Origin of the sequence: Glaciihabitans arcticus (assembly GCF_004310685.1) — a bacterium.
In the GTDB taxonomy this organism is placed as follows: domain Bacteria; phylum Actinomycetota; class Actinomycetes; order Actinomycetales; family Microbacteriaceae; genus Conyzicola; species Conyzicola arctica.
In genome coordinates this window covers 342,828-398,368 of sequence record NZ_SISG01000001.1, presented here as the reverse complement: position 1 = coordinate 398,368, position 55,541 = coordinate 342,828, and the positions used below count along the sequence as shown (strand labels likewise).

Below are 55,541 nucleotides of genomic sequence, written 5' to 3'. Positions count from 1 at the left end.
TCGCGTGGCACCACGATGATGTCGAACAGGTCGCGCAGCTGCAGCTCGAACAGCCCGGCCTCGGTGACGAGCGGCGGCTCGGCCGGGTAGAGCGGCTGGGTGAGGGCGGCCGCGGTGACCTCACCGAGCACCTCGATGTCGAGGGCGCCGCGGGATCCGACGTGCTCGACGCGACCGCGCACCTGGGCGGGGCAGCTGCGCGCGTTGGGGCAGCGCAGGTCGATGTCGCCCTCCTTCATGGGGCGAAGCGGGGTGCCGCACTCGGGGCAGTTGGTCGGCATGACGAACTCGCGCTCGGAGCCGTCGCGCAGCTCGACGACCGGGCCGAGCACTTCGGGAATCACGTCGCCGGCCTTACGCAGCACAACGGTGTCTCCGATGAGCACACCCTTGAGCTTCACCACGTCCTGGTTGTGCAGGGTGGCCTGGCGCACGGTCGAGCCGGACACCACGGCCGGCTCCATCACGGCGAACGGGGTGGCGCGGCCCGTGCGGCCGACCGAGACGACGATGTCGATCAGCTTCGTCTGCACCTGCTCAGGCGGGTACTTGTAAGCGATGGCCCAGCGGGGTGCGCGGCTCGTCGCACCGAGTTCGTCGTGCAGTTCGAGCTCATCCACCTTGATGACGATGCCGTCGATCTCGTGTTCGACCGAGTGGCGGTGTTCGCCCCAGTGCTCGATGAATTCGACGGCGCCCTCGACCTTGTCGACGACGCGGAAGTGCGGGCTCGTCGGAAGACCCCAGCCCGAGAGCAGGCCATAGACCTCGCTCTGGCTGTCGACCGGAGGGTGTGGCCAGGCTCCGATGCCGTGCACGTACATACGCAGCGAGGCGAAGCGCGCCTCTGCAGCCTCGCGTTCGAGGCCGCCCTTCTTGTCGAGCTGCTGGCGCAGTCCACCGCTCGCGGCATTGCGCGGGTTCGCGAAGGCGGGGAAGCGCCGGGCTGCGGAGTCGACCGCCTTCTGCTCCTCGAACTCGCCAGTGCCACCCTTGGCCTGCCACTTATCGCGCGCCGCGGTGATGACACGCTCGCGCATACGCCCCTGCAGCTCGTTGAGGCCGTCGAATTCGGCGACGGGGATGAAGACCTCACCACGCACCTCGACGATCTCCGGATGCCCTTCGCCGACGAGGCGCTGCGGAATGGTCGGGATATAGCGCACGTTCTCGCTGACGTCCTCCCCGACGACCCCGTCGCCACGGGTGGCCGCGCTCGTGAGCACGCCGTTCTCGTAGCGCAGGTTGATGGCCAGGCCGTCGATTTTGAGTTCGCAGAGGTAGTCGACGCGTCGAGCGGAATCCCGTTCCACCTTCGTCGCCCACTCGGTGAACTGCTCGATCGAGAACACGTTGTCGAGGGAGAGCATGCGCTCGGCGTGCTGTACCGGGTCGAACAGCGTGGTCTCGGCGCGACCGCCGACCGTCTGGGTGGGGCTGTCCTGGCTCTGCAGTTCGGGGAACAGCCGCTCGAGCTCCTCGAGCCGCTGCAGCATCAGGTCGTAGTCCGCATCGCTTACGAGAGTCTCGTCGCGCTCGTAATACGCGTCGCGCAGTTCGAGGATGCGGGTGGTCAGCTGCGCGGCTTCGTCGCTCGCCTGCTGCAGTTTCTGGGGGGTGTCGGTGTCTGCCACGAGCCCAAGTCTAGGCACGGCCACCGACGCCCCCTAAGGTGAGTGACCATGACTGGTCCCGACTTCACAGCCAAGCGTCATCCCCTCCCCGCAGCGATCGCGGCGGGCGTGTTTCTCGTGCTGGCGACACTGGTCGGGGTGACGAGCGGAGTCATCGGCGTCGTCTACATGCAGGGGGTGACGATGCAGTCGCTCGACGGCTTCGAGTACGCCCTGCCCGCGTTCGGCCAGGCGCTCCCGCACACGCTCGGCCTGATGGTGCCGGTCGCCATCGGGCTGTTCCTGTCCCTCTGGCTGATCGCCCCGCTGCGATTCGGGATGGGTCTCGGCGCCGCCATCGGCCGCACCTTCCTCGCACTGGTCGTGGGGCTCATTCTCTCGGTCCTGGTTCAGGCGTTCCTCGTGCTCGGCCAGAACCAGCTCGCCCTGAACCCGGGCGGCGGCGAGCAGCCCGACGACCGCCTGTACCTGCTGATCGGCGGAGGCCTTCTCAACACGGCCTGGACCCTGTTCGCCGACACCCTCGGTCTCGCCCTCGCCGCCGGCCTCGGCGCGTGGGGCTGGCTGCGCACGCGCGTGCCAGCTCTCTCGGACGAGTCCGTCTCGGCCTAGAACTCGAGCAGCACCGCGCCGCGCTTGCGCCGGGTGTCCACGCGGGCGTGGGCGTCCGCGACCCGATCCAGGGGATATCGGGAGTCGATGACGGGGACGAGTGATCCGTCGGCGACGAGCGGCATCAGCCACTCGAGGTCGGCACGCTTGTCCGCGTTCTTGCGCAGGCCCGTCAGCGCGAGCTTCGCCGTCTGCCCCGACCGGCGCGCCCGGAGGCCGTCGAGGAGGATCCGCGGGTCGGGCACCGTCGTGAGGTACGTACCGCCGGGAGCAAGCACTTTGCGGCTGCGCCCGAACGTGCTCGCACCCACCGCGTCGAAGATCACGTCGTACTCTCCCCCGGCGGTGAAATCTTCGCTGCCGTAGTCGATGACCCGATCCGCGCCGAGCGCCGTCACGAGATCCGTGTTCGCCGCGCTGCACACCGCGGTGACGTGTGCACCGAAGAGCTTCGCAAGCTGCACGGCCGCGCTGCCCACACTTCCCGATGCGCCATTGATGAGGATGCGCTGCCCGGCCGCGAGTCTCGCGTGATCCCGCAGGAACGGCAGGGCGGTGAGCGCCCCCTCGGCGACGGCGAGTGCGTCAGCGAGCTGGATGTCATCCCGAATCTTCGCAATCGCGCCGTCTTCGGCGACCGTGACGAGTTCGGCGTGCGCGCCGAACGTTGCACCGGATGCCGCGACCACCCGGTCACCGACGGCGAAACGGGTCACGTCGGCGCCGGTCGACTCGATCACGCCGGCGAACTCGGTGCCGAGCACGCGTCGTCGGGGACGGGTCAGTCCGACGATGAGGCGGATGGCGAAGGGGTCACCCGACCGGGCGGCGACGTCAGCCGAGGTCACGCACGCGGCGGTCACTCGCACGAGCACCGCGCCCGGTCCCGCTACCGGGTCGGGCAGCTCGATCACTCGTACGACCTGCGGCGAGCCGTAGCGGTCGAAGCCCGCGGCCCTCACGACTGCACCGGGTACTGGAAGACCTCGTCGAGCGGAACCCCGAAGGCCCGCGCGATCTGGAAGGCCATCTCGAGCGACGGCGAGTACTTGCCCTGCTCGATCGCGATGATCGTCTGCCGGGTGACCCCGACGCGCTCGGCGAGGTCGGCCTGGGTCATCTCGCCGTGCGCGAAGCGCAGCCGGCGGATGTCATTCGTGACGCTCGTGGGCTTGACCATGCTCAGGCCGCCCGACGGTAGGCGACGATCTTGATGATCGTCGAGAGGATGGCGGAGAGGATGAACGCCGCGTAGATCGTCTGGGCCACCCAGAAGTGCGGTGCCTCAGCCATCACCAGCCCCAGGGCAACGAGCACCCCGGCTGAGAGCGAGTAGTAGCCGACGAGTTCGCCGGTGCGACTGATCCCGCGGTCGCGCTCGTCGTTGATACCTGCCCCCTTGGGAGACGCGATGGCGACGATGATGTTGCCGATGATCGCGAGCACGATTGCGGCAGCGATCGCTGTGATGAGCGGGATGACGTATTCGATCTCCTCGACTGGCGTACTGCCGACCTGTCCGAGCACGATGACCGCGTACACCGCGGGGATCACCACGGCGAGCACACCATAGATCCAGATGTTCTTTTCTGCGAAGGACACGTTGACTCCCATGTATAGAAACTTTGACATGGATAATGTATGGCCTGGTTTACTCTGTGTCAAGTTTTCTATACATCATCAATCGAGCGAATTCGACATCACGCCGAGGGAAGCCGAGGCTAGGAAGCAGCAGGAACCGGCACGGCACTCACCGTGCGGTCGATGGTGCACTGGCCGAGCACGCGGGTGCCGACGTAGACAACGGCCGTCTGGCCGGGGGCGACGCCGCTGAGCGGCTCGTCGGGGGTGATCACCAGTTCGCCGTCGCGCAGAACAGCAACAGCGGGCACCGGGTCGGCGTGTGCACGGATCTGCACCTCGCAGACGAAGGGCGCTCCCACTGATGCGGCGATCCCGGATGCCACGGGGTCGAGTCCGGCCCACGAGAACGTGGATCCGGCGATCTCGGCGATGTCGAGCGCTTCCTTGGGCCCGACGACGACGGTGTTCGTCTTCGGCTGAACCTCGAGCACAAAACGCGGCTTGCCATCGTCGGCGGGGTAGCCGATCGAGAGGCCCTTGCGCTGTCCGACGGTGAAAGCGTGCGCTCCCTCGTGGGTGCCGAGCACGTTTCCACTGCGGTCGAGGATCGCACCCTGGGTGGCGCCGACCTTGTCCTTCAGCCAACCGCGAGTGTCGCCATCCGGAATGAAGCAGATGTCGTGCGAGTCGGGCTTGTTGGCGACGCTGAAGCCGCGTGCTGCGGCCTCGGCGCGAACCTCAGCCTTGGACGGCGTGGTGCCGAGCGGGAACATCGAGTGCGCGAGCTGCTCGGTCGTGAGCACGCCGAGCACGTAGGACTGGTCCTTGGCCCAGGTGGCGGCGCGGTGCAGCTCCTTATTGCCGAACTCGTCGGTGCGCACGTCGGCATAATGGCCGGTGACGACCGCGTCGAAGCCGAGGGCGAGAGCCTTCTCGAGCAGCGCGGAGAACTTGATGCGCTCGTTGCAGCGCATGCACGGGTTCGGTGTGCGGCCAGCGCTGTACTCGTCGACGAAGTCCTGAACGACGTCCTCCTTGAAGCGGGAGGAGAAGTCCCAGACGTAGTACGGGATTCCGATGATGTTGGCGGCGCGCTGGGCGTCCATCGAGTCCTCGATGGTGCAGCAGCCGCGGGCGCCGGTGCGCAGGGTGCCGGGCATGCGGCTGAGCGCGAGGTGCACGCCGACAACCTCGTGTCCGGCCTCGACGGCGCGCGCGGCAGCGACCGCAGAGTCCACTCCGCCACTCATCGCCGCTACAACACGCATGGGATCGAGTCTACGTCGCGTCGCAGTCAGCCGCCGAAGCGGGAGTTCTCGGCGAGACCGGCGCGGCTCGCGCTGGCCACGGCGGCGGGGAGCGCCGCGACGAGCGCGTCGACTTCCTCCGCTGTGGATGCGTGGCCGAGCGTCATCCTCAGCGCACCGCGCGCGTCGGGTTCGCTGAGGCCCATCGACAGGAGCACGTGCGATGCCTCGGGCACTCCGGCCTGGCAGGCGGATCCGGTCGAGACCGAGAAGCCGGCGACATCGAGCAGGAACAGCAGAGAGTCGCCCTCGCAGCCGGGAAAGGTGAAGTGCACGTTGCCGGCGAGGCGGTCGACGGGGTCGCCGCGCAGGATCGCCGACGGCACCGCGGCCTGGACGCCGGCGATGAGCCGATCACGCAGGCCGGCCAGTCCGGCAGCGCCGGCCAGCCCGGCGACCGCCTGCTCGGCCGCGAACCCGAATGCGACGGCTCCGGCCACGTCCTGGGTGCCGGAGCGTCCCCGCTGCTGGTTGCCGCCGTGCACCAGCGGCACGACCGTGGCCCTGCGGGCGATGAGCAGCGCGCCGACGCCGACCGGGCCGCCGATCTTGTGCGCCGACACCGAGAGGGTCGCGGCACCCAGCGCGTGGAAGTCGACGGCCAAGTAGCCGTAGGCCGCGATCGCATCCACGTGCACGGGCACGCCGTGAGCCGCGGCGAGCGCGACGATCTCAGCGATGGGCTGGATCGTGCCGACCTCGTTGTTGGCGAGCAGCGCGGTCACGAGTGCGACGTCGTCGAAGCGATCCAGGGCCGCGGCCAGTGCATCGAGCTGGATGCGGCCACTCCCGTCGATCGGAATCCACTCGATCAGCGCGCCCTCGTGCTTCGCGAGCCACTCGACGGCGTCCATGGTGGCGTGGTGCTCCCCCTCCGGAACGAGGATGCGACGACCCGCTCCCTCGCGAGCCCAGAACAGCCCCTTGATGCCGAGATTGACGGATTCGGTGCCGCCCCCGGTGAACGTGACTTCGACAGAGTCGGCCCCCAGGGAGGCGGCGACCTGCTCGCGGGCCTCCTCGAGCATCCGCTTCGCATTCTGGCCCTGGCTGTGGATGGAGGCGGGGTTGCCGACCACGGCGAGCGCCTGCGCGTAGGCAGCGATCACGTCGCCGCGCATCGGCGTCGTCGCCGCGTGGTCGAGGTAGATCGGCACAGTTTCTCCAGAAAGTGAGCGGGTTCGGACCCAGTTTTGGGGCCAGCCCGATAGGCGTTACGTAACAAGCATGACTCACGAGGCCTTTACTCTTGAAACCATGTCTTCGCTTTCCCCCGCCGAGGTCGCTCCCCTGGGGGTGAGGCTCACCGCTGCAGGCGGGGAGATCCGCGTCTGGTCGGAGAGCGCGACAGCCATCGAGGTCTGCCTGTACTCGGCGAAGGACCCGAACTGGGTCGTCTCCACCATGGATCTCGAACCCCAGGGCGACGGTGTCTGGTTCGGCACCTCCCCCGGACTCGTCGCCGGCACCCGCTACTCGCTGCGCGCATCGGGCCCGACCGGCCCGACCCACCAATTCGACCCGACCGTCGACCTGATCGATCCGTACTCGCGCGGGCTGGCCCGCACGAGCGAGGGCGAGTGGCGCTCCTACGTGCAGGACGACGAATTCGACTGGCAGGGCGTCGAGAAGCCCGGCACACCACTCGACCACGTCGTGCTCTACGAGGCGCACGTGAAGGGCCTCTCCAAACTGAACCTCGATGTGCCCGAAGAACTGCGTGGCACCTACGCGGGGCTCGGTCACGAGTCGACCATCCGCTACCTGCAGGATCTCGGCGTCACCACCGTCGAACTGCTTCCCGTGCACCAGTCGGTGAGCGAGCAGCGTCTCATCAAGCAAGGCCTCACCAACTACTGGGGGTACAACACCCTCAACTTCTTCACCCCGCACGCCGAGTACGCCACCAGGTCCGCGCAGACGGGCGGCACGGGCGCCGTGCTCCGCGAGTTCAAGGAGATGGTGCGCAGCCTGCACGCGGCGGGGCTGCAGGTCGTGCTCGATGTCGTCTACAACCACACCGCCGAGGAGGGCCCGACCGGACCGACCACCTCGCTCAGGGGCCTCGACAACGCCAACTACTACCGCCAGGACGCGACCGGCGCCTACATCGACGTCACCGGCTGCGGCAACACGGTCGATTTCTCGAAGGATGCGGCCCAGCGCCTCGTGCTCGACTCCCTGCGCTACTGGGCCAACGACGTGCAGGTCGACGGCTTCCGTTTCGACCTCATGGCGACCCTGGGCCGCGACGAGAAGGTCGAGTACCAGCGCGAGCACCCGCTGCTCACGGCGATCCTCGGTGACCCGCAGCTGCAGGACTCGGTGATGATCTCCGAGCCCTGGGATGTCGGTATGGGCGGCTGGCAGGTCGGCAACTTCCCGCTCGGCTACCTCGAGTGGAACGACGGCTACCGCGACCGCATGCGCGACTTCTGGCTCTCCGACGTGGGAGCCGCCCGCGAGCACGGCAGCGCGCCGAACGGCATCGGATCCCTCGCCCGCCGCCTCGCCGGCTCCGCCCACGTCTTCTCGAACGAGCGTGGCCCGCTCGCCTCCGTCAACTTCATCACCGCGCACGACGGCTTCACGATGGCCGACCTCACCGCGTACAACGCGAAGCACAACGCCGGTAACGGTGAGAACAACCGCGACGGCACCGACAACAACCACTCCTTCAACCACGGCACTGAGGGCCCGACCACCGACGAGGTCGTTCTCGACGCTCGGTGCAAGGCCATGCGCAACCTGCTCGGAACGCTGCTGTTGAGTGCGGGCATCCCGATGTTGACTGCCGGTGACGAATTCGGTCGCAGCCAGCGCGGCAACAACAACGCCTACTGCCACGACAGCGAGCTGACCTGGCTGCCGTGGTCTCGGGACGAGTGGCAGGATGACCTGCTCGAAGTCTCGCGACTGCTCATCCGCCTGCGGCACGAGAACCCCGCCCTGCGCCCGGTGCGTTTCGGCCGCTTCGGCGAGACGGTGCCGAGCGCCTCGCAGATGGACTGGTACAACACCGAGGGCCTGACGATGTCGGACGGAGACTGGAATTCGCCCGCCTCCCGCACCCTGCAGTACCTCGCGGCCTCGACGCCCGAGGTCGAGGAGTTCAACCGCATCCTGCTCATCGTGCACGGCCTCGAGGAGGACGTCACGGTCACCCTGCCCGAACACGAGGGCGTGACCGGCTACACCCTGCTCTGGGACTCGGCCCTCGCCGACCTGCCCGCGGCCGGCGACGCCGACCCCGGCAGCGAGGTCACCATCTCCGGCACCTCGATGCGCCTGTACCGCGCGCTCTGATGTCGAAGAATCGGGATGCCTCCGGCGCAACCCCCGCGACGGTAGCCCTCTTGGCAGCCGGTGTGCCGTTCACGCCTCACGCCTACGCGCACGACGCGGGTTCGACGAACTTCGGGGCGGAGGCCGCGTCCGAGCTGAATCTCGACCCCGAGCGCGTGTTCAAGACCCTGCTCGCGGATGTCGACGGATCCCTGGTCGTGGCGATCGTTCCGGTCTCCGGCAAGCTGGATCTCAAGGCCCTCGCGAGCGCGGTCGGCGGCCGCAAGGCCGAGATGGCCGACCCGAAGCTGGCCGAGCGCCGCACCGGCTACATCGTGGGCGGTATCAGCCCGATCGGCCAGAAGACGAAACACGCGACGGTGCTCGACGAGACAGCCGAGCTGTTCGACACGATCTTCGTGAGCGGCGGCAAGCGCGGCTTCGACATCGAGCTCGCTCCAACCGACCTGCTGCGCGTCACCGACGGCATCATCGCCGCGATTGGAAGAGATTCGTGACCCGTCGGCAACTACTCCTGCGCGCCATCCTCGCCGCGTTCGGCCCCATCGTCTTCCTCGCCGCCGAGGCGATCAGCGCTCTCGGCTGGACGGCCGGAACCTACAACTACGGCCACAACTTCATCAGCGACCTCGGCACCCGCGTCTGCACGGCCGACTTCGGCGGTCGCGCGATGTGCTCGCCGCTCTGGCCCGTCATGACCTTCGGCTTCGTCGCGATGGGCGCCGCAGTCATGACGACGATGTTTCTTCTGGCCCGATCGCTCACGAAGGGCCGCCGCATCACGGTGAGCGTCCTCGGCATCTCGGTTCTCGTCGGCATGCTGCTCGTCGCGATCTTCCCGGGTGGCATCGAGTCGGTCGCGAGTGGCGCGATCGCCCTGCACGCGCTGGGTGCCGGCATCGCGATCGCCGCCGGCAACCTGCTCGCGATCGTGCTAGGGAGCGCCCGAACCCAGCTCGGGATGCCGCGCTGGTACGCCTACGTCATCCCGATCATCGGAGTCATCGGCCTGGTCGGACTCGTTTTCACCGTCACCCCGCAGTCGATCGCCGACCCCGCGATCTTCGAGCGCATCGCCGTGTACTCGATCTTCGCGTGGCAGCTGATCACGTCGGCGCTGCTGTTCCGCAGGGCCGTAACTACTCCATAACGGCGATCAGGCCCAGCTCCGCGGACGATGCGAGCAGGGGATGCCGCGGCACAACCCGAACGTTGTAGCCGAAGCTCCCGGCGCGAGCCAGCGTCATGTCGCCACCGAAGGTCGCTGCCGCACCCAGGTCGTGCGTCTCGAGTTCGAGCGGCGCGCGCTGGATGTCCAGAAGCTCGTCCTCGCCGCGCGCCCGCCCGTACACAACCTCGACGAGAACATCGTCGGGGGTGAGGGTGCCGAGCGCGACGTGTGCGCGCAGGTGCAGGGTATCCCCCACCTGCGGCACCGTGTCGACACCGCCCGACTCGACGTGGGTGACGCTCACGCTCGGCCAGGCCGCGGTCACGCGCGCCTTCCACGCCGCGAGCTCGCGGGCCGGCTGGTAGCTCGACGCGGTGATCTCGGCGTGGGCCTCTGCGGCCGGCAGGTACAGGCGGTTGACGTACTCGCGCACCATGCGGTCGGCCGAGAGCTCGGGCGACAGCGTTGCGAGAGTGTGACGGATGGCCTGCACCCAGCGCGTGGGCACGCCGTCGTCACCGCGGTCGTAGAAGCGCGGGGCGACCTGGTGCTCGATGAGGTCGTAGAGCGATTCGGCCTCGAGGCGGTCGCGTTCTGCCGGGTCGGTAGCGTCGGAGCTGGGAATCGCCCAGCCGTTCTCCTCATCGTAGAACTCGGCCCACCAGCCGTCGAGGATCGACAGGTTGAGGGATCCGTTGAGCGCGGCCTTCATGCCGCTCGTGCCGCAGGCTTCGAGTGGGCGCAGCGGGTTGTTGAGCCACACGTCAGTACCGGGATAGAGCAGTCGGGCCATGGCGATGTCGTAATTCGGAAGGAACACGATGCGATTGCGCAGCTCGGGCTCCGATGCGAACTCGATGAGGCGCTGGATGAGGCGCTTGCCCTCGTCGTCGGCGGGGTGCGATTTACCGGCGATCACGATCTGGATGGGGCGCTCGGGGTGCAGCAGCAGCGCGCGCAGGCGGTCCTCGTCGTGCAGCATCAGCGTGAGGCGCTTGTAGGTAGGAACACGCCGGGCGAAGCCGATGGTGAGCACGTTCGGGTCGAGCAGGTCGTTGTACCAGTCGGGCGCCTGCACTCCGGGGTTCTGCTCCTGCCAGGCGTCGGTCACACGGCGGCGGGCGTCGGTGACGAGCTGGGCACGCATCGCACCGCGCACTCCCCAGAGGTCGCCGTCGGTGACCGCCTCGGAGCGCCAGTCGGCGGAGGTGGTATCCCTCGTGCCGAGCTTCGAGTTCGCGAGTTCGAGCAGCAGGGGGTCGGTCCAGGTGGGGGCGTGAACGCCGTTCGTGACCGAGGTGATCGGCACATCCGCGTTATCAAAACCGGGCCAAAGCGGGCCGAACATGCCGCGACTCACCTCGCCGTGCAGGATGGAGACACCGTTGGCGCGCTGCCCGAGACGCAGGCCCATCACGGCCATGTTGAACATCTCGGGGTCGCCGCCCTCGTGCGCCTCGATGCCGAGGGCGAGCACGTCGGCCGCGTCGACGCCGGGCAGCAGCTCGGTCGAGAAGTAGCGCTCGACCATGGGTGCCTCGAACCGGTCGATGCCCGCGGGCACCGGTGTGTGGGTCGTGAAGACGGTGCCGCTGCGCACCACCTGCAGGGCCTCGGCGAACGAGAGGCCCGCACCGATCAGGTCGCTGATGCGCTCGAGACCGAGGAAGCCCGCGTGGCCCTCGTTGGTGTGGAACACGAGGGGCACGGGCGTCGAGGTCAGCTCGGTGTAGATGCCGATCGCGCGCACGCCACCGATGCCGAGCAGCAGTTCCTGCAACAGGCGGTGTTCGCCCGCGCCGCCGTAGAGCCGGTCGGTGACACCGCGCAGGTCGTCGTCGTTCTCGGGGATGTCGGTGTCCAGCAGCAGCAACGGGATGCGCCCGACATTCAGCTGCCAGATGCGTGCGTAGAGCGCCTTGCCGTCCGGAAGTGCGAGGGTGACCATCGCGGCGCGACCGTCGGGGTGGCGCAGCACGCGCAGCGGCAGTCCGTCGGGGTCGAGCACGGGGTAGCTCTCCTGCTGCCAGCCGTCACGCGAGATCGCCTGACGGAAGTAGCCGGCCCGGTAGAACAGGCCCACGCCGATGATCGGCACGCCGAGGTCGGAGGCGCTCTTCAAGTGGTCGCCGGCGAGAATGCCGAGGCCGCCCGAGTACTGCGGAAGCGCTGCGGCGATTCCGAACTCCGGTGAGAAGTAGGCGAGGGATGCCGGCGCGTTCTCCAGACCCTGGTACCAGCGGGGCTCGCGCAGATACGCGTGGAGTTCCGCCAGCAGGGAGTCAGCACGCTCGACGAAGGCCGCGTCATCCGCTAGCTCGGCAAGACGGGCGGGACTCACGGCCCCGAGCAGTCCGATGGGGTCGTGGCCGATTTCGTCCCACACGGAGGGCTCGATGCCAGCGAATAGCTGCCGTGTCGGCTCGTGCCACGACCAGCGAAGGTTGGTGGCGAGCTCCTCGAGCGCGGCGAGGCGCTCTGGCAGAACGGTGCGGACGGTAAATCGACGAATGGCCTTCACCCGCAAAGCCTAACGCCGCTGGGTGAACGACTACTTCTTGGCGTCTGAACGGCGGCCCTTGCCACGCTTCTTCTTGCGCGAGTCGGCGATGCCGGTGAACACCATAAAGGCGGCGTAGGCGAAGAAGAGTCCGGCGATCACGGCGACGATGCCGCCGCGGTCCTCGCCGTTGACGGCCTGGTTGACAAAACCGAGGTAGGGAACGGAGTACCACATACGACCCTGCACCTGCACGTCGCGCACCGGCTCATCAGGCGTGTCGTTGTTATCACCCTGCAGGATGAGTCGCTGACCGCCATCGTCACCGCTCGTGAAGCCGATCACGCGGTGGGTGATCACACCGGGCTCGCCCGAACGGATCTGGTAGGTGATGACGTCGCCGACCTCGATCTCGTCGAACTCGACCGGTCCGACCACGATGAGCGTTCCGGGCGGAAGTCCCGGTTCCATGGACTGTGTGAGAACGGTGAGCGGGATGGCCCCACCCACCTTCGGGATGATGATGAGGATCGCGGCGAAGAACGCCACGACGATCACCAGCACGATGCCGAACATCAGGCCGAGGTAGTGCGCGAGGCTCTTCTCCTGCTTGGCTTTGGGCGCCTCAGCGACTTCTGTGGGCGTCTCTTCGACCCCCGCGGGCTGCTCCCCGCTCACGATTCTTCGCGGCGCTCGCGCCGACGGCGAAGAAGCAGGAGGAAACCGAAGCCGAAGAGGCCGGCCGCGATGGCGAACCAGTCGTAGGGCAGGTCGACGCCGGTCTTGATGAGGCCGCCAGGATTGTTGCCCGAGGGAGCCGTTGGCGGGATGCCGGGAATTGCCACACCCACATCATCACAGGCGCTGGCCGGAAATGCACCTGCCTGCGTGTCGCGCATACCCACAAGAAAATCGAGGTCCCCCAGTTTGGCCTGAGCAACCTGACCTGTGACGTCCATCATTTCCAGAGTGAGGTCGACCCGCATGGTCGCGCCGCCGGCAAGCGGACGGGGAGCCACAACGACGTCGCACGTGGAGAGGTCGGCGATAGCTGAGCTCTCCGTCGCACCCATGCTGACATCTACAGCCGTGAGCATCAGGTTCGACGCCATCTCCATCGAAGGCGAGACCAGGTGGCTGACGCTCACTCGCATGTTCGCCACGCTCGTGGTCGGGTTGCGTACCCAGAAGCTCACCGTGACGACATCCTGCGGTACGAGCTTGCCGATACCGGCGAACAGGGGCGTCCCGAAGTGTGTTCCGAATGAGACGCCATCCGCGCTGACGAGAATCTCCGTCGGCGACGCCTGGGCGGCGGTTGCACTGCCGCCCATCGCAAGCGCGGCAGCGAGCACCGTCACAACGCTGACCATGGCTAGCCGTGCCCGGTTCACGTTCAGTTCACCGCTGTCATGGTGAAGCGCTGAGCAACGGTGTTATTGCAGGTGTACTGCTGGAACTGGAGTCCAAGAGTCGTGGATTGTCCGTTGATATCGAGGCATTTGTTAGTCAGCTTGTTGATGAATCGCACGTAACCACCCGGTTCGGCAACCTGCGCCCACTCCTGGTTGTCCGCACTGCTCCACGTGTTCAACTGGAGCTTGGCGCCGTCGAGTAGCTGGTTGGTGCCCGGTTCAATCGCCCAGGCCAGGTTCGCGTTGTTCTGAGGCGTAATCCGATAGAAACCGTCACCCGCGTTGGTGAAGACAACGCGCTGCGCCGTGGATCCCACCTGGTTGTTGGATGCTCCGCAGGTGTTCTGGTCGATGTCAGCTGCGTTGGCGACGGTGTCCGGCGTGAAGCACAGGTAAGGCGTCGCGTGGGTGGTGCGAAGAGTGAAGCGCTGTGTTGCGCTCAACGTGGCTGGAGTCGTCACCGACATGACGTCGGATGGCACCGACTCATTACCGGCAGCATCGATGGCCGTGATCGTGTACGTGTACGGGGTGGATGCATTGAGACCCGCATCCACATACAGCAGGTCTGAAGTGGTGGCAATCGCGATACCCGCTCGGTAGATCCTGTAGCTCACCACACCGACGTTGTCCGCGGGGATCGGCCAGTTGAGTTGCACCTGCCCACGAGACGCGAAGGCGTACGCCACGGGCTTGTTGGGAGCCGCGGTATCCGTGACGGTCACCGTCGCCGAGCCCGAGTTGTTGGCTGCGACGTAGTCAGCGACCGAAGACGAGGCGCTGGCGGTCAGGGTGTATGCCGTGCCAGGAACCGCAGCCGTGGTGACGGTGCGGGTCACTGAGAAAGTCCGCGAGTGGCCTACGGCGATCGCAGGTGTGGTGGTGCAGGAGGTCAACGTGCAGGAGCCGGTCTGCCCCGCAGCGATGGTGGGAACCGCGTTCCCGGTGAGAGTTGCCGCCGTCGGAATCGAGATGGGCACGGTCACCGTCCCGCCGCTCGGAATGTTGCCGTTATTCGTGACCACCCAGGTCCACTGCACGGCCGTGGCCGTGGTGCTCGTGCGACCCACTGACGACGGGGTCGCGGTGACGACTGTAGACAGGTCTGCCCCGCCGACGGTCGTGATGGTGACGGTGTTCGACGTCGCAGTTCGCACCCATCCCGAGGCGAGTCCGTTGACGTAAGCGACGGTGGGTGTGAACGCGTAGCTGACACCGGTGGCCGCGGCGGGCACCTTGACGCGGTACTTGATGACCACGGTCTGAGTGCCTTGAGCAATGGTGCCGCCGAGGGTGTCAGTGGCGCCGTTTCCGATACGGGCAACGACCTTGCGATCCGCCGTCACATAGTTCGCCTGATCGCCAGCGAGGGCGTCGGTGCGGGCGACTCCATCGATGGTGATCGAGTTAGCCTGGTATTCGAGGCCCTCCGGTACGACGCCCGCAAAAATGCTGTTCTGCGAAAGCGAGCTTCCGACGTTGCTCACGGTCGTCGTGTACTCCAGCACATCACCGGGACGATAGCTGGTGCCGGCCAGCGTGACGTTGGTGACGGCGGTCTGCGCCGTCAGGCACGGCCCGGTACCGAACGACACGTCGTCGAGGAAGTTTCCGATCGACGGGCCGCCCGCCGCAGAGACCGCCTTGAAGCTGAGCTCCGTTGTGCTCTGGCCCGCAGGTACAACGTAGGCACCCGAGTAACGGTTCCATACACCGGTGCCATCGCTGAAGCTCCCCTGGGAGACACCGGCGTTCACCGCACCGATGAAGAGTTCCATGGTGTCGACGCCGGAGCGACCGCGGTGCAGGAATGACCACTGCAGAGTCTGACCCGGGGTCGTGGTGAGTGACTGGTAGATGGTTCCTGGCTCGTCGGCGTTGAGCTCGACAAACTGACTCCCGACGCCCGCAGGGACGTTGTCATAGCCATTCCAGATCTCGATGCGCACAGGCTGGCCGTTCGCGCCCTTCGCGCGCCATCCGTTCATCTGGCCGTCGTTCGCATAGCCGAGCGTGCTTGCCTGCGCTGGCTGCTCAAAGCTCGCGTTCAGCATCTGGGTGACATTCGTGCAGGCATCGGCGAGGTTGGCCACCTTGACCGTCGCGCCGACGGAATTGAATGACAGCCAGAGGGCGGACGCCGCTCCCGTCCCTACCAATACGAAGAAGAGAGCCATCGAGATGGCTGCAACGATGCGATTGCGGATACTCACGGGCGCACCTGCGCCGCGTTGAGGCTGATGAGGAACGTCGCTGATGAGCCCTGCACCGAAGCGGGGGCGTCAGGCGCGAGGCGAATCTCGAGGCAGACCGGGGTGGTCTGGCCGACTGTAAAAGCGATGGGCGCTATCGCGGCCGGAAGCGGGGTGCCATCGGCGGTCACCGTGCAGGTGGTTCCGGTGGCCTGGATCATCGACACCTGCAGGTACGGCTGAAGCGCACTGGATTCCGCGGTGAAGATAATGCTCGGTGCGGTCACGCTGAGGGGCGTGACGCCGATGTTCTTGAGCACGATCGGCGTTGCCGGAACCACTGACCTACCGGGCAGCAGAGTAGTCGCGCTGAGGTCGACGCTGAAAGTCTCGGCGCCATTGACGGTGATACCGCTTGTGCCGGTCTGCACCGTAGCTGCCTGCACGGGAACCGAGTCGTTCCACAGGGCGTAGGTTCCACCTGCCGCGAGTACTGCTACCAGCACTCCAGCGGCGAGCGTTCCTGCCGTGGCGAACAAGGCACGGATGGCGGATGTCTTAGAGGGGGCCGTGGCGAGGCCAGCGGGCACAGAGTTCTGCATGATGGCCTCCTTTCGGGCGGAAACCGGTATATCGGGGGTGTTAACTACGGCGCGCCGACGCGGGGGGACGAAGGCGCGGGAAAGGGCGTGCCGCCCTGAGGCGGCACGCCCGACCAGCTACTGGCGGACCTGGGTGAGGCTGAACGCAGCGCCGGTGAGGTTCACGGCGGTGAGGTTCTGGCCTACCTGGTTTGCAGCCGTGTCAAGGAACTTGACGGTGAGCACGACGTTGAACGTTGCGGTCGACACCGTGGTGGACGGCGTGATGATGTACGAACCGTCCGCGGGCGTCGTAGCGACGGCGCTCCAGGAGGCCGGAAGACCGGTGGGCGCGCCAACCGTGACCGTAACGAAGGGAGCGAGGGTCGGGTCGATGACAACCGAACCGGGAACGTACGCGAGCTTGGCGGCGAGGTTCTTGCCGTTGGCCTTGATGGTTACTTCCTTGGTGTACGTCACGGTGTCGCCGGGGACCAGCTTGTGGGTGGCCGGGTTGAACGTCGCGCCGTTGAGAACGCTTGAGGTGGTGACGCCACCGACGGTCTTTGTCGATACGTCGTTCCAGACGGCGGCCGTGGCGGTGAGGTCGATGTCGAGCTCACCGGTCGAGACGGTAGCGGCGGTGAGTGCGGCCGAGTCGTTCCACAGAGCGAACGTTCCGGCACCACCGAGGAGGAGGGCGATGCCAGCTGCGCCAGCGATTGAACCCTTAACGAGCTTGTTCATTGCGATTCCTTTCGCGTCATCACGAGGTGATGTCGGGATTTGATTGGACCCGAGGCTCACGCGAACGCAGCACGGCAGAATTGCGCGCGCTGAGGAACAGCTTTAAGACATTCGGGTTGTCTTGGTTTTTGCCGACAGCTTTGCTGCATGTCGGATTTGTAGGCAACTCCCGGCTTTGGCTACTAACTGCTAGGTGTCGTAGGTGAATGCGAGAAACTGCCCTTGAAAGAACCTACCTTGTCCGCCTTTTGGTGGACAAGGCCTTCTACTCTCATTCGCTGCCCCAAAGCGGGGGGTACCCCGTTTGTCCCCCCTAATGCGGACAGGCAGGTCGTCACACCCTCGGACTCGCAGACTTAAGCGGTACGGTCGCAGTGTGGCGACTGCAACCAACGGCACGGCCGTATCCGACCAACCCGACACCGCGGGATCGTTCGCCCCGAAGATGGGGCGCATCCCGATCAGACATCTTTCACCCCAACAGCCGGAAGGCCTCTGGCCCGCCAAGGCGTGGGCCGGCGAGGTGGTGCCGTTCGCGGCCACGATCTTCCGTGAGGGCCACGACCAGCTGGGCGCGAGACTCGTGCTCACCTCCCCCGCGGGCACCGAGTCGCGTCACTCGCTCGCGCCGGGCGCCCCGGGCACCGATCGCTGGGGCGCATCCGTTCTTCTCGACGGCATCGGGATGTGGACCTGGCGCATCGAGGCCTTCAGTGACGACTGGGCCACTTGGCTGCACAACGCCGAGATCAAGGTTCCGGCCGGCATCGACGTCGAGCTGATGTTCGCGCAGGGTGCCGTTCTCGTGAAGAAGGCCGGCAAGGCGAAGGTCTTCACGGATGCCGCCAGGGCCTTCCTCGACACGAGCCTCTCCCCCGCCGCCCGCCTTCGGGTCGCCGAGGATCCCCGCCTCGTCACCGCCCTCGCCGCCAACCCGGTCGAGAGCCTCACCACCACGAGCCCGACCATCGAGCTGCGCGTTGAACGCCCGCGTGCGGGAGTCGGCAGCTGGTACGAGTTCTTCCCCCGGTCCGAAGGTTCCAAGCAGCTAAAGGATGGCAGCTGGGTCTCCGGCACCTTCCGCACGGCTGCGAAGCGCCTGCCCGCCGTCGCGGAGATGGGCTTCGATGTGCTCTACATGCCGCCCATCCATCCCATCGGGCGCTCCTTCCGCAAGGGACCCAACAACACGCTCGTCGCCGGCCCGAACGACCCCGGCTCGCCGTGGGCGATCGGAGCCGCGGAGGGTGGCCACGACGCCATCCACCCCGACCTCGGCACCGAGAAGGACTTCGTCTACTTCCTCGGGCAGGCGAAGAAGAACGGTCTCGAGGTCGCCCTCGACCTCGCGCTGCAATGCTCCCCCGACCACCCCTGGGTGACCGAGCACCCCGAGTGGTTCACGACGCTTCCGGATGGCTCGATCGCCTACGCGGAGAACCCGCCGAAGAAGTACCAGGACATCTACCCGCTCAACTTCGACAACGACCCCGAGGGAATCCGCCAGGAGATCCTGCGGGTCGTCGAGCACTGGATCCGCCTCGGAGTGTCGATCTTCCGCGTCGACAACCCGCACACCAAGCCCGTGCAGTTCTGGGAGTGGCTCTTCGGCGAGGTCGAGCAGCGGCATCCCGGCACCGTGTTCCTGGCCGAGGCGTTCACCAAGCCGGCCATGATGCAGTCGCTCGCCGCGATCGGATTCCAGCAGTCGTACACCTACTTCACCTGGCGCAACACCAAGGTCGAGCTCGAGGAGTACCTGTTCGAGGTGTCGCGCGAGACGAGTGCGGTATTCCGTCCGAACTTCTTCGTGAACACCCCCGACATCCTCACCGAGTACCTGCAGTTCGGCGGCCAGCCCGCCTACAAGGTGCGCGCCGCCATCGCCGCGACCGGCAGCCCCAGCTGGGGTGTGTACGCGGGCTACGAGCTGTTCGAGAACGTCGCCCGCCCCGGCGCCGAAGAGAACATCGATAACGAGAAGTTCGAGTACAAGAAGCGCGACTGGGCTGAAGCCGACAAGGCAGGCACGACGCTCGCGCCGTACCTGCGGCAGCTGAACGTCATCCGCTCGCAGCACCCCGCACTTCGCCAGCTGCGCAATCTCGACGTGCACTGGAGCGACGACGACTCGATCCTCGTCTATACGAAGTACCTCGCTCCGCAGTTCACCGGCACCGGCACGAGCGACGGCATCATCGTCGTCGCCAACGTCGACCCGCACTCGGTGCGCGAGACGACGGTGCACCTCGACCCCACCCGCTTCGGCCTCGAGCCCGGCACGAGCTATCAGGTCACCGACCTCATCACCGGCCAGGTCTTCACCTGGGGCACCGACAACTACGTGCGCCTCGACGCATTCACCGAACCCGTTCACATCCTGCGCATCGACTACCCGAAGGGCTCCTGATGGCTGTCGCCAAGAACTCCAAGAACGCCGCCACAACCCCCACCCTGCCCGAACTGCACCCTGGTCTGATCACCTCGATCATCTCCGGCGCGCACCCGCAGCCGCACGCCACCCTCGGGCAGCACGCAGTCGACGGCGGGTTCGTGATCCGCGCGGTGCGTCCGCTGGCCGCCACCGTCACCGCCATTCGTGCAGACGGTTCGCGCGTTTCGCTCGATCACGTCTCCGAGGGACTCTGGCAGGGCTTCGCGGCCGGAGATGGGCAGGCGTACCAGCTTGAGACGACCTACACCGACGGCCCCACCTGGACGGCAGACGACCCCTACCGCTTTGTGCCGACCGTCGGCGAGATCGACCTATACCTCTGGGGCGAGGGCCGCCACGAGCAGCTCTGGCACGTGCTCGGGTCGCACTTCCGTCCGCACGAAGACGTCGTCGGTACCTCATTCTCCGTCTGGGCGCCACACGCGAAGGCCGCCCGTGTTCTCGGCGACTTCAACGGCTGGAACGGCGTCGGCCACGCGATGCGCCGCCTCGACGACAACGGCGTCTGGGAGCTGTTCGTGCCCGGCCTCGAACCGGGAGTCGCCTACAAGTTCGAACTTCTCACCGACAACAACCAGTGGGTCAGCCGCGCCGACCCGATGGCCCGCTACACCGAGATCCCGCCGCTGACGGCCTCCAAGGTCGGCGAGACGAAATACGAGTGGGCGGATGCCTCGTGGCTGGCCACCCGCGCCGAGACCGACCCCCACAACTCCCCGATGAGCGTGTACGAGCTGCACGTCGGCTCCTGGCGCCCGGGGCTGGGATACCGCGAGCTCGCCGATGAACTCATCGGCTACCTCCACGAGACGGGGTTCACCCACGTCGAGTTCATGCCCCTCGCCGAGCACCCGTTCGGTGGCTCCTGGGGATACCAGGTCACCGGTTACTATGCGCCGACGTCACGTTTTGGGCATCCCGACGATCTCAAGTACCTGATCGACCGCCTCCACCAGGCCGGCATCGGCGTGATAATGGACTGGGTGCCCGGGCACTTCCCCAAAGACGAATGGGCGCTCGCCAAGTTCGACGGTCACGCTCTTTACGAGCACTCCGACCCTCGCCGCGGCGAGCAGATGGACTGGGGCACCCTGATCTTCAACTTCGGGGACTCGCAGGTGCGCAACTTCCTCGTTGCCAACGCGCTGTACTGGCTCGAGGAGTTCCACATCGACGGGCTGCGCGTCGACGCGGTCGCCTCGATCCTCTACCTGGACTACTCGCGCGAGGCCGGCGAGTGGGAGCCGAACATCCACGGCGGCCGCGAGAACCTCGAGGCCATCAGCTTCCTGCAGGAAGTCAACGCGACCGCCTACAAGCGCAACCCCGGCATCATCATGATCGCCGAGGAGTCGACCGCGTGGCCGGGCGTCACGCGTCCCACCGCGTCCGACGGTCTCGGCTTCGGGCTGAAGTGGAACATGGGCTGGATGCACGACAGCCTCTCCTACATCCAGACCGACCCGATGTACCGCGCGCACCACCACAACGAGATCACGTTCAGCATGGTGTACCAGTACACCGAGCAGTTCCTGCTGCCCATCAGCCACGACGAGGTCGTGCACGGCAAGGGATCGCTGCTCACCAAGATGCCCGGTGACCAGTGGCAGAAGCTCGCCAACATGCGCGCCTACCTCGCGTTCATGTGGGCGCATCCCGGCAAGCAGCTGCTGTTCATGGGTTCCGAGTTCGGGCAGCCGTCCGAGTGGAGCGAGCAGCGCGGCCTCGACTGGTGGATCCTCGACCAGCCCGTGCACCGCGGCCTGCTCACGATGGTCTCGCAGCTGAACCGCGTCTACCGCGAACAGCCCGCCCTGTGGTCTCGGGACAACGACGAGGGTGGCTTCGAATGGCTCGATGGCGGAGACTCCGAGCGCAACGTCGTGTCGTTCCTGCGTTGGGACAACCACGGCAACCCGGTCGCCGTGATCATGAACTTCAGCGGCAACCCGGTGGGTCCGTACCGCGTCGGTCTGCCGTTCGCCGGCACCTGGGACGAGATTCTCAACACCGACGCCACCGAATACGGCGGCAGCGGTGTGGGCAACTACGGTGCCGTGCAGGCTTCGGATGAACCGTTCGCGGGTCGCCCGGCCTCGGCCGAGATCACCCTGCCTCCGCTCGCCGGCCTCTGGCTCAAGCTCCGCCGCTAGCTCAGCCTGCGGCGGGACTCGCCTTCGAGTTGCGGTTTTTCGATCTTCGCTCGGCTGCGGAGGTCGAAAACCCGCAACTGGATCGATTCACGTACCCCGAACCAGTTAGTAGAGCAGTCCCGTCAGGCGACGGCGAGCCGTGGCGACGCGCGGGTCGTCGGCTCCGGCGATCTCGAAGAAGTCGAGCAGGCGCGCGCGCACGTTGTTCTTCCCCTCCGCATCGAGCGTGGGGAACAGGTCGAGGAGACGGGAGAACGCGTCGTCCAGGTGGCCGCCCGACACGTCGAGGTCTGCGACCGCGAGCTGGGCGGTGACGTCATCCGGAGCCGCGGCAGCGGCCGAGCGCACGGCATCGGCGGTCTGGCCGTCGAGGCGCGAGAGCAGGCGCACCTGTGCGAGACCGGCGACGGCGAGGTGGTCGCGCGGGTCCTGCACGATGGCGAGCTCGTACTCCTTGATGGCGAGATCGAAGTCACCGGCCGCGATCGCGTCGTAGGCCTCCTGGTGGTGCGGGGGCAGCGGCTCCTCGACGGGCTCGGCGGGCTCGCCTTCGGCGCCGGCGTTGATGGTGCCCTTCACGCCCTGCTGGGCCGCGACCTCGAGCATCTGGTCGATGACGCGGCGCACCTCCTCTTCGGCGGGCAGGCCGACGAAGAGCTGCAGGGGGCGACCGCCGATAACGGCGGCAACGGCGGGAACCTCGGTGACCTGGAAGGCCTGCACGAGCTGCGGGTTGCGTCCGCCATCGATCGTGGCGAGCACGAGTCGGCCGCTGTAGCTGGTGACGAGCGGGCCGAGCACGGGCTCGAGGCCGGGGCCATAGAACTCGACGAGCACCGGAACGGTGTTCGAGAGCTCGAGGATGCTCGAGAACGAGGCATCCGTGGCCTCGACGACCAGCGAGGGCGTTCCCGGTGCGGGTGTCGCTCCGGCCGGACGGGCCGGCGGCTTGACGAGGGACGAGAGGTCGATGGCACCACGGAGGTTGCCACCGACGGGCAGGTTGGTCACTTAAGCTCCGATGCGGCGATGAGGCCCTGGCTGTAGCCGAGCAGAACGATCTTGCCACCCTCTTCGGTGGCGGGCGGCACGTAGAACAGCAGTTGGTCGCCGTAGGTCGCCTTGATGCCCTTGGTGCTGAGCGATTTTCCCAGCAGGGACTTGACGGTCTTCGGCGCGTTCACGGCGGCCCCGGCCTCGACGGCCTTCACCGTCTCGATCTCGTTCAGGTTCACCGCGACGAGGGCGCCATTGTCATTGGTCGTGAGCGTGACTGTCTGCCCGTTGCCCAGCGCGCTCTCGTAGATGAGTTTCGCCGTGCTCGGCAGCTTCTTCTGCGCGGTCTTCTTGGCGGCGAGTCCGACCGCGACGCGCAGGGTGTCGCCTTCGGCCTCGAACAGGTCGTAGTTCTCGCTCTCGGTGTCCTTCATCAGCACGTCGGAGTACGCCATGGCGAGGTCTGACGGTGCGATGGTCAGCAGTCCGATGTCATCGCTGAGGCGGTTGGTTCCGACCTCTGCCGATGCAACCTTGGGGATGACGGCACCGGGCTCGAGCGTGATCGCATAGTGCACCTTGTACTGCGAGCGTGCATCGTCCTGGATCATCACGACGGCGACGTAGAACTTCTGGCCCTCTTCGTCGACATCGTTCTGCACGATAGCGAAGACCGTGCGGGGCCAGTCGTTGTTCTGTTGCGGCAGGGTGAGCTCGACCGGGCCTGCGGGGATCGCCGAGAGCGCCTTGATGGTCTTGTCGGCCTTGCGCATCTTGTAGTTGGCGAGGCGCAGGTCGAGGGCAGGGCCGGCGAGACGGGTGGCGGCCACTGCTGCGTCGCGGTCGGTGTCGGCCTCGGCCGTGATCGCCGAGATGCGGGCGATGATGCGGTTGGCCTGCGGCTTCGTGACGGCGGGAGCCTCGGTCACCTCGGCGTCGGCGGCCTCGGGGCTCGCGACGGCGACGGGCGGGGGCTGCGGGCTGTTTGCGGCCAGGAAGTCGGTGCTGCATCCGCCGAGAACCAGGGATCCGACCAGCACGACGGGGAGAACGGCGATCATGCTCGTGCGGCTCGATCGACGTCCGCGCGGGGCCTCGATCGCCTTCTTGCTGGGCCTGCCCTCGATGGCCTTCGGGCGCACCCGGCTCGGCTTGTACCGGGGCTGGCGCGGCAGCTTGGGCATCTTCTGCGACTTGCGGCGCGGTCCACGGGCGCTGCGCAGGTGGCTCACGGCCCAGAACAGCAGGGCGAGGCCGAGCAGGAGCACGATCGCTCCACCGACGACGAGTGGGATGGCCCACGGCGTGGAGTTGTCGAGCGGCCAGGTCACGCTCACGCGGGACGGGGCCGCGGCGACACCGTCGGACATGATGATGAGCGACACGTCTTCCGGCACGTTGATCGTGATGCGGAGCGCCGTCTCCTTGGTGTAGTCGAGGTACCAGAGGTCGGATCCCTCGGGCGAGGGCAGGTCGTCACCCGAGCCGCTCGTGAGCTTCGACACGAACTTGCCCTCTTCGGTCATCGTGATGTCGTTGCGGCTGACGTCGCCGATCCAGGCGTTGACGTCGGTCGTGCGGCCGTAGGCGGCGAAGATGGTGCGCGCGCCGCTGATGGCGACGGTCTGGCTGCGCGGGAAGGCGTTGAGGGTCTCGCCGTCGATCACGGTGACCTTGGCGCTCGTGTCGAGTTCGACAGAGGCGCTGGTCTCCTTGGGGAGGGCAAAGACGGTCCGCTGTGCGATGCCGAGCCCGATGGACAGGGCGGCCAGCACGAAGCAGACGATAGCGAGTACGAATCGCACGGACATTCTCCTCTCGAGTCGCCTGCCCAGCCCGGTCTCATGGACCAGGGCCGCAGCGTCCTCCCCGCCATTAGCGGGTGCTCGCACTAGGGGGCGAGTAGAGGATTTCCCGAAACCGGCGTTCGGGAAGGCAACTGCAAAGACATCCCAGAATACCGGATACCCCACGGTGACGCCTAACGGTTCTACTGGGAAACCTCTGGCAACAGCGGGTCGCGTGATGCGAATGCGCGAGTCGCCGGTTCACGGGCGACCACTAAACTCGAGAAATCCGGTTTTATGGACAAGGAGCAATTCTCGTGGCAGCTGACGACGCAGATTTCGGTACCGAAATGCGTGGCTACAGGAAGGACGCCGTCGACAAGGCGATCCAGGACCTGCGGCGCGAACTCATCAAAGCCAACGCCGACCGGGTCGAAGCCACCAAGGAGGCCAAGCGCCTCGCCGCCGTCGCCGAAGACCTGCAGGCCGAGCTCGACGAGACCGGTACCCCGACCTACAGCGGTCTCGGCACGAAGCTCGAGAACACCCTCCGCGTCGCCGAAGAACAGTCCACCCGCCTGATCAGCCAGGCCGATCTCGACGCCGAGAAGCTCCGCAGCTCTGTCCAGGGCGAGGTGCAGCGCCTGTCGAACGAGGCACGCGACGCCGCCGCCCGCCAGCTCGCCGACGCGGAAGCCCGCTCGAAGACCACCCTCGACACGGCCCGCATCGAAGCGGAGAACGTGCTCGCCCGCTCGGCCACGGAGGCCGAGTCCATCGTCAACGACGCGCTGCGTGAGGCCGCATCCATCCGCGGCGCCGTGGCAACCGAGGCCGCGGAGGCGCGTGCCCTGACCAAGCGCGAGGCCGCTGCCCTGCGCGCCGAGGGCGAGAGGGAAGCCGCAGAGCTCAAGGCCCTTGCGAGCCGTGAGGCAGAAGCGACACGGGATGCCGCGGCGCAACTCGCCCGCGACACCGAGCACGGCCGCGCCGAGTACGAGGCGGAGAACACGCGCCTGCGCGGAGATCTCGCGCGCGACGTGGAGCAGGGACGCACCGATCTCGAGCGCGAGATCACAACGGCGCGCGAGGAGCTCGCCAACGAGACCGCAGCCGCGCGGGCCGCGCTCGAGGCCGACACCGCCGCCGCCCGCGAGGCGTTCGAGAACGAGTCGCGCACGTCGCGCGAGGAGCTCGAGAACGACATCGCCGCCGCCCGCGCCGCGCTCGAGAACGATACGTCCGCCGCCCGCGCCGCACTCGATGACGACACGGCCGCACAGCGCAAGGCGCTGGCGATCGAGATCCGCACGGCGAAGGCCGCGCTCGCGACCGAACAGAAGGAGGCTCGCGCCCTCCTCTCCGGCGAGAAGACCCGCATCACCGAGTCCCTCGCGACCGAGACGGTGCGCGTCACCGACTCGCTCGCCGCCGAGACGGCGCGCGTGGAGAACGAACTGGCCACGAAGACCGCAGAGGTCACCGCACATCTTGAGGCGGAGAGCGCACGGGTGACCGACGAACTCGAGGCCGAGACCGCGCGCGTCACCGGCGAGCTCGAGGCCGAGTCCACCCGTGTGAAGGCCGAGCTCGAGGCCGAGACCACCCGCGTGACGTCAGAACTCGCAGCCGAGACCTCACGCGTCACGTCCGAACTCGAGACAAGAACGACACAGGTCGAGGCTGCGCTCATAGCTCAGACAGCGCAGGTCACGGCCGCGCTCGAGGCGGAGACCGCACAGGTCAAGGCAGCACTCGAAACCGAGACCGCACAGGTCAAGGCAGCACTCGAAGCCGAGACCGCACAGGTCAGGGGCGACCTCGAGGCCGAGGCCACCGAGGCGCGATCGGCACTCGCCGCCGAGATCAAGCAGGGCAAGGCAGAACTTGCGGCCGAGACATCCCGTGTCACTAGCACGCTGGAGAACGAGACCGCGCGCGTGACGAGTGAACTCGCCGCCGAGACCGCACAGGTCAAGGGAGCCCTCGAGGCCGAAGCCGCCCAGGTGCGCACCGACCTCGCCGCCGAGACTGCCCGGGTCACCGGAGAGCTCGAGGCCGATACCTCCCGCGCCCGCGAGGAGCTCGAGAAGGAGATCTCCACGGCACGCGCCGAACTCGAGGCCGACATCAGCGCAGCTCGTACGGCGCTCGAGAGCGACACCGCTTCCACGCGAGCCGCACTCGACGCAGAGGCCGCTGCCACCCGCGCGGCTCTCGAGAAGGAGACCTCGACCGCTCGGGCCGAGCTCGCTGCATCCATCACCGCAGAAAAGAACGCCCTCGATGCCGAGGTCGCCGAGACGCGCCTCGCCCTGACCACCGATGTCGAGAAGCAGCGGGCGGATGTCACGCGCGACGTCGACCGAGAGCGCGCCGCCCTCGAGCACGAGAGCGTCACCACTCGGGCCCAGCTCGCCGCCGCGACCGACGAGCTGCGCACCACGCTCGTACGTGACGCGGAACAGGGCCGACTCGACCTCGACGTCGAGCTCAAGGCCCGCCGCGACGAGGCGGAGAAGGAGTACCTGGCCCGCCAGAAGGATGCGGCCGACCAGACCGAGAAGTATCTCGCCGAGGCCAAGGCCCAGCTCGACGACGCTCAGAAGCGTGCTGCCGAGAAGCGTGCGGAGGCCGCGACCCTCGAGGACGACGCACGCGCCTACGCCCTCAAGACCCGCTCGGAGGCGGATTCGACCGCTGCCGAGGTGCTCGGCAACGCCGAGGCCCGCGCACAGGCGCTCGTGGCCGAAGCGGAGGCGCACAACAGCAAGCTCGTCTCCGACGCCGAGGATCGCCTCAACAAGATTCGCATCGAGCGCGAGGCAGTCGCAGGATACTTCCAGAATCTGCGGGGGCTCCTCTCGGATGCCGATAAGGTCGAGGCACCGGCCGCACAAGCCGACTAACGCCTGAATACCGGGGAGCAGCATGAAGATCCAGAACCCGTTCCGCCTCGGATTGCTGGCCGGTCTCGGTGTGCTGCTCGCCATCACCATCGGCAACTCTGTCGCGACGCTCGCTACGATCCTCACCTACATCGGCGCCGCGATCTTCCTCGCCCTCGGCCTCGACCCCTTCGTGACCTGGCTCGAGAAGAAGGGCATGAAGCGCCCGGTGGCGATCCTGATCGCCCTGGTCGCCGTGCTCGGCATCGTGGCGGGGCTGATCCTTGCCCTGATCCCGGTCATCGTGGAGCAGGTCGCTAACCTGACCGAGCAGATCACGAACAACATCGTGCCGGGCATTCAGGACGGCAGCCTGATCGAGGGCATCCAGAACAGCCTCTCCTTCCTCGACCCGCAGACGCTCGAGACGATCTTCGCCCAGGTGCAGACAGCCATTGCCGATCCCGCGTTCCTGACGTCGATTCGGGATGGGGTCGTCGGCGCGGGTGTCGGCGTCGCCAACGGTGTCTTCGGCGTCATCATCGTGACGATCCTCATGATCTACTTCGTCGCCTCGCTCTCCAGCCTCAAGCGCGGCGTCTACCGCCTCGTGCCGGCGTCACGCCGCGAGAGCTTCATCGACATCGCCGAGCAGATCAGCGTCTCGGTCGGCCGCTACGTCATGGGCCAGGCCTCCCTCGCGCTCGTCAACGGCGTCGTGTCGTTCCTCATGCTGCAGTTCCTATTCCAGGTGCAGTACGCGGCCCTGCTGGCCTTCATCGCGTTCCTCGGCTCGCTGATCCCGCTCGTCGGAACGCTCTCCGCCTCGGTGGTCATCACGCTCAGCGTTCTTGCCTTCAACGCGGGTGACACCTTCTTCGCGACGCCGATCCCGCTGTTCGCCGCGGTCGGCGTCTGGTACCTCGTCTACATGCAGATCGAGGCCTACGTGCTCAACCCGCGCATCATGGCGCACGCGGTGCAGGTGCCTGGCGTGGTCGTGGTGATCGCGGCCCTCGCCGGTGGAACCCTGCTCGGCATCCTCGGTGCGCTGATTGCGATCCCGGTCGCCGCAGCGGTGCAGCTCATCATCAAAGAGGTCGTCATCCCAAGGCAGAACGAGCTCTAGCTCGGGCTAGTAGGTCGTCGGTAGCGGCAGCACGCCCGGGTTGACCCGGGCGACGATCTCGCTGAGCACACGGGAGACCTGCGACTCCCCCACCCACAGATGGCGGCCGCCTTCTACGGCGACGAACTCGAGTTCGGGCACGCTCGCGAAGCGCTGGACTGCCTCGGCGGGGCGCAGGTAGTCGTCGAGTTCGGGGATGATCGCGACGAGCCGCTTGCCGCTGCCGGCCCAGGCCGCGACCTCGGCGTCGCTCGTGCGGTGCAGCGGGGGCGATAGCAGGATGGCGCCCTCGACGGGAAACTGCAGGCCGTACTTGAGCGTCACCTCGGTTCCGAACGACCAGCCGAGCAGCCACGGGTTCGGCAGCGCGCGCTCGGTGACGAAGGCCATGGCGGCGGCCAGGTCGGCCTCCTCGTGGATCCCCTCGCCGAACTCGCCGTCCGAGGTTCCGCGTGGTGAGGTCGTGCCACGGAAGTTGAAGCGCAGCACGGCCACGTCGGCGAGGGCGGGCAGCCGACCGGCGGCCTTGCGCAGCACGTGCGAGTCCATAAAGCCACCAGCGGTGGGCAGCGGGTGCAGACAGACGAGGGTCGCAACCGGCTCAGCCTCGAGCGGCAGGGCGAGCTCACCGACGAGGGTGAGACCGTCGCTCGTGTACAGCTCGATGTTCTCGCGGCGTGCGGGCAGGTCGACGCCGCCCCTGATCTCGATCGTGTCGGTCATGGTTTGATCTTCCAGCAGTGATTGTGCCAGTGCCTGCGGGCGGCTACGTCATCCGCCTCACCCATCAGGCCATCGGCGCGCCAGGCGACCGTGTGCGCGACACCCGGTGCGATTTCAAGGCGGCAGCCGGGGCAGACATAGGACTTGTTGGCGGATGTCGCGGCGAGCGGTTGCACGTTCCAGAGGCCGTCACGGCGCGTCTCGGTGCGTAACCGACCTACGAGCACACGGGAGAGGTCGAACTCCTCCTCGTCGTCTCCTGCGGGCCTGCGCGGCCCTCGTGGACGATTGGAACGAGGCATGCCTCCAGCCTATCCCGCCGCTCAGGCACGGCTCGGGATCACTCGGGCCTAGTACCAGCCACTCGACTGCGACTTCGCCCAGGCGCCACAGGGCGTTGCGTAGCGGCCCTGAATGTAGCCGAGGCCCCAGGTGATCTGCGTCGCCGGGTTGGTCTGCCAGTCGGCACCGACCGAGGCCATCTTGCTGCCCGGCATGGCCTGCGGAATACCGTAGGCGCCACTGCCCACGTTGTGCGCGTAGACGTTCCAGTGCGATTCCTTGTTCCACAGTGCGACCAGGCAGTCGAACTGGTCCCGGCCCCAGCCCCTGGCTGTGACCATCTTCAGCGCGATCTCCTGCGCGGAACCGGGATCGGGCACGCCCATCGCCGGGGCTGCACGCACGAGCGGCTCGATCTTCGAAATCTCGAAGTCGTCGCGGGCGAAGGTCTGTGCGGCCTCATCAGATGCTGTGACGCTCTGGGCAGGGCCGCGGTCGAGCATGTCGGGCTCCTCCTCGGCAATCGCGAACGATGCCGTGGGATCGATTGCCGGCGTAAGGACGAAGGTCAGGCAGGCGAGGAAGGCGAAGATCGGAAGCGTCTTGTTGTTGCGGATGCGACGTCCATAAAAAACTCCTCGGGCAGCGGGAAGCTGCATGGAGGAGGGTCTTTCGAGTCGACGTTTTCCCACGATTGATCGATTTTAGCCCATGGGGCTGGAAATGGCGCGGAAAATACTCAGCGCACGGCCAGCATGACGGTGATCACGCTGTCGAGGAGCAGGTCGACCTGGGTTTCGTTATACCCGCGGCGCGTCGCCGAGAACGACACGGTGCGCACCTCGTCGACATTCATCGGCTTGCCGTGCTGGAAGTAGTCGACGAGGCGACCCGCGAAAGCGTCGACCTCTTTGACGTTGTAGGCCCGGGTGAGCGGGCCAACGCGAGAGAAGCGGGCTCCGGCGGGACGGGCGAGGCGATCAAGTATGACCTGGGCCGTGCTGCGCGCTGTTCCGTACCAGGCGGCGTCGCCGCCCTGGGCGAAAGCGCGATCGCGCTCGCGGCTCGCGAAGGCGTCTTCGAGGCGCTCGAGTGCGGCATCCACATGCGTCGTCGAGTAGCCGCCCTTCTGCATCGTGAAGGCTGTGGTGCGGATGGTCTCGGAGTTCACCACGGCGACACCGTTCTCGGCGGAGTACGCGCGCCGGGCATCCTCAAGAAAGTCTTCGACCTCGTCGACGTTGTATCCGCGACGCGACTTGCGCGTGCGGGGGAATGTAGTGCTCACGTGACTATCCTGCCCTAACTGAAGATGAGGTACAGCGCATACGCGGCCGCGGCCGACGGTAGCACCGAGTCAAGCCGGTCGAGGAAACCGCCGTGGCCGGGAAGCCAGGTGCTGATGTCCTTGATGCCGAGATCGCGTTTGATGAGGGATTCGCCGAGGTCGCCGAACGTCGCCGTGACGACCATCGAGAGACCGAGCACGATGCCCACCCACCACTCGGCCTGCAGCATGAAGATCGCGAGCAGCACACCGGCGATGAGGGCTGCGGCGACGGAACCCGCGAAACCCTCCCAGGTCTTCTTGGGGCTGATGATCGGCGCCATCTTGTGCTTGCCGAAATTGAGGCCCGTCACGTAGGCGCCGGTGTCGATGGAGATCACGACGAGCAGGAATGCGAGCGTCCACCATTGGCCGCCCTCCTGCGCCGTGAGCAGCACCGCGAAGCTCGCGAGGAAGACGACGTAGGCCAGCACGAAGGCGCCGGCGGCGAGGTCCCTACCCAGCTCCCGAACCGTCGCGGGGCGACGCGAGGGAACCGCGGATTCGACGATGCGCCACACGCTCACGAGCGCGACGCCCGCGAGCAGGCCCAGCCACTGGCCGGGAGCGCCCCAGTAAAAGGCCGTCGGCACGATCGCCACCGCGACGATGATGATCGGGATGCGCGGCACGTCACGCCCCGCGAAGCGGAGCGCGCTCGCGAGCTCGAACGCCGTGAAGACGATGAGCCCAGCGGCAAAGAGCATAAACAACTCTTTGATGAAGATCAGGCTGACGAGCAGCGCGACGCCGAGGGCGACGCCCACGAGCACCGCCATCGACAGGTTGCGACCAGAGCGCGCGTTGATCTTGTCGTTCGTCGCACGCACCTGTGCTTCGATATCGGCGACGGTCGCTTCTATCTCAGCGCGAGTGTGGCCGTGCTTCTTCGACTTCGATGGGGTCGCGCCCGCGTCATCCGACATTCAGACCTCGAGGAGCTCTGCTTCTTTGCGCTTCAGGGCGTCATCGATCGCGTCGACGTGGCTCTTCGTCGCTGCCTCGAGATCCTTCTCGGCGCGGGCGATCTCGTCTTCGCCGACCTCCTTGAGGGCGTCGAGGTCGTCCTTGGCCTTGCGACGGATGTTGCGCAGCGCAACCTTGGCCTGCTCGCCCTTGTCGCGCACGAGCTTGACGAAGTCACGGCGGCGTTCTTCGGTGAGCTCGGGCAGCGTGACGCGCACGATCTCCCCGTCGTTGCCGACGTTCGCACCCAGGTTCGGAGCGGCGACGATGGCCTTCTCGATCTCCTTGAGGGCCGTCTTGTCGAAGGGCGTGACGATCAGCGTGCGGGCCTCGGGGTTGTTCAGCGAGGCGAGCTGGGCGAGCGGCGTCGGGCTTCCGTAGTAGTCCACCAGGATCTTCTGGAACAGCAGCGGGTTCGCCCGACCGGTGCGCACTGTACCGAAGTCGTCTTTGGCGACCTCGACGGCCTTGTTCATCTTGTCTTTGGCCTCTGCCAGCACATCGCTAATCACGGCAACTCCTTCGTGTCGCGGGCAAGTTTACTGGGTTGTGGGCCGCGGCCCGTAAACGCCCGGCGGTAATCTCAGGCTTGGGGTCAGTCCCGGCTCACGAGGGTGCCGATGCGGTCCCCCCGGATCGCCTTGGTCAGGTTGCCCGCGGGCTGCATCCCGAACACGACCATCGGCATGCCGTTGTCCATGCACAGGCTGAAGGCCGTGGAGTCGACGACCTTGAGACCCTGAACGAGCGCCTCCTGGTAGGTGATGGCGTCGATCTTCTGGGCGGCGGCGTTGGTGCGCGGGTCGGAGTCGTAGACGCCGTCGACGCCGTTCTTGGCGACGAGCACGACCTGGGCGTCGATCTCGAGGGCACGCTGCGCGGCGACGGTGTCAGTGGAGAAATACGGCAGGCCAGCTCCGGCACCGAAGATGACGACGCGACCCTTCTCGAGGTGGCGCTCTGCGCGGCGCGGGATGTACGGCTCGGCGACCTGCGTCATCGAGATCGCGGACTGCACCCGCGTCGCGGCACCCGCCTGCTCGAGGAAGTCCTGCAGCGCGAGAGCGTTCATCACGGTGCCGAGCATGCCCATATAGTCGGCGCGGCCGCGGTCCATGCCGCGCTGGCTGAGCTCGGCGCCGCGGAAGAAGTTGCCACCGCCGACGACGATCGCAATCTCGGTGTCGGCCGACGCCTCGGCGATCTCCTTGGCGAGACCGGCGACGACGTCGGGGTTCACCCCGAGCTGTCCACCGCCGAACGCTTCACCGGAAAGCTTGAGAAGTACCCGGCGTTTGCGTTCTGACATGGTGCTCCTCGTGTGTTCTGCGGTTGTGCCCTATTCAGGGTACTAGGTCGCGAGGGCGGCCAGAATCGTTTGCGCGAGCTCAGCCGGCTTCGTGAACTGCGGCCAGTGCCCGGTCGGCAGGTAGACCGTCTCGACGGTCGTGATGGCCTTCAGCTCGTCGGCGTAGCCCGCGTCGATCCAGCCCTGCAGCTGGTCGGGGTGGAACTCGCAGCAGATCACCGTGATCGGCACGTCGTAGCGACGCGGGTCGCTGAGCACCTGCTTGTCGAAGGCGACACCCTTTGGAGACGGGATGGCGATCTGGCGGAAGTGCTCGCGCAACTCGTCGGTGAGGTCCACCAGATCCGGTTCTTCGAAGACGGACCAGTCGGGCAGCGGGATCTCGCCACCCTCGACCGGCAGCTCGTCGTTGATCAGGCCGCCGTGGCCGATCGGCTGGCTGTCGACATAGATGGCTCGCGTGACCGACTCGGGACGGGCATCCACCACCGCATGGATGATGGCGCCGCCGCCGCTGTGACCGACGAGCACGACCGGAGCGCCGATCGCGTCGACCCGCTCGATCACTGCGTTCACGTGATCACGGAGGCCGATAGCCGACCGGTCGGACGCGACGGATTCCATTCCGGGAAGGGTCATTGGATGCACGGTGTGCCCGGCCGCCTCGAGAGGGGGGATCACGTCGCCCCAGGAGTCGCCGTCAAGCCAGAGTCCGGGGATGAGAAGGATGTTCATGCGCCCAGAGTAGAACTCGCCGCCGACACGACGAAAGGCCCGGGATCGAAAATCCCGGGCCTTGCGTTCGGATCTGGCTAGGCGCCGACCTTGAAGCGAGCGAAGCCGCTCACGGTGAGGCCAGCGTCCGCGAGGACGGTCTTGACCGACTTCTTGTTGTCGATCGCGTAGTCCTGGTCGAGCAGCGAGACCTGCTTGAAGAACGCTGCGACGCGTCCCTCGATGATCTTCGGCAGGGCAGCCTCGGGCTTGCCCTCTCCGCGGCTGATCTCCTCGACGATGCGACGCTCGTTCTCCACGGTCTCCGTGGGGATCTGGTCGCTCGTGAGGTACTGCGGGTCGGCGAAGGAGATGTGCTGGGCAACGCTGCGAGCGGTGTCCGTGTCATCGCCCGAGAAGCCGAGCACAACGCCGACCTGCGGAGGCAGGTCCTTGTTGGTGCGGTGCAGGTAGACCGAGAACTTCTCGCCGGTCACGACTGCGAGACGACGCAGTTCGATCTTCTCGCCGAGGATTGCAGCTTCGTCACCGATGAGGTCGGCGACGGTCTGGCTTCCTGATGCGGCTGCGAGGCCCTCTTCGAGCGTCGTCGCGCCAGCGGCGGAGACGGCGTCGATGACCTTGTCACCGAGAGCGACGAACTTGTCGCTCTTGGCCACGAAGTCGGTCTCGCACGCGAGCTCGATGATGACGGTGGAACCGGCACCCTCCTTCGCGGCGACGAGGCCTTCGCTCGTGGAGCGATCGGAGCGCTTTGCATTGCTCTTCGCACCCTTGAGACGCAGGAGTTCGGTTGCCTTCTCGAGGTCGCCACCGGCTTCGACGAGGGCGTTCTTGCTGTCGACCATGCCGGTGCCGAGGCGCTCGCGCAGGGTCTTGAGGTCAGCGAGGCTGAAATCTGCCATGACTCTAGTTCCTTACTTCTTGGCTGCGGGCTTGGCCGCGGTCTTCGCTGCAGGCTTCTTCTCTTCGGGAGTAGCCGCGGCTTCGATGTCTGCTTCGAGTGCTGCATCCGACTCTTCGACGTGCACGGGCACGAGCGTCTCGTCGGCTGCTGCCTCGTGCTCGGCGACGACGGCGTCTGCGTCGTTCTCCTCGGTCGGAAGGACGACCTCGGTCTCAGCTGCGGGCGCTGCCTCGTCGGCCTTGGGCTCTTCAGCCTTGGCCTCGTCGGACTGTCCGAGCAGTTCGGCTTCCCAAGCGGCGAGCGGCTCGACCTCAGCGCCGTCTTCGGGCTTCTGGTGGCGCTGCACGAGGCCCTCGGCCGCTGCGTCCGCGATGATGCGGGTCAGCAGGCCGACGGAACGGATAGCGTCGTCGTTACCGGGAATCGGGAACTGGACTTCGTCCGGGTCGCAGTTGGTGTCGAGGATCGCGATGACGGGGATACCGAGCTTGTGCGCCTCGTCGATCGCGAGGTGCTCCTTCTTGGTGTCGACGATCCATACGGCGGAGGGGGTCTTCGTCAGGTTGCGGATACCACCGAGGCTCTTCTGGAGCTTGATGAGTTCACGCTTCTGGATGAGGAGTTCCTTCTTCGTGTAACCACGGGTGGTGTCGTCGAAGTCGACCTCCTCGAGCTCCTTCATGCGCGCGAGGCGCTTGGAGACCGTCTGGAAGTTGGTGAGGAGTCCACCGAGCCAGCGCTGGTTGACATAGGGCTGGCCGACGCGGAGCGCCTGCTCGGCGATGGAACCCTGGGCCTGCTTCTTCGTTCCGACGAAGAGGATGGTTCCACCGTGCGCAACGGTGTCCTTGACGTAGTCGTAGGTCTTGTCGATGTAGGCAAGCGACTGCTGCAGGTCGATGATGTGGCTGCCCGAGCGCTCGGTCAGGATGAAGCGCTTCATCTTCGGGTTCCAACGGCGGGTCTGGTGCCCGAAGTGAACGCCGCTGTCGAGCAGCTGGCGAATGGTGACGACGGCCATGGCCGTGCTCCTTTTCTGGCGCGCGCGAAAACGCGGTAAACGCCAATCTCAGTTGTTTTTCGCGACCGGTCGGTGCGAAACCTGGTGCCCCGCGCACACCTGCATTCCCGTTTTCACGAGAGACTGAGTGGTGTGGCCGCCCTGTTTGTCGGGCGGTTCGGGACACGCGTAGTCACCGCGCTTGCGCGCAGTGCTCCGAAAATCATAGCACCGGTCCTCTCCTCCTGCGTTCCGGGGTGTGTGGGGTTATCCCCATATCTCTCTTTCTCCGCGTTATGCGCGTCCGACTTTCGTCAATCTGGGTGGATGAAACGGCTCCTCCTTCTCGCTGTGCTCGCGTCCCTGGTGCTCACCTCGGGCTCTGCGGCGACCCTTCCCCGCTGGAACTGGCCAACCGCGCCCCCGCACGCGATCGCGCGTGCCTACCTCGCGCCGCCCACCCCGTATGCAGCCGGGCATCGAGGCATCGATATCCGTGCGCCCTCCGCTTCAGTTCTCGCACCCGCGGATGGTGTTGTGCACTTCGTCGGCTTCGTCGTGGATCGTCCTGTGCTCTCGATCGAGCACGCGGGCGGGCTGCTGTCGAGCTATGAGCCGGTGACGTCACCTTTGGTGGCCGGCGACCCCGTCGCGCGCGGCCAGCCGATCGGCGAGCTACTGCCCGGCCATTGCGCGCAGCCGTGCCTGCACTTCGGAGTTCGGCTAGGCGGCGAGTATGTGTCGCCGCTGCTCCTGCTCGGCGGGGTTCCGCGGGCGGTGCTGCTGCCGACGCGTGGTCTGGTTGAGTAGCGCGGTGGAGCTGGGACAATCGCGCCAGCGATTGCGCGACCCCAGCGCCGAGGGAGCCTGCGACCGAGGATCGGTCACGGCCCGCTAGGCCCGGGGGTGCGCGAGCGCGTAGGACTCGCGCAGCCGCTCCGTCGACACGTGAGTGTAGATCTGGGTAGTGCCGAGGCTTGCGTGTCCGAGCAGCTCCTGCACGGCGCGCAGGTCGGCACCGCCGTCCAGAAGGTGGGTGGCCGCCGTGTGGCGGAGTGCGTGTGGGCCGGCGGGACCGGAGCCGGGAACGTCCTCGAGCAGCTCGGCGACCAGCGCGTAGACGGCGCGGGTCCCCAGGCGCTTGCCCTTGTTCCCGACGAAAAGCGCGTCGCCATCCGGCTCGAGCGTGTCGCGGGCCTCGAGCCAGGCGGTGAGGGCGTCGGCAGCGGGAAGCCCGAACGGCACGGTGCGCTGCTTCGAGCCCTTGCCGGTGACGAGCACGGTAAGACGGGAGCGATCGACATCCGCAACGTCGAGTCCGGTCAGCTCACTCACGCGAAGGGCGGAGGCGTAGAGCAACTCGATCACGGCGAGGTCGCGCAACGCGAAGGCGCGAGCCGCGGCGAGAGCCGGCAGGCTTGCGCGGGACTCCGGGTCGGGGTTCGCCGCCCGGGCAGCGAGACCGGCAAGGATCCCGTCGACCTGGGTGCGGGTCAGAACGCGCGGCAGGTGCTGCTCGGGGCGCGGGCCGCGGAGGCGAGCCGCGGCATCCGTGGGCGCCTTGCCGGTGCGAGCCAGCCACAGGCCGAAGCTGCGCGCCGTTGCCGAACGGCGCGCAAGCGTGGACTTCGCGAGACCCGCGTTGGAGGACTCCCAGAGCCAGGAGCGCAGCAGTTCGAGGTCGAGGGCCGCGACATCCCCAACGCCCTGTCGCTGGGCGAAGTCAACGAGGTTGGCGAGGTCCGAGCGGTAGGCGCGCACCGTGTGCTCGCTGAAGCCGCGCTCGGCGCTGAGGTAGCGCGCGAACTCGGAGACAACGAGGTCGAGGGACATGGTTCTATCGTCGCGCGTGCCGCCGCTGATAACTCGTTAGCGCGCCGACTCCTTCGCAACTTTCGACGGGAACCAGAACTTCTCCCCCGCGATGAAGGCGAGCGCCGGAACGATGACCGTGCGCACGAGCAGGGTGTCGAGCAGCACGCCGATGCAAACGATGATTCCGATCTGGGTGAGCGTGATGAGCGGCAGCACGCCGAGCACCGCGAAGACCGCAGCCAGCAGGATTCCCGCGCTCGTGATCACGCCACCAGTGGAGGCGAGGGCGCGGATCATCCCGCCCCGCGTGCCGTGCACCACCGCCTCCTCACGTGCTCGCGTCACGAGGAAGATGTTGTAATCCACGCCGAGCGCGACGAGGAACAGGAAGCTGAACAGCACCACGTTCGTGTCGATCGCCGGGAAGTCGAACACCGTCTCGAACAGGAACCAGCTCGCGCCGATGCTCGCGAAGAACGACGCGACGACCGTGAGCAGCAGCAGTATCGGTGCGACGATGGCGCGCAGCAGCAGCACCAGCACGATGAAGACGAGAAAGAGAATGAGCGGGATGACCAGGTCCTGGTCGGCGGTCTGTGCCGTGTTCACATCCAGGGTCTGTGCGTCGAGTCCGCCGACCAGTGCGTCGGCGCCGTCGAGTTCGCCGAGCTCTGCACGCAGCTCGCCGATCGCGGCATACGCCTCGGGTGTCTCCGCTGCGGCGTCCAGCACCACGTTCACCTGCGCGATGTCGGAGTTCGACTCCCCCACGGTCGCGGAGTCCACTTCGGGCAGGGACTCGGCGGCAGTGATGGCGCGGTCCTCGTAGCCGGCGTTCACGATGACGACGGCCGGCGAGCCGCTCCCGGCGGAGAACGCGTCGGCGAGCTGCTCCTGGCCGACGACAGCCTCGGGCACACTCGTGAACTTCTCCGTCTGCGACAGACCGATTTTGATCTGCGGCACCCCGAGGGCGAGACCGCCGAGCAGCAGCGCACCGACAATCGCGACGGCGACCGGCTTCTTCGAGACGAGCGTGCCGAGTCGGAACCAGACGCCGCGCTCTGCGGTGCCCTCGGATCCGAAGCGCGGGATGTACGGCCAGAACAGTCCGCGGCCGAACAGAACGAGGGCTGCGGGCAGCACGAACAGGGCGAACAGCATCGCGACGACGACACCGGTTGCGCAGGCGATGCCGAGGGCGCGGTTGCCGGTGAGCTGGGCGAAGAGAAGGGTCAGCAGGCTGAGCACCACGGTGCTTCCGCTCGCGATGATCGCTGGGCCGGCGCCGCGCAGGGCCTTCGCCATCGCTTCGCGGCGATCCTCGACGAGGCGCAGCTCATCCCTGTAGCGGGCGATGAGTAGCAGCGCGTAGTTGGTTCCGGCACCGAAGACGAGAACGGAGAGGATGCCGGTGACGGAGGCGTCGAGGGCGATGCCCGCGAGACTGGCGATCCGGTTGGCGACGATGCCGGCCAGGCCGTCCGCGAGTCCGACGACGGTCAGCGGAACCAGCCACAGCCACGGGCTGCGGTAGGTGATGAGCAGCAGCACGGCGACGACGATGACGGTCGTGAGCAGCAGGGTGAAGTCGGCGCCCTTGAACACCGCCGCGATATCCACGGCGAAGCCCTCGGGGCCGGTGAGCAGGGCAGACACCCCCGCGGGCAGGTCGGCATTCGCGAGTTCGCGGATCTCCGCAGCGCGGTCGGCCTGCGCCGCGACATCCGAAATCTCATCGAGGGGAACGACCACGAGGGCGGTTGTGCCGTCGTCAGAGATCGTGGGCGGCGGAACGAATCCGTCGAGCGAGAGGTCGGCGAGGTCGGCGGTCGTGGCGGTGATGGCCGTCACGTCGGCGTCGGTGAGCTTGTCTCCGCCGCGCGTGAAGACGAGGAGCGCGCTAGTCGCGTCGGCACCGGGCAGATCGGCCTGCAGCGCGGCAACTTGTTCGGACTCGGCGCTCGCGGGGAGTCCGGCGCCGGGCGCGGTTTCCTCGTCAGATCCGGAGCCGAGCGCGAAGATCGCGCCGGCCGAGAGCAGGGCGACGACCAGGACGATCCACGAGGTGCGCCGTGCCGTGATGAATGTCGTGAGCCTGCGCATGTCTGCCTCAATCGAGATAGTTAGATCATCTAATAACTAGAACCTTTGACAACGTAGCGCTAAAGTGGCGGGATGGCAAACCCCGCTCGCACCCGCCCGGAGATCACCATCCATCCCGCGACCGGCCTGCTGCGCGAGATCCTCGAGCTGACCGCGGCGTTCCAGCTGCACCTCGGCAAGGAGCTTTCGGTCAACCAGACCGACCTCGACGCGATGGAAGAACTGATCAAGGATGGCCCGCTGAGCCCCACGGAGCTCGCCGGCCGCCTGAACATCAGCACGGCCGCGGTCACCACCGTCGTCGACCGCCTGACCACAGTCGGGCACGTCTCGCGCGTGCCGAATCCGGATGACCGTCGCGGAGTGCTCGTGGTGCCGTCCCCAGCGTCCGTCGCTCGGGCCATGCAGACGCTCATGCCGATGATCCTGTCGATCAACGAGGTGCTCGCCGGGTTCAACGACGAGGAGAAGACGACGATTACCGTCTACCTCGATCGTGTGGTGAGCGCCTACCGCGGGCACCTGCCCGACATGGGGCCCCGGGAGTAGCCGCTGGGCCGGGCTTACGCGTTCGGCGCCTCGCCCAGATTGAACGGCGAGACCTTCTTGGAGAACATCTCGAGCCGCTTCTCGACGCTCATGGCCTCGATGTCGGCGCGGTGCTTACCTTCGAACCCGGTGATCTCGGTGCGCGCCCCGATCGGAACGATCGAGTGCACCACCGTCTCGCCGTAGACGTGCACGAGGTTGATGGCCTGGTCGGAGTCGACGCCCGACAGCAGGCGATCGTGCTGGGTCAGGGCGAGTGTGTAGCAGGTGGCCGCGGCGACGGATACGGGGATTCCGGCGAACGTGCTGTGCGTGGAGAAGTGCAGGTGGCCGCCCAGGATGGCGCGGATATCGGTGCCCCGCACGACCTCGGCCAGCTTGTCCTGCCCCTGGAGTTCGAGCATCTGCATCGCCCAGACGAGAGGGGTGGGGATCGGCGGGTGGTGCAGCGCGAGCAGGGTGCCGTGGGGCGCGGGAGTGGCGAGCACGTCCGCGAGCCAGGTGAGCTGGGCATCCGAAATCGCACCGTGGTGGTAGCCGATGACCGTTGTGTCGAGGGAGATGATGCGGAGGCCGTTGACGTCGTACACGCGGTCCTGCGGTTCAGTGGACGGCTCCTCGCTGAAGAGAAGACTGGAGTATTCGGGGCGCTCGTCGTGGTTGCCCATGACCCAGATCACCTGGGCGCCCAGGCGCGCGGCGGCCGGTTCTACGATCGCTTTGACGCGTTCGTAGGCTTCGGGCTCCCCCAGGTCGGCGAGGTCGCCGGTAAAGACGATCGCCTCGGGACGCACGTCGGAGTTCTCGAGCTGGTTCATGGCGGCGATGAGGCGCTCGTCGCTGGGCACACTGCCGTAGAGCAGCTTTCCGCCGCCGAGCAGGTGGGTGTCACTGACGTGAGCAATGACGTGCACGGGGTCCGGGTACTGGCCTAACTGGGTCATGTGTCCAGCTTAACGCGCGGAAGGTTTTAAGCGACATCTCATCGCGTCGTGGTCGCGGCGCGTTTCGCCTATCGTTGGTGGGTGATCAGCAGACGTGACGCAGCCCTTCGGCTGGACATCCCCGTGGAGATGGCGCAGCGTCACGGCCTGCCCCCGAAGTTGTCGGATGCCCAGCTCGCCGATCTCGAACAGAATCCTCCCCCGTGGCTGGTGCAGTCGCGTGCGAACCGTTCGCCGAAGGCTCGTCCGGTCTGGGTGCAGCTGAAGTGCACGGTCTGCGGGTTTACGGAGTCGGCGCGTCCCAAGAAGTGGTGGCCAGACTTCACCTACCTCTCCTGCGAGCACCACCGCATCGGCGACGTGCCGGAGCCCGCTCCGGGCCTCGCCCGCTCCGAGGTCGATGGCATCGGTTCGCGGTTCGTCGGCATTGTCGACGTACAGCCGTAGATCAGGCTCGACACTCGGCGCAGCCTCTCGTAGCTTTTCGCCCGGCTTCGTAACATACGAGCGGATGCCTCGGCGCTCGCCTACCGTTGCAGTCATGCCCCCGGTGCCTTGGCGGAGAGGCTACGCAACGGTCTGCAAAACCGTGTACACGGGTTCGAATCCCGTAGGTACCTCTTAGAGTTTCTTCTTCACCCACCCCCTCTCCCGCTCAGCTACCGCGCCGTCGAGTTCGAGCAGCCCGAGCGTGGACTGCGCCTCGACGAGGGACATTCCGGTGCGGTTGGCGATGTCTTCGGCCCGCCGTGGGGACGTCTGGCTGAGCGCGTCGAGCACCCTGGTTGCGGCTGGCCGCTCGCGGGACATCTCGGGCACGAGCGCCGGGTCACCCAGCGGCGCGAGCTCGGCCATCTCGTCGGGATTGGTGACGCAGACCGCGTTGTACTCGCGGATGAGCCGGTGGCAGCCCGCTGATGCCGCGCTCGTCACCGGGCCGGGCACAGCCCCGAGCGGACGTGCGAGGTGGGCCGCGTGCCCTGCCGTGTTGAGCGATCCGGACCTCCAACCTGCCTCGAGTACGACTGTCGCGAGGCCCGCTGCGGCGATTAAACGATTCCGCTGAAGAAACCGCCACTTCGTGGGCGCCGACCCGCAGGGCAGCTCGGACAGCACGACTCCGGACTCGACGATGCGGGTCAGCAGAGCATCGTGACCGCTCGGGTAGAAACGGTCCACTCCCCCAGCGAGGAACGCGATGGTGGTGCCGCGGCTCGCGAGCGCCGCTCGGTGCGCCATCCCGTCAATGCCATACGCCGCGCCCGAGACGATCGCGTAGCCGCGGTCGACGAGCCCGGCGGAGGCTTCCATGGTGATGTGCTCGCCGTATCCGGTGGCAGCACGAGCGCCGACGAGGGCGAAGGACCGATCCAGTGCGCGGACCGCATCGTCGGATCCGCGTTGCCAGAGCGCGAGTGGGGCGTGGTCGCCGAGGTCATTGAGCGACTCCGGCCAGAGCTCGTCGGAAGGTACGAGAAACTTGACCGCGTACCTGGCCGCCTGGCGCACGGCGACCAGCGACAGGGAAAGGTCGAGTCGCGGAGCCCACCGCTTCACCGCGTTCTCGAAATCCTCGAGGCTGTACTCGTCGACGCCCCGTTCGCGGGCGGCCGCCAACCACCATTCGGGCGGACGATTCTCGACGAGTGCCCTGAGCGCCTCGGCCGCATCCAGTGCCGCAATAACGGATCCGGCGACGCGATCTCCCGGCTCGGTGATGCCCGACCATGTGGCTCGGGCGAATAGTTCGGTGACGGCGGCCTGGTCGAGTTCGCGACCAACGACCGCGGTCATGAGGCTGGTGACTTCGCCTTGGGCGAGTCCGAAGATGGTCATGCGGAGAGTGCCTTTCGAAAGTAGAGCGCACGACCGATGTGGTCGGCGGTGGGATGCTCGGCACCGTCGAGGTCGGCGATGCTCCACCCGACGCGCAGGACACGGTCGTACCCGCGCATGGTGATGCCGCCCCGTTCCAGTGCGCGATCGATGGATGACGTCGTTGCTGCCGAGAGCCGCGCGTGCGGACCCCGCAACCACGCTCCCGGCACCTGCGAGTTGAGCGTCCACGGTGTGGTGGCCAGCCGCTCGGCCGCCGCCTCCCGAGCGACCGTCACCCGATGTCGAGCGCTGGCGGTGGTGATGCGGATCGACTCGTTCGCCACCCGGAGTTGGGCCGACGTGATGCGATTCACCCGCAGCTGGATGTCGATGCGGTCGAGCAGCGGCCCGGACATACGCCCGAGATACTTGCGGCGGCTCATGGGCGTGCAGATGCACTCGGAGTCGCGCGCACCGTACTGCCCGCAGGGGCAGGGGTTCGCCGCCATCACGAGCTGGAACGATCCCGGGAAGTGCGCGACCGCGTTGGCCCGGTGAATGCTGATCACCCCGGACTCGAGCGGTTGCCGCAGCGCGTCGAGTACAGCGGACGCGAACTCGGGAGCTTCATCCAGGAAGAGCACCCCGTGCGAGGCTCGGGCTGCAGCTCCCGGTCGGATGAGACCGCTCCCTCCCCCGACGAGCGCGGCTGCCGTCGCCGTGTGATGCGGAGCTTCGAGCGGTGGACGGGTCACCAGCGTGGAACCGACCGGGAATCCCGCCAGAGAGCGGAGAGAACTCACCTCGAGCGCGGCCGCCGGATCCAATTCGGGGAGTAGCCCGGGCAGCCGGGCGGCGAGCATCGTCTTGCCCGCGCCCGGCGGTCCGAGCAGGAAGACATGATGGCCTCCCGCGGCGGCGACCATCATGGCGTCGACGGCCTCGTCGTTTCCGATGACGTCGGCGAGTTCGAGAACGTCATCCTGAACCGAATGCGAGCCGGGCCGCAGGATCGGATCGACGGGGACCGGGTCGAGCTTGCCGCCGTGCCAGATGACGGCATCCCGCAGCGATGCCACCCCGACGACGCGGATGCCGGGGACGAGTGCTGCTTCATCCTCATTGCCGGTAGGGACCATGACTGTCTCGAATCCCGCGCGCTGCGCACCGACGACAGCGGGAAGGACACCGGAGATGGGTCTCAGTCGCCCGTCGAGGCCGAGTTCGCCGAGGTGCACAACGCGGTCGATCGATTCGGAACTCACATCCCCGGCGGCACCAAAGATCGCCATGGCGATGCCGAGGTCGAATCCCGAGCCGTGTTTGGGCAGGGCGGCGGGCGAGAGGTTGATGGTCACCTTGCGTCCGGGCAGGGAGCAGCCCGAATTGGTGGCTGCGGCGCGCACCCGGTCGCGCGCCTCGCCGAGTGCGGCATCCGGAAGCCCGATGATGACGAAGGCGGGCAGGTTGCTCGAGATATCCGCCTCGATCTCCACGATCGCGCCCTGCAGCCCAAGCAGCGAGACAGAGTGGGTACGCCCGATCGGCATCAGAACACCGCTCTGAGGTGCTCGATCTCGACCGGTCCGCCCGCGGGTGCGATGACCCCGACCGCGTCGATGCGCACGTCGTGATGCGGTCCGTCGTGCGCCTCGCACCAGGCGGCGGCGAGGCGGCGCAGTCGTGCGAGCTTCTGCACGGTGATGGCTTCGAGAGGATGCCCGAACGCCACGCTCGTGCGCGTCTTGACCTCCACGAACACGAGCTCGCCGGCGTCCCGAGCGATCAGGTCGATCTCACCCTGGGGGCAGCGCCAATTGCGCTCGACAATGGTGAGACCGGCGCCCTCGAGAAAGGCGGCGGCAAGCATCTCGCCGCGTCGCCCGAGGTCGTCTTTCGCTCGTGTCCGTGTAGCCATGGATCGAGGATGGCAAGCGGGGAGCGACTGAAACGGTCGTCAGAGGGATCTGTGGTGAGCTCGCGAATGCCGTGGCCTGTGGAGGAGTGATCCAATAGAGTCGGATCGTCGCCTAAGTCCCGCGCCGTCCTCCGGGCAACAACCTCTGTGAAGCGTGGCAGCCCGTTGGAGTCGGGCCGGCATCGACGGCGTTGTCGCCCATAAGCAACCGCAAGATTCCTCCTCGAGCCATCAGGCACCCGCCGAACTCACACAGCGCTCGGCGGATTCAGCCTGAAGCCGCTCTTCTTCCAAATGCGCGACCACCCCGAAGGTGGTGTGTGAGGTGGCCTGCGGACTAACCTCGGGCCATGAGCACACACCGAGTCGTCAAGGTGGAACTTTGGGCTGAAGACGCAATAGTTCTCTACGACTGGCTGGCGCGGGCCGATCTCGACAAGATTCCAACTGACCACAAAGCAGTCAAACAGGCTCTCACCGATCTATTCGGGCGTCTCGACGAAATCATCCCCTATGAGTTCGATCTCACAGCGGCGCGGATCGCCGATGCCCGGGATCAAGTGTCGAAGGATATGGGCTGGTGAAGGCTCGTTCGATCCGTATCATGGGCAGCGACGCGCCCTAGCCGGCAAGCCGCCCACAGGCCCCGGCCAGCGACCTCGAGTCGCACGGAGAGGGGGGCTGCCCGTTCGAGCCGGGCCGCGAGTGGGGCCCATACTTGTCGCATGGGGCGCAAGTCAGACTGGGCAATGGATCCGGGGATGCCGTTTGGACCCGGCTCGCCTCAAGGCTCGATTCTGAACGTCGTCATTTGTTCGGTGCTGACCATTGGCGCGTTGTGGATCGGCTTCGCAGGCGACCCGTGGGCGTTCGCAATCGCGGCGCTCGGAGCTGTGGGAACTGTTCGCTTCATCGTCATAGCAGTAGGTGCGAATCGCGGCGACTAACCCAGCCGCCCCCACGCAAACCCGTACATGTACGCGAACAACCGCGCCGAGGCCCGGTTATCCACCGCTCCACCGTGCCCGCCATCGGTGGGCTCGTAGTAGAGCACTCCGGGGATGTCGAGCCGCTGCATCCTCGCCGCCATCTTCCGCGCCTGCACCGGGCCGACCCGGTCGTCCGAGGTAGCCGCGTAGAGGAATGTCGCCGGGTACTCCTGAGAAGAAGAGAGCAGCTGATACGGCGACCAGTCCTTCATGAACTCCCAATCCGCGGGCACGTCCGGGTCGCCGTACTCAGCGATCCACGAAGCCCCGGCCGACAGGTGCGTGTAGCGCTGCATGTCGAGAAGCGGCACCCCGCAGATGATGGCGCCGAACAGTTCGGGATACGAGACAAGCATGTTCCCCACGAGCAGCCCACCGTTGCTGCGTCCCTCGCAGGCAAGTCGGGACGGCACTGTGACCCCGCGCGACACAAGGTCCCGGGCGATGGCCGCGAAGTCCTCGTAGGCCCGAGGCCGAGCAGAGCGCAGCGCGGACGTGTGCCACGCGGGTCCGTACTCCCCTCCTCCACGGATGTTCGCCAGCACGAACACTCCACCGCGCTCCAGCCAGGCGCGGCCGATCGTGCCACTGTAGGACGGGGTCAATGCGTGCTGGAAGCCGCCGTAGCCCGAGAGCAGCGTGCGGTGCGAGCCGTCGAGCACCAGGTTGCGCGGGGCCACCTGGAAGTACGGGACGCGGGTACCGTCATCCGAAATCGCGAAATGCTGTGACACGTCGAAACGGCTCTCGTCGAAGAACGAGGGCGAGGACTTGACGACCGCGAGAGGAGAGACGCCCAGCTCGCCGCGCAGCACCGCAGCCGGCGTGAGGAAGCCGGAAACGTGTACCCATAACTCATCCGAATCGTCGGGCGAGGTGTCGATCACGTGCGCGGCCGACAGCGGCGGCACCTCGAGCGCCGTCGACGACCAGTCGGCCGGGTCGAGGATCTCGAGGCGCGACGAAACGTCATCCAGCAACGTCAGAACGAGCCGGGTCGCCGTCCAGTCCCAGCCCTGCAGGGACACCGATGAGGTCGGGGCGAAGACGACCTGGAACTCGCGCGAGCCGGCCAGGAAGGCTTCACAATCAATGGCCAGCAGCGACCCGACCGCGTACCCCAGCCACTCCGACCGCGGCTGCACGAGCAGCCACTCCCGGTGCAGGTCGAGGTCGGCATCCTCGGGAACCTCGACGAGCGTGAGGCCGTCATCCTGAAGCAGAAAGGTGCGCGAGCGATAGAAGTCGAGGCTCTCGAAGACCAGAGACCGATCGAACCCGACCGTGAAATCGTGCGACGCCCCGATCGACAGGTCGTCGACGCCGACCTCGTGCACCATAGGCGCGTCCATGAGGGATGTCCCTCGCGTCCATCGGCGCAGCGTGCGCGGGTAGCTCGAGGTCGTCATCGAGCCCTCCCCGAAGTCGGTCGCCACAAATAGTTCGTCGCGGCTGAGCCAGCCCACCCGGCTCTTGGCGAGCGGCACCACAAAACCGTCGGAAACGAAAGACCTGGTCGTGAGCGAGAACTCGCGCGTGACGACGGCGTCGCCGCCATCAGGCGAGAGCGAGACGAGAGCCAGGTCGTGGGTGAGTGGCAGCACGCGCGCCCCGGAGAAGACCCACTCCGTGTTCTCGAGGGCGCCGAGCGCATCCACATCGAGAAGAATCTCCCACGAAGGCGTGGCCGTCAGGTAACTGTCAAGCGTGGTGCGGCGCCACAGGCCGCGCGGATGCTCGGTGTCGCGCCAGAAGTTATAGAGGTGCTCGCCGCGACGGGAGACGATCGGGATGCGGTCATCCGAATCGATGACCTCGAGGATGCGGTCGGCCAGCTCATCGAGCTCGGGCGAATCGAGCGCCTCCGCGGCGAGCACGTTCTGCGCTTCGACCCACTCGAGGGGCTTCTCCCCGTAGATGTCTTCGAGCCAGAGGTTTTCATCGACGGAGGTCATGGTTTCAGCTTAATGAGACAAGCACAGCGGAAAAGCCCCGCCCCTGAATGTCGGGGGCGGGGCCTGGATTTCGATACGGCCCTAGAGGGCTTACTCAATCTGCTGCGCATTTCGATACGGCCGCGGGTGGCCCACTCAACCAGCGACAGCGTCAGTCGGCCAGGATGCCGTACAGCGCACGACGGGTGTCGTCCAGCTGGGTGACGGCCTTGGCGCGCTGCTCATCGGTAGCCGCGAAGCGGAACTGGTGAACGACGCCCATGAGCTTGGCGACGGACTCGTGGAGACCGGCATCCGCATCGGAATTCTCGGACACAGACGCCCAGACCCGCTCGAGCTCCTTGGAGTGCTCGGCGACGTAGACCGTGCCCTCCTTGGTGAGCTGGAACTCGGTGCGACGGCCTTCGCCGATCGCCTCGATGAGCTCCTCGTCGACGAGCTGCTGCAGCGTCGGGTAGACCGAGCCGGGGCTCGGGTTCCAGGTGCCGCCGGAGCGTTCGGCGATGGTCTTGATCAGCGTGTAGCCGTTCGAGGGCGCTTCGCCGAGGAGCGACAGGATCGCGAGGCGAACGTCTCCCCTGCGCTTGCGCTGCGGTCCGGGTGGCGTGAAGCCGCGCGGTCCGAAGCCGCCGAAGCCGGGGCCGAAGGGCTTTCCGGTTCCGAAGGGACGTGCGCCGGGGCCGAAGCCGCGACGCTGGTGGTGATCACGGTCGTGATCGTGGGTGTGGTTGGTGGATTCGCTGTTCATGGCGTGTCCATCCTTTCTGGATAAGTTTTATCGCGTTACTGAAGCGATGTTGTAACGATATATCGGTATCTATCGCCGCGTCAAGACCGGCGCACAAAAAATCGCCCACCCGAAGGCAGACGATGATTGGGGATGGCGCTCGCGCCCTACAGCCCGAGCCTCTCCGCGGCCGACTTCCGCACGCCGGGCGCCGCGTCAGTGAGCAGCACCCGTAGGACGCCTACCGGAGTGCGCGGGTTGTCCGCAGCGTGCTCTCGCGCCCACGCCTCGGGGTTCCGAGCCAGGATCGACAGTGCCTCTTTCCCACTCGACGGATTGCGCCCGACCCAGAGCGCCACGCTCGACTCGGCATCGGTGGCCAGCAGCTCAAGGGCGGATTGGGGCGACCGCTCGTTCTGCGCCACCACCCGCCGCAGCTCCTCCTCGGGGCTCGACGCGAGCGCGAGCAGGGACGCCGGGCGCACCGCAGGGTTGTGCGCGAACGCAAAGCGCACCCCGAACTCCTCGTCGTTCACGAGTGAATCGACATCCGGGGTCGACGGGTTGCCCGCGACACCCCAGCGCACTCCCCAGTCCGGGTCGGAGACGAGGCCCGCCAGCACCGCAGGCGGCACAGCGAGATTGCTTGCGATACGCCAGCGCACACCGAAGTCAGAATCGCGGGACAGTCGGGTCGCGAGCTCCGCGGAGATGACGGGCGAGTCCGCGGCGATGCGCCGCTTGCCCGAGTCGAGGGACCAGCGGGGTCGCGCGGCGTCATCCCGAACCGCCGGCAGTTTCGCCGGCAGCACCGACCGAACCAGCCCTCGCCACACATAGTCAGCGGCCGCCGTCTCTGAACTGAACTTCTCGCGCGCGCCAAACGACCCACGCTCGGTGAAGCCCACGACGATTCGACGCAACGGCCGCACGAGGATGACCGTGGTGATCTCCATACGATTCGCCTCGGCCTCGCTGTGCGCGAGGGCGACGAAGTTCCAGAACTGCCTGTCAGGCCCGACGGACGCCGCGATGCGGTCGTACCGGGCGAACAGCTCGTCGAGATTCACCGGGGCTACTCGTCGAGCGCGAGTTCCTTGGGCAGCTCGAGCTCCTTCGAGGAGAGCTCCTCGACGTTGACGTCCTTGAAGGTGAGCACACGCACGCTCTTCACAAAACGGTCGGAGCGGTAGACGTCCCACACCCAGACGTCGTTCATCGTGAGCTCGAAGTAGAAGTCGTGCTCGGTGTCCTGGCGAACCAGCTCCACCTCGTTGGCGAGGTAGAAGCGACGTTCGGTCTCGACGACGTATTTGAATTGGCCCACGACATCGCGGTACTCGCGGTACAGGGCAAGCTCGACCTCGCGGTCGTAGTCTTCGAACTCGTCTTCGTCCATCGTCCGTCAATCCTAGGCCGAAGCGTGCAGCCATGTGCGCCGGTGGAAATCCGTCGCTCCCAATTGCGCAATCGCCTCGAAGTGTGCTGCCGAACCGTATCCCTTGTTGCCCGCCCAGCCGTAGCCGGGGTGGCGAGAATCGGCGTCGATCATCAGCCGATCGCGGTGCACCTTGGCGACGACGGAGGCCGCGGCCACGGACACGCAGTCCCGGTCAGCCTTCACTCGGGTGTGCACGCGCAGGGGATTCGCGAGCGCGGGAGTGAGCCAGTCGTGGGAGCCATCCAGCAGCACGATGCTCTCGCGCAGCAATGCACCCGACTCGTGCAGGTGCACCAGCGCACGCTTGCCGGCGAGGCCGAGCGAGGCGACGATGCCCAGCCGGTCGACCTCTTCGGAGGTCGCCAGGCCGACGGCGCTGAAGAGTGCCCAGCCGGAGGCGAGCGGCGCGAGCTCCTCGCGGCGCTTCTCGCTCAGCAGCTTCGAGTCGCGAAGGCCCACGGGATGCGCCCCCAGCCCCCGCTCTACGACGCACAGACCGACGGCAACCGGCCCCGCGATCGCACCGCGCCCGACCTCGTCGCAGCCGATGACGAAGCGGGCGCCATTGTCGTGCAGCGCCGTCTCGACCTCGAGGTGCGGGTCACTGACCGCCATGGCGCGTTACTCGTCGCCGGCGGAATCGACTCCGCGGAAGACGATCGGGTAGTTGTCGAGCCAGGTCCAGCGATCGGCGGGCCAGGTGATGAGGATCGCGCGTCCGACGACCTTGTCGATCGGAACGTACTCGTGGCCGGGCGCCTCGAAGTGGTGGTAGCTCGAGTCGGAGGAGTTGTACCGGTTGTCGCCCATGACCCAGAGCGAATCGGCGGGCACGGTCACGGTGAAGTCGTGCTCGGTGGCCTTGTTCACGCCGTCGGGCAGCTTTGTGTAGGTCTCTTCGATCGGCACGCCGTTGACCGTGATCTGGCCGAAGTCGTCGCAGCAGACCACAACATCGCCCGGCAGGCCGATGACGCGCTTGATGAGGTGGTCCTCGCTGTCGGCGGCGCTGAGTCCAACGAAACCGAGGGCGTTGTCGATCGCCTCGGCGATGGGATTGCGCTCAACCTCGGGCACGGGGTCGAGCCATCCGCCCGGATCCTGGAACACCACGACATCGCCGTGATCGATCGGCACAAGACGGGGTGTCAGCAGGCTGACGATGATGCGGTCATCCTTCAGCAGCGTGTCCATCATGGAGGCCGAAGGGATGTAGAACGAGCGGATGAGCAGCGTCTTGATGAGGAAGGAGATCACCAGGGCCGCGACGAAGATGATGAGGATGTCCCTGAGGAAGAGCATTACGCTCTTCGCCCGACTGCGCGAGTTGCCACCTGCGTCGACGACTGCCGTGCCATCCGTTGAATCTGAAACGACGTCGTCCGTCGGTGTATCGCGTGTCATTAAACCCCTGAGCTCCCCGACAGTTTACGTGTCGGGGAGCTCAGGGAATGCTGAAGGCGCGGCTTAAGAGTCGCGCTTCTCCTTGATCTTCGCCTTCTTGCCACGAAGGTTGCGGAGGTAGTAAAGCTTGGCGCGACGGACGTCACCGCGGGTGACGACCTCGATGTGGTCGATGACCGGGGAGTGAACCGGGAAGGTACGCTCTACGCCGACCTGGAAGCTGACCTTGCGAACGCAGAACGTCTCGCGAACACCTTCGCCGGAGCGGCCGATGACGACGCCCTGGAAGACCTGGATGCGGGCGCGCGTGCCTTCGATGATGTTGACGTGAACCTTGACGGTGTCACCGGCGCGGAAGTCGGGGAGGTTGTCCCGGAGTGAAGCTGAGTCCAGCTCGTCGAGAATATGCATGGTTATTCGCTCTCTGCAACCGCCACAGGTCGACCACGGTAATTGATGTTTCGGAAAGTGGGTGGTGCTTCATTTCGTTGCTGGCTCCCCTGTGGCAGAGCCGCGCCGAAGCACAAGGAGCAATTATCGCATACAGCGAGCCTCAAAAGCTAACGGGAGGTGGGCGGCGACTCCGGCTCGACGTCGACGATGATCACGTCGCCCTGGCCGGGCGCCGTGGCGTCGTAGTGGCCGGCGTCCACCTCTGCCGTGCGCGGGGCGAAATCGGGGATCGTGAACGCGACCTTGACTCGGTCTCTCGTCTCGGTGAAGAGCGTCCAGACGGCATTCCAGAAGGCACCCACGGTGACGATGACGATGATTGCGGCGACCCACGGCGCGCCGATGAACCCAAATAAAATGACCGACAGATGCCAGATTGCCAGCACCAGGGTGTCCCGACCGGTGAGTGCACGGGCGTCGCGGACGCGTTTTCGAGCAACTGTAAGGGCTGCGACCACCAGCATCGAGAAGCCGAGGATGACGCCGAGCACGATGTAGAGCGCGATGTCCCATCCCGTGGTGGTTCCGAAGATCCCGCGAGCGATCACCACCCACAGCGGCAGCATAATTGCTGCAGTAAACTGCCAGTAGTACAGCGCGCGACGAAGGAACATGCCTCAAGGGTAGCCTTCGGACCGGCCCATCACCCACCCATCGAGAACGCCCGGACCATGAATTCTCTGCCCTTCGCGGGTGCCGATCCCGTCGGCGACCCGTCCATCGACCTAGCCGCCCTTCGCACGAAGCCCGTGCAACAGCGCAGCGCCAAGCGTGTGACCCTCCTCCTCGATGCCGCCGCGGCGATCATCGACGAGAAGGGCATCGACGGGCTGACGACGACGGACGTCGCGTCCCGCTCCGACTCCTCGGTGGGCGTGGTCTATCGCTACTACCCGAACATCCAGTCGCTGCTGCTTGCGCTCGCGGGCCGCAACCTGGAACGCTTCATGGCACGCGCCGCCGAGGTGCTCGCCGAGACTCCCCCGAACTGGCTCTCCGGCCTCGACCCCGTGGTCGACCTCTCTGTCGCCATGATGCGCAACGAGCCCGGCTTCCGCGCCCTGCGCTTCGGCACGATCATCGACCAGCGCGTCATCGGCTCCGACTCCACGACGAACGCGGAACTCGCCCGACGCTTCACCGAGACCTCGGTCGAGCGTTACGGCCTCGCCGACACCCCCGAGCTGCGTTTCGACCTCGAGGTGGCCGTCGAGGTCAGCGAGGCGCTGATCCAGCGCGCGTTCCGCAATGACCCGCACGGGGACGAGCGTTTCATCGGCCGGGCGCGCACCCTGATGCACGGCATCCTCGCCACTCACTCGGCCGAGCCCCCCGCCGCCTAGGCTGGCTTTTATGATCGAACTGCGCACCCCTGCCGAAATCGAGCAGATGGCCGTCGCTGGCGCCTTCGTCGCGAACGTCCTCGAGCAGACCGCGGCCGCCTCCGTTGTCGGGACGAACCTGCTCGAGATCGACAAGCTCGCACACTCGCTGATCCGGGCCAGGGGCGCCGAGAGCTGCTACATCGACTATCACCCCTCCTTCGGCGCATCCCCGTTCGGCAAGGTGCTCTGCACCTCCGTGAACGACGCCGCCCTGCACGGCCTCCCGCACGATTACGTGCTCCGCGACGGTGACCTCGTGAGCCTCGACTTCGCGGCCTCCGTCGATGGCTGGGTCTGCGACTCGGCCCTGTCCTTTGTCGTCGGTGCGCCTCGGGATGAGGACCTGCGGCTCATCGACACGGTCGACCGGGCCCTCGCCGCAGGTATCGCCGCCGCCCAGCCCGGCGGACGCATGGGTGACGTCTCCGCGGCCATCGGCGCGGTCGCCCGCGCTGACGGCTTCGGCGTGAACCTCGACTTCGGCGGACACAGCGTGGGCCGCACAATGCACGGCGACCTGCACGTGCCCAACGACGGACGCCCCGGCCGCGGCTTCCCGCTTCGTGAAGGCCTCGTCTTCGCGATCGAGCCGTGGCTCATGTTGGGCACCGACCGCATCTACACGGACAAGGACGGCTGGACCCTCCGCAGCGCAGACGGTTCCCGTGCCGCTCACGCGGAGCACACCGTCGCGATCACGGCCGATGGCCCACGGATATTGACCGCTCGCAGCTAGTCTCCGAGCAGGTCCGGCCGCACGCGCCGCGTGCGCTCGAGCTGCTGCTCGTGCCGCCAGGCGGCGATGGCCCCGTGGTTGCCGCTCGTGAGCACATCGGGAACGTCGAGTCCGCGCCATCCACTGGGCTTGGTGTAGCTGGGGTATTCGAGCAGGCCGTCCTCGTGGCTCTCCTCGGTCAGGCTGGCCGGGTTTCCTACGACGCCCGGGATGAGTCGTCCAACCGCCTCGATCATTGCCATCACGGCGACCTCGCCGCCGTTCAGCACGTAGTCGCCGAGGCTGATCTCGCGCACGCGGGCGCGGCCACGAGTGTGATCGATGACGCGCTGGTCGATGCCCTCGTAGCGGCCGCAGCCGAACACGAGGTGCTTCTCTTCGGAAAGCTCGCGAGCAGTGGCCTGCGTGAAACGCTCGCCCGCGGGTGAGGGGAAGATCACGAGTGCCTCGTCATCGAGGATCTCGTCGAACGCCTCGCCCCAGGGCTCCGGCTTCATCACCATGCCGGCGCCCCCGCCGTATGGTGTGTCGTCGACCGTGCGGTGACGGTCGTGAGTGAAGTCGCGCAGGTTGTGCACGCCGAGCTCGATCATCCCGGACTGACGGGCCTTGCCGAGCAGGGAGATGTCGAGCACACCGAAGAACTCGGGAAAGATCGTGACGATGTCGATGCGCACGGTCTTCCCCTCGTTACTCGGCGGTCGGTGCGGTCTGCGGCTTCTTGTCCTCGTCGTCGGGCAGCTCCTCGAAGAGCCCGAGCGGCGGGGTGACGACCAGCGTGCCGGCCTTCACGTCGACCGAGGCGACAATCGCCTTGACGAACGGAACCAGCACGTCGCCGGTCGCGGTGGCCACCGTGAGGAGGTCCTGCGCCGGGAAGTGGTCGATCTGCGACACGGTGCCGACCTGGACGCCGTCGCGCAGCACCTTGAGTCCGATGAGCTGGTGATCGAACCAGGCATCTTCTTCTTCGGGCAGTTCGGCGAGGTCCTGGTCGACCCAGAGGATCGCCTTGACCAGGGTCTCGGCGGTGTCGCGGTCCGGCACATCCTTGAAGAATGCGACGGCGTGGGAGTTGTACCACTTGAGCTCGATGAGCTCGAGGGTCTTTCCGTGCCACGGCGTGCCGGTGGGAACCTGGAGCGAGAAGATCGCGCCGGGTGTGAACCGATGAGCGGGGTCATCGGTGTAGAGCTCGACCTTGATGGCACCCTTGAGGCCGTGCGCCTTGGTCAGGCGCCCGACCCGCAACTGGGTGCGTGGGGGCTGTTCTGCGGAGGCCACCGGGTTAGAAGTCGGTGTCCACCACGTCGACGCGCACCTTGCGGCCGTCGGCAAGAGCCGAGACCAGGGTGCGAAGCGCCTTCGCGGTTCGGCCAGCGCGGCCGATCACGCGGCCGAGGTCCTCGGGGTGCACGCGCACCTCGAAGACCTCGCCACGTGGCGAGCTCTTTGCTGCTACCTGCACGTCTTCAGGGTGATCGACGATCCCCTTGACGAGGTGCTCGAGAGCGGGAGCCAGCATTACTACGCCTTGTCTGCGTCGGCGTCTGCGTCAGCGGCCGGTGCGGCCTCTGCTGCGGGCGCTTCTTCGA

The 55,541-nt window shown here is 66.7% G+C and carries 57 protein-coding genes and 1 tRNA gene (2 of these 58 cut by a window edge); 16 read left to right on the top strand and 42 right to left on the bottom strand.

The genetic code is table 11. The features are described 5' to 3' along the window. On the bottom strand, positions 1–1,634 hold the 5' portion of the coding sequence (gene ligA, locus EYE40_RS01810; RefSeq protein WP_193554465.1) for an NAD-dependent DNA ligase LigA. It extends 760 nt beyond the left edge of the window; only the first 1,634 of its 2,394 coding nucleotides appear in the window; the start codon lies at positions 1,632–1,634; its stop codon lies off the left edge, out of view. A gap of 48 nt (positions 1,635–1,682) precedes the next feature. Here ligA and EYE40_RS01805 point away from each other — a divergent pair, with 48 nt between their 5' ends. Continuing rightward, positions 1,683–2,246 (top strand): hypothetical protein, encoded by a 564-nt coding sequence (locus EYE40_RS01805; RefSeq protein ID WP_130980340.1) that lies wholly within the window; start codon positions 1,683–1,685, stop codon positions 2,244–2,246. Here the strand turns inward: EYE40_RS01805 and EYE40_RS01800 are convergent. The 5 genes from EYE40_RS01800 to EYE40_RS01780 form a co-directional block, all read right to left on the bottom strand. Continuing rightward, positions 2,243–3,208, bottom strand: coding sequence for an NAD(P)-dependent alcohol dehydrogenase (locus EYE40_RS01800; protein WP_130980339.1), 966 nt, complete (start codon positions 3,206–3,208; stop codon positions 2,243–2,245). The genes EYE40_RS01805 and EYE40_RS01800 overlap by 4 nt on opposite strands. Continuing rightward, entirely contained in the window at positions 3,205–3,426 is a 222-nt protein-coding gene (locus EYE40_RS01795) for a helix-turn-helix transcriptional regulator (protein WP_130980338.1), read from the bottom strand. The genes EYE40_RS01800 and EYE40_RS01795 overlap by 4 nt, the downstream gene beginning before the upstream one ends. Positions 3,427–3,428: 2 nt before the next feature. Then, positions 3,429–3,878, bottom strand: a complete 450-nt coding sequence (locus EYE40_RS01790; RefSeq protein ID WP_154071839.1) for a hypothetical protein — start codon at positions 3,876–3,878, stop codon at positions 3,429–3,431. Between the two features lie 89 nt (positions 3,879–3,967). Next, positions 3,968–5,098 (bottom strand): tRNA 2-thiouridine(34) synthase MnmA, encoded by a 1,131-nt coding sequence (mnmA, locus tag EYE40_RS01785; RefSeq protein ID WP_130980336.1) that lies wholly within the window; start codon positions 5,096–5,098, stop codon positions 3,968–3,970. Between the two features lie 26 nt (positions 5,099–5,124). Next, entirely contained in the window at positions 5,125–6,294 is a 1,170-nt protein-coding gene (locus tag EYE40_RS01780; RefSeq protein WP_130980335.1) for a cysteine desulfurase family protein, read from the bottom strand. A gap of 100 nt (positions 6,295–6,394) precedes the next feature. Here EYE40_RS01780 and glgX point away from each other — a divergent pair, with 100 nt between their 5' ends. The 3 genes from glgX to EYE40_RS01765 are packed head-to-tail and all read left to right on the top strand — an operon-like array spanning position 6,395 to position 9,593. Next, positions 6,395–8,443 (top strand): glycogen debranching protein GlgX, encoded by a 2,049-nt coding sequence (gene glgX, locus EYE40_RS01775; protein ID WP_130980334.1) that lies wholly within the window; start codon positions 6,395–6,397, stop codon positions 8,441–8,443. Next, complete coding sequence (gene ybaK / locus EYE40_RS01770) at positions 8,443–8,940, top strand: Cys-tRNA(Pro) deacylase (RefSeq protein ID WP_130980333.1); 498 nt, start codon at positions 8,443–8,445, stop codon at positions 8,938–8,940. Before glgX ends, ybaK begins: the two co-directional genes overlap by 1 nt. Then, entirely contained in the window at positions 8,937–9,593 is a 657-nt protein-coding gene (locus tag EYE40_RS01765) for a DUF998 domain-containing protein (RefSeq protein WP_130980332.1), read from the top strand. The genes ybaK and EYE40_RS01765 overlap by 4 nt, the downstream gene beginning before the upstream one ends. Here the strand turns inward: EYE40_RS01765 and glgP are convergent. The 6 genes from glgP to EYE40_RS01735 all read right to left on the bottom strand — a co-directional run bounded on the left by glgP (position 9,583) and on the right by EYE40_RS01735 (position 17,049). Then, positions 9,583–12,135: an alpha-glucan family phosphorylase gene (gene glgP / locus EYE40_RS01760; RefSeq protein ID WP_130980331.1), complete on the bottom strand. Its 2,553-nt coding sequence runs from the start codon at positions 12,133–12,135 to the stop codon at positions 9,583–9,585. The two genes, EYE40_RS01765 and glgP, sit on opposite strands and share 11 nt — an antisense overlap. Positions 12,136–12,165: 30 nt before the next feature. Then, on the bottom strand, positions 12,166–12,792 hold the full coding sequence (locus tag EYE40_RS01755) for a signal peptidase I (protein WP_130980330.1): 627 nt from the start codon (positions 12,790–12,792) through the stop codon (positions 12,166–12,168). Further along, the gene (locus EYE40_RS01750; RefSeq protein WP_130980329.1) at positions 12,789–13,508 is read right to left on the bottom strand and encodes a hypothetical protein; all 720 of its coding nucleotides are present in this window, start codon (positions 13,506–13,508) and stop codon (positions 12,789–12,791) included. The genes EYE40_RS01755 and EYE40_RS01750 overlap by 4 nt, the downstream gene beginning before the upstream one ends. A 2-nt stretch (positions 13,509–13,510) precedes the next feature. Further along, entirely contained in the window at positions 13,511–15,742 is a 2,232-nt protein-coding gene (locus EYE40_RS01745; RefSeq protein WP_130980328.1) for an RICIN domain-containing protein, read from the bottom strand. After that, on the bottom strand, positions 15,739–16,323 hold the full coding sequence (locus EYE40_RS01740; RefSeq protein ID WP_130980327.1) for a SipW-dependent-type signal peptide-containing protein: 585 nt from the start codon (positions 16,321–16,323) through the stop codon (positions 15,739–15,741). Before EYE40_RS01740 ends, EYE40_RS01745 begins: the two co-directional genes overlap by 4 nt. Before the next feature lie 117 nt (positions 16,324–16,440). Beyond that, the gene (locus EYE40_RS01735) at positions 16,441–17,049 is read right to left on the bottom strand and encodes an alternate-type signal peptide domain-containing protein (RefSeq protein ID WP_130980326.1); all 609 of its coding nucleotides are present in this window, start codon (positions 17,047–17,049) and stop codon (positions 16,441–16,443) included. Positions 17,050–17,494: 445 nt separating this feature from the next. On the opposite strand from EYE40_RS01735, the gene EYE40_RS01730 reads away from it, so the two are divergent. Together EYE40_RS01730 and glgB are read left to right on the top strand one after the other, a co-directional pair. After that, a complete protein-coding gene (locus EYE40_RS01730; protein ID WP_130982696.1) occupies positions 17,495–19,459 on the top strand; it encodes an alpha-1,4-glucan--maltose-1-phosphate maltosyltransferase in 1,965 nt (654 codons plus the stop codon). Next, complete coding sequence (gene glgB / locus EYE40_RS01725; protein ID WP_130980325.1) at positions 19,459–21,657, top strand: 1,4-alpha-glucan branching protein GlgB; 2,199 nt, start codon at positions 19,459–19,461, stop codon at positions 21,655–21,657. Before EYE40_RS01730 ends, glgB begins: the two co-directional genes overlap by 1 nt. Before the next feature lie 105 nt (positions 21,658–21,762). Here glgB and EYE40_RS01720 read toward each other — a convergent pair whose 3' ends face one another. After that, positions 21,763–22,668 carry a tetratricopeptide repeat protein gene (locus EYE40_RS01720; RefSeq protein WP_130980324.1) on the bottom strand — a complete coding sequence of 302 codons (906 nt, stop codon included), beginning with the start codon at positions 22,666–22,668 and terminating at the stop codon, positions 21,763–21,765. Further along, positions 22,665–24,458, bottom strand: coding sequence for a DUF8094 domain-containing protein (locus EYE40_RS01715; RefSeq protein ID WP_240034672.1), 1,794 nt, complete (start codon positions 24,456–24,458; stop codon positions 22,665–22,667). Before EYE40_RS01715 ends, EYE40_RS01720 begins: the two co-directional genes overlap by 4 nt. A 299-nt stretch (positions 24,459–24,757) precedes the next feature. Here EYE40_RS01715 and EYE40_RS01710 point away from each other — a divergent pair, with 299 nt between their 5' ends. Then, on the top strand, positions 24,758–27,349 hold the full coding sequence (locus EYE40_RS01710; RefSeq protein WP_130980323.1) for a hypothetical protein: 2,592 nt from the start codon (positions 24,758–24,760) through the stop codon (positions 27,347–27,349). A gap of 22 nt (positions 27,350–27,371) precedes the next feature. Next, a complete protein-coding gene (locus EYE40_RS01705) occupies positions 27,372–28,457 on the top strand; it encodes an AI-2E family transporter (RefSeq protein WP_130980322.1) in 1,086 nt (361 codons plus the stop codon). Between the two features lie 6 nt (positions 28,458–28,463). Here EYE40_RS01705 and EYE40_RS01700 read toward each other — a convergent pair whose 3' ends face one another. The 10 genes from EYE40_RS01700 to rpsB all read right to left on the bottom strand — a co-directional run bounded on the left by EYE40_RS01700 (position 28,464) and on the right by rpsB (position 35,727). Beyond that, a complete protein-coding gene (locus EYE40_RS01700; RefSeq protein WP_130980321.1) occupies positions 28,464–29,180 on the bottom strand; it encodes an alpha/beta hydrolase in 717 nt (238 codons plus the stop codon). Then, positions 29,177–29,482 (bottom strand): hypothetical protein, encoded by a 306-nt coding sequence (locus EYE40_RS01695; protein ID WP_130980320.1) that lies wholly within the window; start codon positions 29,480–29,482, stop codon positions 29,177–29,179. The genes EYE40_RS01700 and EYE40_RS01695 overlap by 4 nt, the downstream gene beginning before the upstream one ends. Before the next feature lie 48 nt (positions 29,483–29,530). Beyond that, positions 29,531–30,121, bottom strand: a complete 591-nt coding sequence (locus EYE40_RS01690) for an aggregation-promoting factor C-terminal-like domain-containing protein (protein ID WP_130980319.1) — start codon at positions 30,119–30,121, stop codon at positions 29,531–29,533. Positions 30,122–30,201: 80 nt separating this feature from the next. Continuing rightward, positions 30,202–30,750, bottom strand: coding sequence for a DivIVA domain-containing protein (locus EYE40_RS01685; protein ID WP_130980318.1), 549 nt, complete (start codon positions 30,748–30,750; stop codon positions 30,202–30,204). 14 nt (positions 30,751–30,764) lie between these two features. Then, positions 30,765–31,715, bottom strand: a complete 951-nt coding sequence (locus EYE40_RS01680; protein WP_130980317.1) for a phosphatidate cytidylyltransferase — start codon at positions 31,713–31,715, stop codon at positions 30,765–30,767. Beyond that, positions 31,716–32,267 (bottom strand): ribosome recycling factor, encoded by a 552-nt coding sequence (frr, locus tag EYE40_RS01675; protein ID WP_130980316.1) that lies wholly within the window; start codon positions 32,265–32,267, stop codon positions 31,716–31,718. A gap of 83 nt (positions 32,268–32,350) precedes the next feature. Then, positions 32,351–33,064, bottom strand: coding sequence for a UMP kinase (pyrH, locus tag EYE40_RS01670; protein ID WP_130980315.1), 714 nt, complete (start codon positions 33,062–33,064; stop codon positions 32,351–32,353). Between the two features lie 42 nt (positions 33,065–33,106). Further along, positions 33,107–33,799 carry an alpha/beta fold hydrolase gene (locus tag EYE40_RS01665; protein ID WP_130980314.1) on the bottom strand — a complete coding sequence of 231 codons (693 nt, stop codon included), beginning with the start codon at positions 33,797–33,799 and terminating at the stop codon, positions 33,107–33,109. Positions 33,800–33,876: 77 nt separating this feature from the next. Next, complete coding sequence (gene tsf, locus EYE40_RS01660; protein ID WP_130980313.1) at positions 33,877–34,704, bottom strand: translation elongation factor Ts; 828 nt, start codon at positions 34,702–34,704, stop codon at positions 33,877–33,879. A gap of 12 nt (positions 34,705–34,716) precedes the next feature. Then, positions 34,717–35,727, bottom strand: a complete 1,011-nt coding sequence (rpsB, locus tag EYE40_RS01655) for a 30S ribosomal protein S2 (protein ID WP_130980312.1) — start codon at positions 35,725–35,727, stop codon at positions 34,717–34,719. 306 nt (positions 35,728–36,033) lie between these two features. Here rpsB and EYE40_RS01650 point away from each other — a divergent pair, with 306 nt between their 5' ends. Further along, a complete protein-coding gene (locus EYE40_RS01650; RefSeq protein WP_130980311.1) occupies positions 36,034–36,516 on the top strand; it encodes a M23 family metallopeptidase in 483 nt (160 codons plus the stop codon). 84 nt (positions 36,517–36,600) lie between these two features. Here EYE40_RS01650 and EYE40_RS01645 read toward each other — a convergent pair whose 3' ends face one another. Together EYE40_RS01645 and EYE40_RS01640 are read right to left on the bottom strand one after the other, a co-directional pair. Next, complete coding sequence (locus tag EYE40_RS01645; protein ID WP_130980310.1) at positions 36,601–37,539, bottom strand: tyrosine recombinase XerC; 939 nt, start codon at positions 37,537–37,539, stop codon at positions 36,601–36,603. Between the two features lie 36 nt (positions 37,540–37,575). Then, the gene (locus tag EYE40_RS01640) at positions 37,576–39,627 is read right to left on the bottom strand and encodes an MMPL family transporter (RefSeq protein ID WP_130980309.1); all 2,052 of its coding nucleotides are present in this window, start codon (positions 39,625–39,627) and stop codon (positions 37,576–37,578) included. A 72-nt stretch (positions 39,628–39,699) separates the two neighbouring features. On the opposite strand from EYE40_RS01640, the gene EYE40_RS01635 reads away from it, so the two are divergent. Further along, the gene (locus tag EYE40_RS01635; protein ID WP_130980308.1) at positions 39,700–40,176 is read left to right on the top strand and encodes a MarR family winged helix-turn-helix transcriptional regulator; all 477 of its coding nucleotides are present in this window, start codon (positions 39,700–39,702) and stop codon (positions 40,174–40,176) included. Positions 40,177–40,190: 14 nt separating this feature from the next. On the opposite strand, the gene EYE40_RS01630 is transcribed toward EYE40_RS01635, so the two are convergent. Next, positions 40,191–41,120, bottom strand: coding sequence for a phosphodiesterase (locus tag EYE40_RS01630; protein ID WP_130980307.1), 930 nt, complete (start codon positions 41,118–41,120; stop codon positions 40,191–40,193). An 81-nt stretch (positions 41,121–41,201) separates the two neighbouring features. On the opposite strand from EYE40_RS01630, the gene EYE40_RS01625 reads away from it, so the two are divergent. Together EYE40_RS01625 and EYE40_RS01620 are read left to right on the top strand one after the other, a co-directional pair. Next, a complete protein-coding gene (locus EYE40_RS01625; RefSeq protein ID WP_130980306.1) occupies positions 41,202–41,567 on the top strand; it encodes a hypothetical protein in 366 nt (121 codons plus the stop codon). A gap of 102 nt (positions 41,568–41,669) precedes the next feature. Further along, positions 41,670–41,740 (top strand) — tRNA-Cys (locus EYE40_RS01620). A gap of 1 nt (position 41,741) precedes the next feature. Here the strand turns inward: EYE40_RS01620 and dprA are convergent. The 3 genes from dprA to EYE40_RS01605 are packed head-to-tail and all read right to left on the bottom strand — an operon-like array spanning position 41,742 to position 44,856. Next, entirely contained in the window at positions 41,742–42,956 is a 1,215-nt protein-coding gene (gene dprA, locus EYE40_RS01615; RefSeq protein ID WP_130980305.1) for a DNA-processing protein DprA, read from the bottom strand. Then, positions 42,953–44,488, bottom strand: a complete 1,536-nt coding sequence (locus EYE40_RS01610; protein ID WP_130980304.1) for a YifB family Mg chelatase-like AAA ATPase — start codon at positions 44,486–44,488, stop codon at positions 42,953–42,955. Before EYE40_RS01610 ends, dprA begins: the two co-directional genes overlap by 4 nt. Further along, on the bottom strand, positions 44,488–44,856 hold the full coding sequence (locus tag EYE40_RS01605; protein ID WP_130980303.1) for a YraN family protein: 369 nt from the start codon (positions 44,854–44,856) through the stop codon (positions 44,488–44,490). The genes EYE40_RS01610 and EYE40_RS01605 overlap by 1 nt, the downstream gene beginning before the upstream one ends. A 350-nt stretch (positions 44,857–45,206) precedes the next feature. Between EYE40_RS01605 and EYE40_RS01600 the strand changes: the two genes are divergently transcribed. Further along, positions 45,207–45,440, top strand: a complete 234-nt coding sequence (locus EYE40_RS01600) for a hypothetical protein (protein ID WP_130980302.1) — start codon at positions 45,207–45,209, stop codon at positions 45,438–45,440. Between the two features lie 141 nt (positions 45,441–45,581). Continuing rightward, a complete protein-coding gene (locus EYE40_RS01595; RefSeq protein WP_130980301.1) occupies positions 45,582–45,803 on the top strand; it encodes a hypothetical protein in 222 nt (73 codons plus the stop codon). Here the strand turns inward: EYE40_RS01595 and EYE40_RS01590 are convergent. The 8 genes from EYE40_RS01590 to EYE40_RS15415 form a co-directional block, all read right to left on the bottom strand. Further along, positions 45,800–47,800, bottom strand: coding sequence for a prolyl oligopeptidase family serine peptidase (locus EYE40_RS01590; protein ID WP_130980300.1), 2,001 nt, complete (start codon positions 47,798–47,800; stop codon positions 45,800–45,802). The two genes, EYE40_RS01595 and EYE40_RS01590, sit on opposite strands and share 4 nt — an antisense overlap. Before the next feature lie 151 nt (positions 47,801–47,951). Then, on the bottom strand, positions 47,952–48,548 hold the full coding sequence (locus tag EYE40_RS01585; protein ID WP_130980299.1) for a PadR family transcriptional regulator: 597 nt from the start codon (positions 48,546–48,548) through the stop codon (positions 47,952–47,954). Positions 48,549–48,694: 146 nt separating this feature from the next. Beyond that, positions 48,695–49,597 carry a hypothetical protein gene (locus tag EYE40_RS01580; RefSeq protein WP_130980298.1) on the bottom strand — a complete coding sequence of 301 codons (903 nt, stop codon included), beginning with the start codon at positions 49,595–49,597 and terminating at the stop codon, positions 48,695–48,697. A 5-nt stretch (positions 49,598–49,602) separates the two neighbouring features. After that, on the bottom strand, positions 49,603–49,926 hold the full coding sequence (locus EYE40_RS01575) for a DUF2469 domain-containing protein (protein ID WP_130980297.1): 324 nt from the start codon (positions 49,924–49,926) through the stop codon (positions 49,603–49,605). 12 nt (positions 49,927–49,938) lie between these two features. Continuing rightward, positions 49,939–50,583, bottom strand: a complete 645-nt coding sequence (locus EYE40_RS01570; protein WP_130980296.1) for a ribonuclease HII — start codon at positions 50,581–50,583, stop codon at positions 49,939–49,941. A gap of 6 nt (positions 50,584–50,589) precedes the next feature. Continuing rightward, positions 50,590–51,270: a signal peptidase I gene (lepB, locus tag EYE40_RS01565; protein WP_240034671.1), complete on the bottom strand. Its 681-nt coding sequence runs from the start codon at positions 51,268–51,270 to the stop codon at positions 50,590–50,592. Positions 51,271–51,435: 165 nt separating this feature from the next. Then, positions 51,436–51,783: a 50S ribosomal protein L19 gene (gene rplS, locus EYE40_RS01560; RefSeq protein WP_130980294.1), complete on the bottom strand. Its 348-nt coding sequence runs from the start codon at positions 51,781–51,783 to the stop codon at positions 51,436–51,438. 149 nt (positions 51,784–51,932) lie between these two features. After that, complete coding sequence (locus EYE40_RS15415) at positions 51,933–52,439, bottom strand: MFS transporter (protein WP_161972332.1); 507 nt, start codon at positions 52,437–52,439, stop codon at positions 51,933–51,935. Positions 52,440–52,496: 57 nt separating this feature from the next. Here EYE40_RS15415 and EYE40_RS01550 point away from each other — a divergent pair, with 57 nt between their 5' ends. Together EYE40_RS01550 and map are read left to right on the top strand one after the other, a co-directional pair. Continuing rightward, the gene (locus EYE40_RS01550) at positions 52,497–53,168 is read left to right on the top strand and encodes a TetR/AcrR family transcriptional regulator (protein ID WP_161972331.1); all 672 of its coding nucleotides are present in this window, start codon (positions 52,497–52,499) and stop codon (positions 53,166–53,168) included. Between the two features lie 10 nt (positions 53,169–53,178). Then, complete coding sequence (gene map / locus EYE40_RS01545) at positions 53,179–53,946, top strand: type I methionyl aminopeptidase (RefSeq protein WP_130980291.1); 768 nt, start codon at positions 53,179–53,181, stop codon at positions 53,944–53,946. Here map and trmD read toward each other — a convergent pair. The 4 genes in view from trmD to rpsP are tightly spaced (at most 13 nt apart) and all read right to left on the bottom strand, a layout consistent with a single transcriptional unit that may run on beyond the window. After that, positions 53,943–54,623 carry a tRNA (guanosine(37)-N1)-methyltransferase TrmD gene (trmD, locus tag EYE40_RS01540; RefSeq protein ID WP_130980290.1) on the bottom strand — a complete coding sequence of 227 codons (681 nt, stop codon included), beginning with the start codon at positions 54,621–54,623 and terminating at the stop codon, positions 53,943–53,945. The two genes, map and trmD, sit on opposite strands and share 4 nt — an antisense overlap. Before the next feature lie 13 nt (positions 54,624–54,636). Then, positions 54,637–55,230 carry a ribosome maturation factor RimM gene (gene rimM / locus EYE40_RS01535; protein ID WP_130980289.1) on the bottom strand — a complete coding sequence of 198 codons (594 nt, stop codon included), beginning with the start codon at positions 55,228–55,230 and terminating at the stop codon, positions 54,637–54,639. A 4-nt stretch (positions 55,231–55,234) separates the two neighbouring features. After that, on the bottom strand, positions 55,235–55,471 hold the full coding sequence (locus EYE40_RS01530) for an RNA-binding protein (RefSeq protein WP_130980288.1): 237 nt from the start codon (positions 55,469–55,471) through the stop codon (positions 55,235–55,237). A gap of 2 nt (positions 55,472–55,473) precedes the next feature. Continuing rightward, positions 55,474–55,541, bottom strand: the final stretch of a protein-coding gene (rpsP, locus tag EYE40_RS01525) for a 30S ribosomal protein S16 (RefSeq protein ID WP_130980287.1). 439 nt of this gene lie beyond the right edge of the window; only the last 68 of its 507 coding nucleotides appear in the window; its start codon lies beyond the right edge, outside the window; it ends in the stop codon at positions 55,474–55,476.

Excerpts from the sequence above, each read along its gene's own strand:
- EYE40_RS01805 (WP_130980340.1), top strand. The coding sequence starts at position 1,683 with ATGACTGGTCCCGACTTCACAGCCAAGCGTCATCCCCTCCCCGCAGCG.
- EYE40_RS01795 (WP_130980338.1), bottom strand. The coding sequence starts at position 3,426 with ATGGTCAAGCCCACGAGCGTCACGAATGACATCCGCCGGCTGCGCTTC.
- EYE40_RS01790 (WP_154071839.1), bottom strand. The coding sequence starts at position 3,878 with ATGTCAAAGTTTCTATACATGGGAGTCAACGTGTCCTTCGCAGAAAAG.
- mnmA (WP_130980336.1), bottom strand. The coding sequence starts at position 5,098 with ATGCGTGTTGTAGCGGCGATGAGTGGCGGAGTGGACTCTGCGGTCGCT.
- glgX (WP_130980334.1), top strand. The coding sequence starts at position 6,395 with ATGTCTTCGCTTTCCCCCGCCGAGGTCGCTCCCCTGGGGGTGAGGCTC.
- ybaK (WP_130980333.1), top strand. The coding sequence starts at position 8,443 with ATGTCGAAGAATCGGGATGCCTCCGGCGCAACCCCCGCGACGGTAGCC.
- EYE40_RS01740 (WP_130980327.1), bottom strand. The coding sequence starts at position 16,323 with ATGCAGAACTCTGTGCCCGCTGGCCTCGCCACGGCCCCCTCTAAGACA.
- EYE40_RS01735 (WP_130980326.1), bottom strand. The coding sequence starts at position 17,049 with ATGAACAAGCTCGTTAAGGGTTCAATCGCTGGCGCAGCTGGCATCGCC.
- EYE40_RS01730 (WP_130982696.1), top strand. The coding sequence starts at position 17,495 with ATGGGGCGCATCCCGATCAGACATCTTTCACCCCAACAGCCGGAAGGC.
- glgB (WP_130980325.1), top strand. The coding sequence starts at position 19,459 with ATGGCTGTCGCCAAGAACTCCAAGAACGCCGCCACAACCCCCACCCTG.
- EYE40_RS01705 (WP_130980322.1), top strand. The coding sequence starts at position 27,372 with ATGAAGATCCAGAACCCGTTCCGCCTCGGATTGCTGGCCGGTCTCGGT.
- EYE40_RS01700 (WP_130980321.1), bottom strand. The coding sequence starts at position 29,180 with ATGACCGACACGATCGAGATCAGGGGCGGCGTCGACCTGCCCGCACGC.
- EYE40_RS01695 (WP_130980320.1), bottom strand. The coding sequence starts at position 29,482 with ATGCCTCGTTCCAATCGTCCACGAGGGCCGCGCAGGCCCGCAGGAGAC.
- EYE40_RS01690 (WP_130980319.1), bottom strand. The coding sequence starts at position 30,121 with ATGCAGCTTCCCGCTGCCCGAGGAGTTTTTTATGGACGTCGCATCCGC.
- EYE40_RS01680 (WP_130980317.1), bottom strand. The coding sequence starts at position 31,715 with ATGTCGGATGACGCGGGCGCGACCCCATCGAAGTCGAAGAAGCACGGC.
- pyrH (WP_130980315.1), bottom strand. The coding sequence starts at position 33,064 with ATGTCAGAACGCAAACGCCGGGTACTTCTCAAGCTTTCCGGTGAAGCG.
- EYE40_RS01665 (WP_130980314.1), bottom strand. The coding sequence starts at position 33,799 with ATGAACATCCTTCTCATCCCCGGACTCTGGCTTGACGGCGACTCCTGG.
- tsf (WP_130980313.1), bottom strand. The coding sequence starts at position 34,704 with ATGGCAGATTTCAGCCTCGCTGACCTCAAGACCCTGCGCGAGCGCCTC.
- rpsB (WP_130980312.1), bottom strand. The coding sequence starts at position 35,727 with ATGGCCGTCGTCACCATTCGCCAGCTGCTCGACAGCGGCGTTCACTTC.
- EYE40_RS01650 (WP_130980311.1), top strand. The coding sequence starts at position 36,034 with ATGAAACGGCTCCTCCTTCTCGCTGTGCTCGCGTCCCTGGTGCTCACC.
- EYE40_RS01645 (WP_130980310.1), bottom strand. The coding sequence starts at position 37,539 with ATGTCCCTCGACCTCGTTGTCTCCGAGTTCGCGCGCTACCTCAGCGCC.
- EYE40_RS01640 (WP_130980309.1), bottom strand. The coding sequence starts at position 39,627 with ATGCGCAGGCTCACGACATTCATCACGGCACGGCGCACCTCGTGGATC.
- EYE40_RS01635 (WP_130980308.1), top strand. The coding sequence starts at position 39,700 with ATGGCAAACCCCGCTCGCACCCGCCCGGAGATCACCATCCATCCCGCG.
- EYE40_RS01630 (WP_130980307.1), bottom strand. The coding sequence starts at position 41,120 with ATGACCCAGTTAGGCCAGTACCCGGACCCCGTGCACGTCATTGCTCAC.
- dprA (WP_130980305.1), bottom strand. The coding sequence starts at position 42,956 with ATGACCATCTTCGGACTCGCCCAAGGCGAAGTCACCAGCCTCATGACC.
- EYE40_RS01610 (WP_130980304.1), bottom strand. The coding sequence starts at position 44,488 with ATGCCGATCGGGCGTACCCACTCTGTCTCGCTGCTTGGGCTGCAGGGC.
- EYE40_RS01605 (WP_130980303.1), bottom strand. The coding sequence starts at position 44,856 with ATGGCTACACGGACACGAGCGAAAGACGACCTCGGGCGACGCGGCGAG.
- EYE40_RS01600 (WP_130980302.1), top strand. The coding sequence starts at position 45,207 with ATGAGCACACACCGAGTCGTCAAGGTGGAACTTTGGGCTGAAGACGCA.
- EYE40_RS01595 (WP_130980301.1), top strand. The coding sequence starts at position 45,582 with ATGGGGCGCAAGTCAGACTGGGCAATGGATCCGGGGATGCCGTTTGGA.
- EYE40_RS01590 (WP_130980300.1), bottom strand. The coding sequence starts at position 47,800 with ATGACCTCCGTCGATGAAAACCTCTGGCTCGAAGACATCTACGGGGAG.
- EYE40_RS01585 (WP_130980299.1), bottom strand. The coding sequence starts at position 48,548 with ATGAACAGCGAATCCACCAACCACACCCACGATCACGACCGTGATCAC.
- EYE40_RS01575 (WP_130980297.1), bottom strand. The coding sequence starts at position 49,926 with ATGGACGAAGACGAGTTCGAAGACTACGACCGCGAGGTCGAGCTTGCC.
- EYE40_RS01570 (WP_130980296.1), bottom strand. The coding sequence starts at position 50,583 with ATGGCGGTCAGTGACCCGCACCTCGAGGTCGAGACGGCGCTGCACGAC.
- lepB (WP_240034671.1), bottom strand. The coding sequence starts at position 51,270 with ATGCTCTTCCTCAGGGACATCCTCATCATCTTCGTCGCGGCCCTGGTG.
- rplS (WP_130980294.1), bottom strand. The coding sequence starts at position 51,783 with ATGCATATTCTCGACGAGCTGGACTCAGCTTCACTCCGGGACAACCTC.
- EYE40_RS15415 (WP_161972332.1), bottom strand. The coding sequence starts at position 52,439 with ATGTTCCTTCGTCGCGCGCTGTACTACTGGCAGTTTACTGCAGCAATT.
- EYE40_RS01550 (WP_161972331.1), top strand. The coding sequence starts at position 52,497 with ATGAATTCTCTGCCCTTCGCGGGTGCCGATCCCGTCGGCGACCCGTCC.
- map (WP_130980291.1), top strand. The coding sequence starts at position 53,179 with ATGATCGAACTGCGCACCCCTGCCGAAATCGAGCAGATGGCCGTCGCT.
- EYE40_RS01530 (WP_130980288.1), bottom strand. The coding sequence starts at position 55,471 with ATGCTGGCTCCCGCTCTCGAGCACCTCGTCAAGGGGATCGTCGATCAC.